Below are 43,758 nucleotides of genomic sequence, written 5' to 3'. Positions count from 1 at the left end.
ACTCTATGTCACCGATCGGCGCCTTCCAACTGTCGACTGAAATACACCATCTGCATCGCCTGCAACCGCGCGCCCTGCGCGATATCCGCGTCGCCCGCATGGCCGCCTGCCGTATCCTCATAGAAATAATAGGGCAGCCCATAATCCTTCAGCCGCGCCGCGAACTTGCGCGCATGTTGCGGCCCGACCCGGTCATCCTTGGTCGTCGTCCAGATATAGGGCGTGGGATATTTCACGCCCCGCCGGATATTCGCATAAGGCGAAATCGTCTCCAGAAACGCCTTTTCCTCCGGCACGGATACGCTGCCATATTCGTCCACCCAGGACGCGCCCGCTGCAATTTGCTCATACCGGATCATGTCGAGCAGCGGCACCTGGATAGTCACGGCGTTCCACAGGTCTGGATGCTGGTTGAACTCGACCCCCATCAGCAGCCCGCCATTGGACCCGCCATAAATGCCGAACCGCCGGGGCGACGACAGCTTTCGGGCGAAGATGTCCTGCGCTACGGCCGCGAAATCATCATAGATGATCTGCCGCTTGGTCTTCAGCCCCGCCTCATGCCAGGCCGGGCCGAACTCGCCGCCACCCCGGATATTCGCCAGCACGAAGCTATTGCCCCGCTCCAGCCACAGCTTACCGGTGATCGCCGCATAGCTGGGCGTCATCGGTATTTCGAAGCCGCCATAGGCCGTCATGATCGTGGGCGTCGAACCGTCAGGCTTCATGCCTTTGCGATGGACGATGAAATAGGGAATTTTCGTCCCGTCGGTCGACGTCGCTTCGAACTGATCCACCACCAGCCCGGCGGCGTCGAAGCGCGCGGGCATCGCCTTCACCTGTCGCGGCTTCGGATTGGCGGCGTCCAGCGTCCACAAAGTGGTCGGTGCCAGGAAACCCGCCACCGACAGATAGGCCATATCGCTTTTGTCGGTCGCGCTCGCGATCGATATGGTCGCATTGTCCGGCAACGTCACCGGCGTCGTCGTCCAGCCGCTCGCACCGCTGCTCGTTCCGGGCGAAAGCACCAGCACCCGCCCGCGCACATTGTCGTTGATAGCCAGGATCACCCGATCCTTTGTCGCAGCCACGCCATCGATCGACTGGCGCGCATTGGGCGCGAATAGAATCTGCGGCTTCAATGTCTCGCCGGATTGCAGCGCCTTCAACGGCACCGCTGCCAGCGATCCCGTCGGTACGGTCACGCCGCCACTGGCCCAGTCCTGACTGGTCTGGATCAGCACCTGACCCTGTACCATGCCCTGCAACTGGCTCTTGGCCGGCAGGGGGAGCTTCTTCACGCCATCGGCGGTGACGAGATAGGTTTCGTTGCCGAAGAAGGTGACGCCGCGATAGAGGAAAGCGGCACGATTACCCGCGCCATCCGACAGGATCATGGGAAACGTCCCGACCTGATCGCTGGGCGCGCCGCGATAGATTTCCTGTGCGGCGGACAACGGCTGCCCGCGCTTCAATGTCTTCACCACGAAGGGATAGCCCGACGCCGTCATGCTGCTCCCCTGCGCATCGGCGCCCCAATCGCGGGCGAGCAGGATCGTGTCCTTGTCCAGCCAGTCCTCATTCTGTTTGGAGGTGGGAATGGCGAACCCGCCCTCCACGAACTGCCCGGTCACCAGATCGAACTCGCGCAGGGTCACGGCATCCTCGCCGCCATCGGACAAATGGATCAGCGCCAGCCGCTCGTCGGGGTCCAGGATGGACGCGCCCTTCCACACCCACTTCTTGCCATCGGCCTTCGACAGCGCGTCCAGGTCCAGCACCGTCGTCCAGCGCGGCGCGTCGGTCGCATAATCAGCCTCGCTGGTATAGCGCCATATGCCCTGCGGATGATCGGCGTCGCGCCAGAGATTATAGACCCGGCCGTGGATCAGCATCGGCATGGCGATCCGGTCCTTGGCCGATGCGATCGCGAGCGCGTCCTTGAAGTAACCGGCATAGCGCGGATCGCCCTGCAAGGTCGCGACCGTCGCCTTATTCTCCGCCTCCACCCATTGCATCGCGCGCGGGCCGGTCCAATCCTCCAGCCATAGAAACGGGTCGTCCGCCGGGGCAGGGGCCGAAACAGGCGAAGGGGGCGCGCCGGCGCCGGTCAACAAAGCCGCAGTCACCAACAGCATCATCCTCTTTTTCATCAGTGCTTGTCCCCCGGCAAAGTCGATCGCCCCTTCATATAGCGCGCCCGCAACACCGCGCTCGCTATCAACAGGGGTAACGCCGCCAGCATCAACAGGCTCCCGATGAAACTGGGCGACCAGCCCCATAGGCTGTGCAGGCCGAAGGCGGCAGGGGCCATCACCAGCAGGAAACCCAGCGTCAGCAGCCACAGTCCCCAGCGGCGCGGCCGCACCGCCACCATCCGCATCTCGTGCCGCCACGCCTTGCGGCCAGCCTTGGTGGACAGATCGGGGCCAGGCCGGTCGGAGGATAGGTGATCGAACATATGGTGCTGGACCTTGTGCCGTTTAGTCCTTACCCTGTCCAGCATCCCCGGGGGACCGCGCACAGGCGGTTGAGAGGTGGCTGATGTGGCCACGACCCGTTGAACCTGATCTGGTTGAGACCGGCGTAGGGAGGGAACGGCTTGTGTAACCAGCAGACCGCACCCGCCCCGCGTCCTTGAAAAGAGACGAAGAGAGGCGGCCCATGGATACGATTTCCGTTCTGACGCTGCGCCTGGCCGAAATTATCGGCCTCTACATGATTGTCATCGGTCTGGGCGGGCTTGCCAGTCCGCAGCGCTGGCGCGCGGTGATGGACGATCTCAACCGGTCGCCGGGGCTGGTCGTGGCGCTGGGCTTCGCCGTCTTCGCCGTCGGGGGCACGCTGGTGCTGATCCACAGCATCTGGACCGACCCGCTCGCCATTATCGTCAGCCTGATCGGCTATGTCGCCCTGATCGAAGGCGCGACCTTGCTGGCCGTACCCGGTCCGCTGATCCGCATCGGCCACTGGTCGACGAATTTCATCCGCACCTGGGCGCTGATCGCCCTGATACTCGGCCTTCTCCTCTTCCTTGCGGGCCTCACCGGCCGCGCCACACTTTCCGTCTGAAAGGTATCCTCATGGCAGATGTCGCCGCCCGCACCGAAATGCCCGAAGCCGAAGGCTCCACCGGCCGGCAGGCCGCTATGAAAGTCACCACCGGCCCCATCCGGGGGTCGAAGAAGATCCATGTCGGCCCGCTGAAGGTCGCGATGCGCGAAATCCATCTGGAGCCGGGCAGCGGCGAGCCGCCGGTGCGCGTCTACGACACGTCCGGCCCCTATAGCGATCCCGATGTCCGCATCGACATCATGGCGGGACTGCCCCAGTTGCGGCGCGACTGGATCATGGCCCGCGGCGATGTCGAGGAATATGACGCCCGCGCCATCAAACCGGAGGATAATGGCCTCAAAGGCCCGGATCGCAGCGCCACCGGCACAGTCTCGACGGTGCCGGAATCCAGAAATGGACGCGTCCAGCCCTTCCCGAACGTCGTGAAGCGCCCCCTGCGCGCCAGGGCCGGCGCCAACGTCTCCCAGATGCACTATGCCCGCCGCGGCATCATCACGCCGGAAATGGAATATGTGGCGGAACGGGAGAATCTGGGCCGCGCCCGCCTCGCTTCCTATGTCCGCGACGGCGAAAGCTTCGGCGCGTCCATCCCCGATTATGTGACGCCCGAATTCGTCCGCGACGAAATCGCCCGCGGCCGCGCCATCATCCCCAACAACATCAACCATCCCGAATCCGAACCGATGGCGATCGGCCGCAATTTCCTGGTCAAGATCAACGCCAATATCGGCAACAGCGCCGTCGCGTCCGACGTGGCGAGCGAAGTCGACAAGCTGGTCTGGTCGATCCGCTGGGGCGCGGATACCGTCATGGACCTCAGCACCGGGCGCAACATCCACGACACGCGCGAATGGATCCTGCGCAACTCGCCCGTCCCGATCGGCACCGTCCCCATCTATCAGGCGCTGGAAAAGGTCGGTGGCGTCGCCGAAGACCTGACATGGGACATTTTCCGCGACACGCTGATCGAGCAGGCCGAGCAGGGCGTCGATTATTTCACCATCCATGCGGGCGTGCGCCTCGCCTATATCCCGATGGCGGCCAGGCGCGTGACCGGCATCGTCTCGCGCGGCGGCTCCATCATGGCGAAATGGTGCCTCGCCCATCACAAGGAAAGCTTCCTCTACGAGCATTTCGACGAGATCACGGAGATCATGAAGGCCTATGACATCGCCTATTCCTTGGGCGACGGCCTGCGCCCCGGATCGATCGCCGACGCCAATGACGAAGCGCAATTCTCCGAACTCTACACGCTGGGCGAACTGACCCACCGCGCCTGGAAACAGGATGTGCAGGTCATGATCGAAGGGCCGGGCCATGTGCCGATGCACAAGATCAAGGAGAATATGGAAAAGCAGCTCCAGGTCTGCGGCGAAGCGCCCTTCTACACATTGGGGCCGCTCACCACCGACATCGCACCGGGTTATGACCACATCACCAGCGGCATCGGCGCGGCGCAGATCGGCTGGTACGGCACGGCGATGCTCTGCTACGTCACGCCCAAGGAGCATCTGGGCCTGCCCGACCGCGACGATGTGAAGGTCGGCGTCGTCACCTACAAGCTCGCCGCCCATGCCGCCGATCTGGCCAAGGGCCACCCCGCCGCCAGGGTCCGCGACGACGCGCTCAGCCGCGCCCGCTTCGAATTCCGCTGGCGCGACCAGTTCAACCTGTCGCTCGATCCCGAAACGGCGGAACAATATCACGATCAGACGCTCCCCGCCGAAGGCGCGAAAAGCGCGCATTTCTGCTCGATGTGCGGCCCCAAATTCTGCTCGATGCAGATCAGCCAGGACGTCCGCGACTTCGCCGCCAAGCAGAACCAGAATGTCGAAGGCTTCATCGCCACCGGCCCCACCGGCGCAGAAACCGCCGCCGCCAGCAAGGCCGCCGCGCTCAAGGGCATGGAAGAGATGAGCAAGGTCTTCAAGGACAGCGGCAGCGAGCTCTATATGGGTGCTGGCGGCAGGGAGCATGATTGATGCCGAACTGGGCGCAGCATATGTGGAATATTCTGCGCCTCGCTCGCGCTTCGACGTCATCTGAACAATTGCAGAAGGGGCGCTGGCTCTGTGGCTCGTGCGATCAGGAACATCGTTGGCCGTTCGACTTAGCAGCGCACGCGCCCGATCCATGGCCCCATGTTCCCGAATATGAACCGAATGGCGCGTTGAGAATGGACGGCGATTTTCTGTCCGAGGATTTTTGCGTGCTGAACGGCGAGCATTTCTTCGTCCGTTGCATATTGACTATCCCCGTGCAGGGCATGTGTGACGATTTCGGCTTTGGCTGCTGGTCCACGCTCTCACGGCAAAACTTTGAAAAATATATAGAAGGCTTTGATTCAATCCATCCTTCGCAGGAGGAATTGTGGAGTGGCTGGCTCTGCAATCGGTTGGCTGACTTTGATGGGAATGAGGCTATCGGTGTATGGGTTCAACTTCGGCCCGGCAGGAAGCGCCCACTCCTTTGGGTGATGGATGACGATTATCCATTGGCTGTTGCACAGGAGCATGGGATCAGCGCTGACCGAATGATGGAAATCTTCGCTTATTATGGCCATGCACCAATAGCGGGCTAGCCTCGACATGGGGCATTTGGCGACGATACAACTTTATGTTATAACTCCCGTATGAACATGCCCCTCAAAATCACGAAGATCGGCAACAGCGCCGGGGTCATCCTCCCCAAGGAGTTGCTCGCCCATCTCAACGCCGCCGCCGGGGATAGTCTCTCCGTCGTCATCACCCCCCGCGGGATCGAATTGTCCGCTGCCGAACCGGACTTCGACGCGCAGATGGCGGCGGCGCGCGACGTGATGGCCCGGCGCAAGCGGGCGTTGCGCGAACTCGCCAAATAATGGCGCGGCAGAACTGGGTCTGGGTCACGCTCGCCGTGGCGGAGGCCGCCCATGCCGAACAGATCGCCGAACATGGCGGGGGTGGCGATGCCCTGCGCGATCGTGGCCTGTTTGAAAGCGCGATGGCCCGGGCAGAAAATCTTGCAGCTTATGGCGATCCGGACGCCGCTGCTCTGGCCGCCGCCTATGCCTATGGCCTCGCCCGTAATCATCCCTTCGTCGATGGCAACAAGCGGATCGCTGCGGTAGTTAGCGAAACCTTCCTGCTCCTGAACGGCCATAGCCTGAATGCGACCGACGCCGAACTGGTCGTCGCATTCCTCGAACTGGCCGCCGGCACCCTCTCCGAAGAAGACCTCGCCGACTGGTTCCGTCAGCATCTCGCCCCCGCTGCATCAGCCCTTTCCTATTAGGAAATCCTCTGATCCATCCTGATGGATGGAACAGCAGCCTCTCCCCAATCCGCCCGCCGGCCCCGCCCCAAAACGCCGCGCCCGCTGGACGCCCGCGTTGCAGGCGTCCTTTCTCGGCACCTTGCTACAGACCGGCAGCGTGCGCCATGCCGCGTGCGCGGTGGGCCTGTCGCCGTCCAGCGCGCATCGTCTCCGCCGCCGCCTAGCGGGCACGGAGTTCGACCGGAACTGGGATGAGGCGCTGATGCTGCATGACCAATTGATGGCCCGGCCATTATCCATCGATCATGGGGCAGGCGTCGCCCGGCCGACGATAGGAAGGGACGCTTTGGGGGCGCGTCGGTGACGCTTCGGGCGCGCCTTGCAGACGCCTTGGGAGCGCTTCGACCCGAAAAGCCCGACAATGGTGTGAACTTCGCCCTATCTCTTGGGCCTGTCACCTACATATGTGGCTGCGGCGTGCAATCAGCCTTGCAGCACCCGCACGCCGCGCCGCTTCTTCCAGTCCAGCGCCACGCTGATCCGCTGCTCCAGCCGCCCGTCCCATCCGGTGCTCAGGCCCTGCGCTTCCAGCGCGGCGACGATACGATGGCCGATCGCGATCGCCCCATCCTCGCCCTGTTCGCACGCGCCATAGTTCAGATAGAGGCCATGGCCTTCCACGGCGGACTCGGTGTCCTGCATGTGGAAAAAGGCATAGCCCTCCACCGCCACGCCTTCCTCCTGCGCAGCCTCGATCTCGTCCCAGATTTCGGTCGCGCCGCATGTGCCGCAGCAGGTGAAATTCTGCCGCGCGACCACGCCCTGTTCCTCCAGCGCGACGAAAGCGGCATCCAGCCGGTCGCAATCGGTCGTGTCGGACCAGCCCTGTTCGGCGGCGCGATGCTCGGCCAGCGCCGCGCGCAACGCCGCCGACGCCTCGACCCGCAGCAGCGGCCGGGGCAGTTCCTCCTCGAACATGTCGTTCGCATTGGTCAATATCGCGTCGTCGTCGAAAAAGCCGCCCGCGACGTCGCGTCGCACCAGATCGCGCAGCGCGGCGACCGGGTCGTAACTGGCCTCCAGCGCGGGTTGCGGCGCTTTGGGTTCCGGGCGATCGGCTTTGTTTCCGAAAATCCGATTCCATAATGACCCGAACATGCGCCTGCCTTGCCTCCTGCGATGCGCCGCGATGCACCCACCATGCCCCGCGTCGCCGCAAAGGAAAAGGGGGGAGGCGTCGCTTTGTTCCGACAGCGCGTCCTGCCGCCACGGCGCGGGCGCGATCAGTACTGTTCCGATGGCTGGATCATCCCATTGGATTGCCGCGCCATTGCGCCTACATGCGGCCAATGCCCCCCGATACCGCTTCCTCCGCGCCGATCCCGCCCATCTGGGCGACCTTGCGCCGCTTCCTCCCCTATCTCTGGCCAGCAGATTCGGCCGCGCTGCGCCGTCGGGTGGCGCTCGCCATGGGGCTGGTCTTGCTGGCGAAGGTCGTCAGCCTCGCCATGCCCTTTGCCTACAAGGCCGCGATCGACCGGATGGCGCCGGGACTGGAGCCGACCGTCGGTCTCGCCATGGCGCTGGTCGCGGTCTATGCCGGGGCGCGTTTCGGCAGCGTCCTGTTCGACAATCTGCGCAACGCCGTATTCGAAAAGGTCGGGCAGGAGGCAGGGCGGCGGCTGGCGGACGATGTGTTCGTGCATCTCCATCGCCTGTCGCTGCGCTTCCACCTTGACCGCCGCACCGGCGCCGTCACCAAGATCGTGGAGCGCGGGACCAAGAGCATCGACACGATGCTCTATTTCCTGCTGTTCAACATCGCGCCGACCGTGCTGGAACTGGCTGCGGTCTGCGTCATCTTCTTCGTCAAGTTCGGCCCCGGTCTGGTCGTCGCGACCGTGGTCATGGTGGCGCTCTACATCGGCTTCACCCGCACCGTCACCGAATGGCGCAACCAGTTGCGCCGCGACATGGTGGATATGGACACCAATGCCGTCGCCCATGCCGTCGACAGCCTGCTCAATTTCGAGACGGTCAAATATTTCGGCGCCGAACAGCGCGAAGCCACCCGCTACGGCACGGCGATGCGCCGCTATGCCCAGGCGGCGGTCAAGAGCGAGAACAGTCTCGCCTGGCTCAATATCGGCCAGTCGCTCATCACCAACCTGATGATGGCAGGGGCCATGGCCTATACCGTCTGGGGCTGGAGCCGCGGGCAGTTCACCACCGGCGACGTGGTGCTGGTCAATACGCTTTTGTCGCAGCTTTTCCGCCCGCTCGACCTGCTCGGCATGGTCTATCGCACCATCCGCCAGGGGTTGATCGACATGGAGGCGATGTACAAGCTGATCGACACGCCGCAGGAGATCGCCGACGCGCAGGGTGCCCGCGATCTGCAAGCCCATGGCGGCGCTGTCCGTTTCGATCATGTCCGCTTCGGCTACGACCCGGAACGCGAAATCCTGCACGATGTCAGCTTCACCGTGCCGGCGGGCAAGACGTTGGCGATCGTCGGCCCGTCCGGTGCGGGCAAGTCCACCATCGCCCGCATCCTGTTCCGCTTCTACGATATCCAGTCAGGCCAGGTGTCGATCGACGGGCAGGACATCGCACAGGTCACCCAGCATTCGCTGCGCGCCGCGATCGGCATCGTGCCGCAGGACATGGTGCTGTTCAACGACACGGTCGGCTATAATATCGGCTATGGCCGCGAAGGCGCGACCCAGCAGGAGATAGAGGCCGCGGCGAAGGCGGCGTCGATCCACGACTTCATCCTCAGCCTGCCCAAGGGCTATGACACCCGCGTCGGCGAACGCGGCCTCAAATTGTCGGGCGGCGAGAAACAGCGCGTCGCGATCGCCCGCACCTTGCTCAAAGACCCGCCGGTGCTGGTGCTGGACGAAGCGACCAGCGCGCTCGACAGCCGTACCGAAACGGAAATCCAGACCGTATTGCGCGACATCAGTCGTCAGCGCACGACTCTGGTGGTGGCTCATCGCCTCTCGACCGTGGTCGATGCGGACGAGATCATCGTGCTCGACAAGGGCGTGATCGTGGAACGCGGCCGCCATGCCGATCTGGTCCGGGCCGACGGTCTTTATGCGCTCATGTGGGCGCGTCAGGCGGCGGAGCGGGAGACGATGCCAAGCGAGCCGGGCATCGCGGATATGTTCGAGGTCGTGACGCCCTCCTGATCCTTTGATCGAGAGGGCGTCATCAGGTCGGTTCTGCCGGTCAATTATGTGTGGTGACCGTGGTCGTCGTTCGTTCGGCCACCGAGGTGCGGGGCGTGGTGGTGGTCGTCTTGCGCACGACCTTGCGTCTGGGCGCGGTACTCCGCGCTGCGGCCGGCTTGACCGTTTCGGTCGTCACGGTGGTGGTGGCCGGCGTAGCCGCGGCGAGGGCGGCGGCGTTGCGCGCTGCCTGGGCATCGGCGGCGGCAGAGGCGGCTGCCCGCTCTGCGGCGTCGGCGCGGGCATTGGCGGCGCCGGCCTCGGCCTGGGCATCGACGGTCGCCTGCGCCTGCGCCTGCGCGTCCATATTGGATTGCTGCTGGCTCTCGCCGATCATCGTGTCGGCATATTGCTGCGCCTCGACGGCAGACTTGATTGCGGCCTGTTCCTTGCCGCTCTTGTAGCTTTCCTGGGCCAGCCGCAGCGATGACTGCGCTTTGGCCAGCAGTTCAGGCGTGGCGGGATTGGTGGTGGGCAGGCGCTGGGCGGCGTTGATCTTGCCCTGGGCCTGCGCGATCGCAGCAAGTGCCCGTTCCTCGTCACCGGCGAAAGCGGGAGTAGCCGTCAGGACAAGGGCGGACGCGGCAAGAAAACCACGCAGGGTGGACCCGAAATGATTATGCATTTTATTCTCCTGTCATTGTGCATGACGGGCGGAGAAACGTCCCGGTCTTTTCAGTAGTTCCTTTATCTGAGGTTCAGGAAAGGTGCTGCCACTTCAGCAGGCACTCGCATCAATCTTGCCGTTTCCTTGTCTATCATCGCCCAGGTCGATCGGGCGGCGACCTTCACCTTGCCATCCGGCCCGATGAATTCGATCAACCGGTCGAAACGCGCGCCGCGCGGCGGATCGGGAATCCAGGTCCGCGCCGTCACGGTCTCGCCTTCGGTCACATTGCCGCGATAATCCACCTCATGCCGGGTCACGACCCAGATATAGGCGTCGACATGGGCGGGCAGGGCGTGCGTCATCCAATGTTCGACCGACACCTGCTCCATCCACTGGACCCAGACGGCATTGTTCACATGGCCCAGAACATCGATATGTTCGGGTAATGCGGTGAAGGACTTGGTGAAACTGGACGCCATAACCTCACTCCGTTCGCATTGAGCCTGTCGCAGGCCATCCTTGAAGAAAGTGCCGGGCTGCGACAGGCTCAACCCGACCGGAAGAAAGGCGTTGCCTTCACCCCTCGATGCCCAATTGCCACAGGATGAAGGCGAACTCTTCGGCCGTCTCGTGCAGGCTTTCGAACCGCCCCGATTTGCCGCCATGGCCTGCACCCATATTGGTCTTGAGCAGCAAGATATTGTCGTCCGTCTTGGTCGCGCGCAGCTTCGCCACCCACTTCGCCGGCTCCCAATAGGTGACGCGCGGGTCGTTCAGCCCGGCCGTCACCATCAGCGGCGGATAGGCCTGCGCGCTGACATGAGTATAGGGGTCGTAGGATTGGATCGTATGGAACGCGGCCTCGTCCTCGATCGGATTGCCCCATTCGGGCCACTCGCCCGGCGTTAAGGGAAGCGTTTCGTCCAGCATGGTGTTGAGCACGTCAACGAAGGGCACATGCGCCACCACCGCGCCCCACAGGTCGGGATCGCTATTGACCACCGCGCCCATCAACTCGCCACCGGCCGACCCGCCCGAAATGCTGATCCGGCCCTTGGATGTATAGCCCAGGTCGATCAGCCCCTTCGCCACGTCCACGAAGTCGGTGAACGTGTTGACCCGCTTGTCCAGCTTCCCGTCCAGATACCATTGCTGACCCAGATCATCGCCGCCGCGAATATGCGCCAGCGCAAAGGCGAAGCCGCGATCGAGCAGCGACAGCCGGCTGGTGGAAAAGCCCGGCTCCATCGCCAGCCCATAGGCGCCATAGCCATAGAGATGCAGCGGCGCGCTGCCGTCGCGGGGCATGTCGGCGGGGTAGACGATCGACACCGGGATCTGCGTGCCATCCCGCGCCGCGATCATCAGCCGTTCGGTGGCGTAGCGGCTGGCGTCATAGCCCGACGGGATCTCCTGCATCTTCAGGATATCGAGCGCGCCGGTCGCCAGATCATAATCATAGATGGTGTCGGGCGTGACCATCGATTCATAACCGATGCGCAGTTTGGTCACATCATATTCGGGATTGTCGTCCAGCGACGCGGAATAGCTCGCTTCGGGGAAGGGGATGCGCTTGGGTATATGCGTTGCGTAATCGCGCAGCTCGATCTGGTCGAGCCCATCCTGCCGCCCTTCCGTGACGTAGAAGTTCTTGAACAGGGTGAAGTCGGTCAAGTAGAAATGCGCGTCGGGCGCGATCACTTCCTCCCACCGGTCGGGCGCGTCCAGCGTCGCCTTCACCAGCCGGAAATTGGGATGGTTGTCGTTGGTCTTGATGTAGAGCGTGCCCTCATGCTCATCGACATCATATTCGCGGCCGGGCTGGCGCGCCGCGACCAGTAGCGGCGTGGCCGTGGGATCATCCGACGGAATCAGCCAGGCTTCGCTGGTCACATGGTCGCCGGTCGCGATGACGATATATTTTTCCGAGGAGGTGAGGCCGATCGAGACGCGGAACCCCTCGTCATCCTCATGGAACAGCTCGACGTCGCTCGCGACATCCTGGCCCAGCCAGTGCAGCCTCGCATTGTCGGTCCGCCAATTCTCGTTCGCCAGGCCATAGAGCAGCCCCTTGCTGTCCGCCGTCCACACCAGCGACGACAGCGTGTCGGGGATGACTTCCGGCAGAATCTCGCCGCTGAACAGGTCCTTGATCCGCGCCTCGAACCGTTCCGAGCCATTGGTGTCGATCGCATAGGCGAGATAGCGGCCATCAGGGCTGACCGACATCGCGCCCAGCCGGAAATAGTCATGCCCCTCCGCCAGAGCGGGTTCGTCCAGGATCAACTGGTCGTCGCCACCGGCAACGGGCCTGCGATACCATTTGCGATATTGCGCGCCCGTTTCGAATGCGCGCCAATAGACATAGTCGCCATCCTTCTGCGGCACCGACTGGTCGTCTTCCTTGATGCGCCCCTTCATCTCGGCGAACAGCGTGTCGAGCAGCGGCTTGTGCGGCGCCATCGCGCCGTCGAACCATCCGTTCTCCGCCTCCAGATAGGCCAGCACATCCTTGTCCTGGACGTCGGGATAATTGGGATCGCGCAGCCATGCCCAGGGATCGTCCACCGTGACGCCATGATGCGTGACGCTGTGCGGACGGCGCTCGGCGACGGGGGGCAGAAGAGGGGGCTGCATTTGATCGGTCATTAACTATCCATGGTCCAGACGGGGTCATGCGCTGGAATAAGCGCGCTCGCCCCTCTATGTTGTCGGCATTATGGCCGACGCAAGAGGCCCGACATGATCCAAGGGAATTGTGATGTCCAGTTATGAAGACCGCCTGAAGGCCCTGCGCGCGCAACTGGTGCGCCAGAAGCTCGATGGTTTCGTGGTGCCGCTGACCGACGAGCATATGAGCGAATATGTCGGCGCCTATGCGCAGCGGCTCGCCTGGCTGACCGGATTCCAGGGGTCGGCAGGCAGCGCCGTGGTGCTGCCGCAGGAAGCCGCGATCTTCGTCGACGGCCGCTATACGCTGCAAGTACGCGAGCAGGTGGACGGCGCCCATTGGCAATATGAAAGCGTGCCGCAGACCTCCATCGCCGCCTGGCTGAAGGATCATGCCGGCCAGGGCGCGCGGATCGGCTACGATCCCTGGCTCCACACGCGCGCCTGGGTGGAACAGGCGACGCAGGCGCTGGCCGAGAAGGGCGCGGAACTGGTGGCGGTGGACACCAACCCGGTCGACGCCGTCTGGCCCGATCGGCCCGCGCGCAGCGACGCCAAGCTGGTTGTCCATGGCGACCGCTTCGCCGGCCGGTCGGCTGCGGAGAAACGCGCCGCCATGGCCGACTGGCTGGTGTCGAAAAAGGCCGACGCCGTCGTCCTCTCCGCCCTCGATTCGATCGCCTGGACCTTCAACATCCGGGGCAAGGATGTGGATCGCACGCCGGTCGCGCTCGCCTATGCCATCGTCCATGCCGACGCGACCGCCGACCTCTACGTCGCCCCGGAAAAAATGGACGAGGCCGTCGCTCAACATCTGGGCAATGCGGTGCGTGTCCTGGACGGTGAGACCTTCGCCGCTGCGCTCCAGGATTTCGCCGGCAAGACCGTCGTCGCCGACCCCGAGCGGGCGGTGGCCGCGATCTTCACCGGGCTGGACCAAGGCGGCGCGACCGTGCTGTCGCTGCGCGATCCGGCCGTGCTACCCAAGGCGATCAAGAACGACATCGAAATTGCGGGGCATAAAGCTGCACAGGCACGCGACGGCGCGGCGCTCAGCCGCTTCCTGCATTGGGTTTCGGTCGAAGCGCCCAAGGGCGGCCTGACCGAACTGTCTGCGTCCGACCGGCTGGAGGCATTCCGCAAGGAGACCGGCCTGCTGGAGGACCTGTCCTTCGACACGATCAGCGGCGCGGGGCCGAACGGCGCCGTCGTCCATTATCGCGCCGAGGAAAAGACCAATCGCCCGATCGAGCTGAACAGCCTCTATCTGGTCGATTCGGGCGGACAGTATCGCGACGGCACCACCGACGTCACCCGCACCCTGGCGATCGGCACGCCGACCGACGAAATGCGCCGCCGCTTCACCCTGGTCCTCAAGGGCCATGTCGCGCTCGCCCGCGCCATCTTTCCGAAGGGGACGCGGGGCGGCCAGCTCGATGTGCTGGCGCGGCAATATCTCTGGGCCGAAGGTCTGGATTATGCCCATGGCACCGGCCATGGCGTCGGCAGCTTCCTGTCGGTGCATGAAGGGCCTCAGCGTATCGCCACCTTCGGCGGCGGGGACGAGCCGCTGGTCGCGGGCATGATCCTCTCCAACGAGCCGGGTTATTACAAGACTGGCGAATATGGCATCCGCATCGAGAATCTGGTGCTGGCCGAGGAACGCAAGGTGCCCGGCGCGGAAAAGGCCATGCTCGGTTTCGAGACGCTGACCTTCGCGCCGATCGACCGCGCCCTCATCTCCATCGACCTGCTGAGCAGCGAGGAGCGCGCCTGGATCGACGCCTATCATGCAGCGGTGCTGGACTTGGTCGGCCCGCAACTGGAGGGCGATGCGCTGGTCTGGCTGAAGGCCGCCTGCGCGCCGCTCTAAGCATCAGTCCTTGGGGTCTTCGGCGGGAGGCGGCGTTGCGCCCTCCCGCGAAGCCTCGCGCGTCTGGGCCTTGCGCCGGCGCAGATTGTCGCGCAGCGCCTGCGCCAGCCTTGTCTTTTTCTCGTCCTGCGTTTCAGCCATGCCACGGGCTTAAGCAAAATGCGTACTCGGCCGCAACCCGCCTTGACATCGGGCCGGGGGGCGGCCATAGGCCCGGCCTCCGAAGCGCGAACGGCGCCTCGGGACAGAAATAGAGTGCTGCCGTAGCTCAGTGGTAGAGCGCATCCTTGGTAAGGCTGAGGTCGTGAGTTCAATCCTCACCGGCAGCACCATTTCTCCCCCGGACATCCGACGATCAACGCATTGCCCAGGCGGCGGCCGCCATCGCCTGCGCCGCGACGATCAGCCACAACAGGGTCGAGAAGGGCTGCTTGCGCGTCTTGTGGCGAAACAGCCGCCGACCGACGAGCGCACCCGCCGACCCGCCCGCCAGCGCCCATAAGAGCAGCGTGCGTTCGGACAAGCGGCGCAGCCCCAGCCGGGCGCGCCGCTTGTCCATGCTAAAGAGGGCGAAGGCGACCAGGTTTGCCAACAGTAAAGCCGTGGGGAGCAGGATCGCCCGAATCGTGTCAGCCCCCGAAGCTGACGCCGATCCACAGCGTGCGCGGCGTACCCAGGTCTGTGGACGGGATGCCGTTGGTCGTCACCTGCCGCGTAACGACCCGTTCATCGAACAGATTTTCGCCCCGCGCCACCAGACTGACGCCATGGCCGATCGGCAGGCGCGCGATGGCGTCGAAGGTGATGGCGTCGGGCAGCACGTCTTTGTGCAGATCGTCCTCATATTGCTTGGATGTATAACGCAATGTCGTCGATAATGACGGACCATGGGCCGGCGCCCATGCTATTGTTCCGCTGGCGGCGTGGCGCGGCGTCTGAGCAGGGGACAATCCGTCGAATAGCGCACCCGGCGCGTGCACAATGCTGTGGCTATAAGCATAGGAAGCAGAGACGCTAAAATCATCGACATGGGCGCTGGCCGTGAGTTCGATGCCCTTCGCCACGACGCGATTCACATTCTGGCGCTGGCGCGTGTTCCCGTCCGCTGAAATGGTGACATTGGCAATGGCGTCGTCCAGCCGATTGTAGAAAGCGGTGGCGGACACGATGACGCCCTTGGCCGGGGTCAGATCGATGCCGGCTTCGGCGCCTTTCAATTTTTCCGGCTTGAGTGCTTCGTTGGCGCGCGTGGTGACCGGAAAGACGACGAACGGCCGGTAAAGTTCATTGAGCGTCGGCAGGCGGAAGCCGCTATAGGCGGCCGCCCGCAGCGCGATCGCGTCGCTCGCATGATAGAGCGCGCCGACCCGGCCGGACATTTCCCAGGCGGACCGGTCGGCATAGCCGAAATCCTTGGACACGGCGCTCGTGGTGGCATTGACCTCCTTGTAGAAGCCATTGCGGATCGACCAGCGATCGCCCCGCACGCCGCCGGTCAGGATCAGCTTCCCGATCGTCCAGTCATCCTCGGCAAAGATGCCGCTCGTCCACTGGTCGCCGCCGGCATGGCGCAGGAAGGTGCGCGGATTGGTGGCAATATTGGCGTTATAGGCGTCCTCATACATGTCGCCGGTGGCGAAGCGCGTATCGACGCCCAGCCGCAGCACATGGTCCGGGCCGACCGGCGGCCGGATCTCGATCTTGCCGCCGATGCCGGTGGAGGGGGTGTTGCGCTGGTCCAGCGATTTGCGGAAGGTCGACGAGGAGATGACGATGTTGGAGAAGTTGCGCGCCTGGATATAGGCCAGCGCATCGACCTGCCACGCGCCGCGATTGATATAGCGGATGCTGGCGTCCTGCCCCTGGCTCATGCTGTCGGCCCCGGCGAAGCGTAGCGTGCGGTTATCCTCGAACAGGGTCGCGCGGAATTGCAGTTCCGACGTGGCGGCAATCGGGGCGACCGCACGGAGATTGGTCGACCAGCCGTCATAGGCGGCCGGCACGGTGGCGGCGACGCGCTGATCCCCGGGCGTGGTCTGGAATCCGTCGCCCCGGTCCCAGCGGCCCGACAGCGAGACATAGCCGCCGCCCAGATCCTGGGTCAGTCCGGCGGAGACTTCGGTCGAATCGCGGCTGCCATAGAAGGCGCTGGCGGAAAAATCGGGCAGTTGCGCGCGCGTCGCGCTGGCCAGTTCGATCGTCCCGGCGACCGCACCTGCGCCGAAGGCGCCGATGCCGCCGCCGCGGGTGACGCGGACTACGGACAGGCGTTCGGGCGCCAGCGCGCTGAACGGGATATAGCCAAAGAAGGGATCGGCGATCGGCACGCCGTCGAGCAGCATCAACGTCCGGCTCGATGCATTGCCGCCCAGCGCGCGCAAGGTCGCGCCCTGGTTGGATGGGTTTGACGATCGGCTGTCCGACCGCCGGAATTGCTGGAAGCCCGCGACATCGCCCAGCACGCTTTCTATCCGCCCCGATGCGCTGTCGAGCAGCCGCTGCCGGTCGATCACCACCGACCCGTAAGCCGGCGTGCCGGGCGGCAGGTCCAACCCCGCGCCGGTGACGATGATCTGCGATGAGTCGCCCGGCGCATCATCGGGCGCCTGGGCCAAGGCGGCTGTGGGTACGGACAGCAAGATAGCGGGCAGAATGAAAATTTTCATGGCGATCCCCTCGACGCCCCTCTCCTTATTTTCCATGCCTTTTGCAAATGGAAAGGGGCTGCACCCTATTAGGATGCAGCCCCCGCCCCATGACATTGGTCCTTTGGTCACATGACGCGTCAGAAGAAGAGAATCGCTCCCGCCGCGATGGCGTCCGACGTCGCCCGATTACCGTTATGCGCTTCCGACCGGCTGTTCACATATTCGCCGAGCAGCGTCACCCAACTGTTGAGGCCGTAGCGGACCTGACCGACCCAACTGCTATTCTTGTCGACCAGCGTCGGATTGGCCAGCGCATCGGCGATAGTGGCGTAGTCGAGATTGCTTTCGCCATAGCTGCCGCCGACCGAGAATTTGCCGAACGTGGCCAACCCCTGCAGGTAAAAGCCGTGGCTGTCGCGCTTGTTGCCCAGGCCATCAGTGTCGAACAGGTTGAGCGCGGTGGTGCCCAGTCCCGATGCGTCATAATAGGTGCCGACCACCGTGACCGGCCCGAACGTGACCTTCGCGCCTGCGTCCCAGCCCCAGCCGGTATAGTCCGGCCCGGCATCGACATTATGCTTCTGCGTCACGCCCGACACCCACAGGCGGATGCCGACGTCACCGAACTTGCCGTCATAGACGAATTTCGCCTGGAAGCCCGGCTGCTTGTTAGTCTCGGCCGGCCCCGTCAGCGAGGACAAGGGTTCGAATATGCCCACACTGGCGGTGAAGCCGCTGAAACTGGGTGTGGTATAGGTGATCTGCGGCTGGAAGTCGGTGTAGATATAGCCGGTGCCGATACGACCGAGCGTCGTGTTGGAGGGGGCGACATTGCCCGCAGGTGTGCCCGACGACAGCAGGGTGATGTCGTTGAGGATCGATTCGGACTGGAACAGGCCGATGTCGCGGCCGATCTTCACCTCGCCGAAGCCGGCGCGACCGAAGGTCAGATAGGTCTGGCGAAAGTCGATGCCCGCGGTTTGCAGCGCGCGGGGATTGCCGGCACTGTTGGCGCCGCCGCCGGCCGCATAATTGACCGAATTGATGCCGGGATACATGCCGAAATGGGCGCCCACGTCCCAGCCGTCCAGGCTGGTTGAGGCTTCCACTTTCAGGAAGCCGGGGAGCAGGCCGTTGCGGACGGCCGAACTGCTGCCGCCCACGGTCGCGACACCGCCGGTCACCGTGGTTGTGGCGCTGGGCGTATCGCCATTGTCATGGACGTAGAAGCCGTTGACCGAGCCGGAGAATTTCAGCGTCACGTCGCCAATCTGGAGACCCACGCCACTGTCGGTCATGCGCACATAGCCCGCCCCCCCGGATGCGTCGGGGGTCACCGCCGGGGCAGGGGCCGCGGCTGTCTGCGCCGCCTCGGCGGTCTGACCCTTCGCCAACTCCTGATATTCATCATCGGTCAGGATGCCCTTTTCGTGCAGCCGCTTCAGCAGATCCGCGGTGGTTCCGGCCATGGCCGGCGCCGCGGTGGCGGCGAGCATCAATGCTCCAGCCGCGCTCATCAGGCGCAACGTCCCCTTCATTATCATCCTCCCTGTATATCGCCGACTTGTGTCCGGCTGGGGCGGAGAGTGGGACGGATGGGGGAACCGAGAAATTGGACTTAGGTTCTCGTCCCTTCGGACAGGAGGCGAATCAGGGCGCGGCGGCGATGCCCCACGGCGCTGCACCGACCGCGATGGTCTGGGTCACCGCGCCCTTGGCCAGGTCGATCGCGCTGACATTGTCCGAAAGGCCATTGGCGGCATAGGCGCGCGTCCCGTCGGCGCTGATCGCGACATGCCAGACGCGCTTGCCGACCGGCACATAGGCCCGCACCTTGCGGGTCGCGACATCGACCAGCGCGACATGGTCGGCCCGGCCCAGCGCGATGACGGCGGTCTTGCCGTCGGGGGTGAAGCGTATGCCGCAGGGCAGGATGCGATGGTCGGGGATGCCGGGAATAGCGAAGCGCAGCGTTTCGGCCACCTGCCGGCTGGCGGTGTCGATGATCTGCACCGTGCCGCCGACTTCCGCCGCGACCCATAGTTGCTTGCCGTCGGCGGTGAATTCGACATGGCGGGGGCGCAGGTCGACCGGGGTTTCGGCGACCATCGCCTTGGCCTTGATGTCGATCCAGTTGACGAGATTATCTTCTTCGGACGTGACGACCACCCATTGGCCGTCCGGGCTTTGCGCCACCCCCTCCGGCTCGCCGCCGACATCGACCTGGAATGCGACGGTGCGGCTGGCGAGGTCGATCGCGGTCAGCGCGGCGTCATCTTCATTGGCGACGAACAGGGTCGTGCCGTCGCGCGACAGGAAAAACTGTTCCGGGTCCTGCCCGGACGGCAGCTCCGCCACCACCTTGCCGCTCGCCCGGTCGATCACCTGCACCGCATGGTCCAGGCTGGCGCAAAGATAGAGATATTTGCCGTCCTTCGACACCGTGATGCCGCGCGGCCGGCCGCCCACCGGCCAGGTCGCCGTCACCGTACCCGACGCGGCGTCGATCACGCTGACGCTGTCGCCGCGCTCATTGGAGACATAGAGGGTTTCGGCCTGCGCGACGGCAGGCACTAATATCAACCCTGCCATGATGATGCGCTTCATATCCGCCTCCTGCCCCTAATCTTCTCCCAACGGTCTATCCGCAGCCCGCTCGCTACGGGATTGTACCAATGGCCAATGGGGACGCGGCCCGCCCTTGCCTACACTGGCGGCCATCAGGGGAAAACCGACCGGGTGAGGATATAATGAAGATATTGGGTAGGGTCGCATTGCTGGGCGCCATCGCTACGCTGGGCATGACCGCGACAAGTGCATTGCTGGCGCATGGCGACGTGACGCCGCAAGCCGTCGATACGTCCGCATTGCCGGAAATCGGCGACGCCTGGCTGGAAAAGAACCCCTATAGCGGCAACGCCAAGGCGATCGAGATCGGCCAGTCGGCCTATGGCCAGAATTGCGCGCGCTGCCATGGTCTGGACGCGGAAAGCGGCGGCATCGCCCCCGACCTGCGCTATCTGGAAGCGGGCGAGTCGGGCGACCAGTGGTTCGCCGAACGCTTCCGCCACGGCTCCAGCCATGACGGCAAGGTCTATATGCCGCCCTTCGGCGACGTATTGGGGCAGAAGGCCGGCTGGGCGATCCGCGCCTGGCTCGAAACCAAGCGCGAAGGCTGATCCCGATGCTCAGCCGTCGCGCATGGATGGGCGGGGCAGGGGCGGCGCTGGCGCTGGGCTTGTTGCCGGGTCGCAGCGACGCCGCGCCGCTGGCAAAGGTCAAGGCGCTCGGCACGTTGCGGGTGGTCGTCTACAAGGATAACCGACCCTGGTCGTGGGAGGAGGGGGGCAAGCTCGTCGGCCTCGACGTCGACCTGGCGCAGGCGATCGCCGGAAAACTGGGCGTCCGCGCCGACGTGGCGGAACTCGTGGCGGACGAAAGCGCCGACGACGATCTGCGCAACGGCGTATGGAAGGGCGGTCTGCTGGGCTTCACGCCGGGCGACGTCATGCTGCATGTTCCCTTCGATCGCACCTTCGCCGCGCGCAACGATCAGGTCGCGATCGTCGCACCTTATTATCGCGAGAGTTTCGCCTTCGCCGGCGTGGGGGGGGCGGTAGCGCTGGAAGGAATGCCGACCGAATGGCGCGGGCGGCGGCTGGCGGCCGAGCTGGACAGCATTCCCGATTTCTACCTGATCGGATCTTTCGGCGGCCTGTTGACCAAGGATGTCGCCCATTATCCCAGCGGATCGGCAGCCGTGGAAGCGATGACGGCGGGCAAGGCCGACGCCGTACTCGCCAGCCGCGCCCAGATCGAGGAGGGGCTGCACCGCGCGGGCGATGGCGCCAGCCGGATCGCGCTGCGCAAGGGGCCGCTCCCTGCCTTCGCCTCGCCCGGCTGGGACATCGGCATGGCGGTGAAGGAAAATAGCCGCACGCTGGGCGATGCGGTCGAGGAAATCGCCACCGCCATGGCCGCCAGCGGCGAGATGAAGGCGCTGTTCGCGCGCTATGGCATCACCTGGACACCGGCGAACGCCGCGGGGTGAGTGCCGACCGAAGGTTCAATTGCTGCGCCCGCCGCGCAGCATAGTCTGCACGACAACGGGGGGCGTCGAGCGCCCGTTCAACAAGGGAGGATGGTTATGAAGGGACCGATCATGCGGGCGCTGTCGGGCGTTGCCGCGATGACGCTGGCGATTGGCGCCGCACCGCTGCTGGCTGAAGGGCCGACCGATGCGGATCTGATGAACGACGCGGCATCGACCGGCGACGTTCTGACCTATGGCATGGGGCCGCAGGCGCATCGTTTCAGCACGCTGAAGGCGATCGACACGAGCAATGTGTCCAAGCTGGTGCCGGCTTTCGCCGCCTCGCTGGGCGGAGAAAAGCAGCGCGGCCAGGAAGCGCAGCCGCTCGTCTATGACGGCACCATCTATGTGACGGGCAGCTATTCGCGCCTGTTCGCCTTCGACGCCCGCACCGGTGAGGAAAAATGGCAATATGACGCCCGCCTGCCCGACGGCATCATGCCCTGCTGCGACGTCGTCAATCGCGGTGCCGCCATCCATGGCGACAAGATCATCTTCGCCACGCTCGACGCGCGTCTGGTCGCGCTCAACCGCAACACCGGCAAGGTGATCTGGAACAAGCAGATCGCCGATTACAAGGATGGCTACAGCGCCACCGCTGCGCCTCTGATCGTCAAGGGCATGGTCATCACCGGCAATTCGGGCGGCGAGTTCGGCGTCGTCGGCGCGGTGGAAGCCCGCGACGTGAACACGGGCGAGCTGATCTGGCATCGTCCCGTGATCGAAGGCCATATGGGCACGCTCAAGGGCAAGGATAACGGCATCACCGGCAAGCTCAACGCCACTTGGCAGGGCGACCTGTGGAAGAGCGGCGGCGGCGCGACCTGGCTTGGCGGCACCTATGACCCCGAAACCAACCTGCTCTTTTTCGGCACCGGCAACCCCGCGCCGTGGAACAGCCACCTGCGTCCCGGCGACAATCTCTACACCGCCTCCACGCTGGCGATCGACCCGGACACCGGGGTCATCAAATGGCATTTCCAGACCACGCCGCACGACGGCTGGGATTTCGACGGGGTGAATGAATTCATTCCCTTCGACGCCACCATCAACGGCAAGCCGATGAAGCTGGGCGCGAAGGCCGACCGCAACGGCTATTTCTTCGTGCTGGACCGCACCAACGGCAAGTTCATCAGCGCCAACAAGTTCGTCATGCAGACGACCTGGGCCAATGGCTTCAACAAGGCTGGCAAGCCCAATTACATCCCCGAAGGCCGTCCGCCCGCGCCCGGCGAGGGCAAGGGCAAGCCGGTCTTCGCCTCGCCCAGCTTCCTGGGCGGCAAGAACTGGATGCCGATGGCTTACAGCCAGGATACCGGCCTGTTCTACATCCCATCCAACGACTGGGGCATGGATATCTGGAACGAGCCCATCGCCTACAAGAAGGGTGCGGCCTATCTGGGCGCGGGCTTCACCATCAAGTCGATCGCGGAGGATCATATCGGCGCATTGCGGGCGATGGACCCCAAGACCGGCAAGATCGTGTGGGAATATAAGAACAAGGCGCCTTTGTGGGGCGGCGTTCTGACGACCGGCGGCAACCTCGTCTTCACGGGCACGCCCGAAGGTTTCCTCAAGGCGTTCGACGCCAAGACCGGCCAGGAATTGTGGAAGTTCCAGACCGGGTCGGGCGTGGTCGGATCACCTGTCACCTGGGAACAGGATGGCGAACAATATGTGGCGGTGATGTCCGGCTGGGGCGGCGCGGTGCCGCTGTGGGGCGGCGAAGTCGCCAAGTCGTTCAAGGACATCAACCAAGGCGGCGCCCTTTGGGTGTTCAAGCTGCCTAAATAAGGAACCAGGCAAATGATCGTCATGGGACGTGGATATTATGCGCAATCGGCCCCGGCCATCCCGCCCGGCGCATTGCGGCTTGCCACGTCCCATGATGTGTCCGATCATCATGGGCAGGGGCAGGATATGGGGCTTTATATGGGCGGGGAAGCGGTGATGGAGCGGGTGCTGATCATCGACGATCATCCCCTGGTGCGCGACGGGTTGCGCAGCGTGATCGCAATCAGTTTCGACAATATCGAGATTTTCGAGGCGGCCGGACTGGAAGAGGCCGTCGCCACGCTGGAAAAGCAGGATAATTTCGACCTGATCCTGCTCGACCTCAACATTCCCGACGTGCGCCGTCTGGACGGGCTCAAGCTGCTGCGCGATCGATTCCCGATCCTGCCGGTGGTGATGGTGTCGGGCGCGTTCGACCGCTCGATCGTGCAGGAGGCGCTGGCCGCCGGCGCCGCAGGCTTCATTCCCAAGTCGCTCAAGCGCAGCGCGATCGTGGAGGCTTTGCATCGCGTCGTGTCAGGCGAAATCTACCTGCCCGAAACGATGGGAGAGGGCGCGACGCCGTCAGCGGAGGAGGACGACATCGCCCGCCGCATCGACAGCCTGACGCCGCAGCAGAAGACGGTGCTGGGCCATCTGGTCAACGGCCGTCTCAACAAGCAGATCGCGCATGACCTCAATGTGTCGATGACCACGATCAAGGCGCATGTCTCGGCTATCCTCCAGAAGCTGGGCGTCTTGAGTCGCACCCAGGCGGTCATCAAAGCGAACCGGGTGCATTTCGGCGCGGATTGATATCCTCTTCATGGTCCGCATTCGCCGATGTGTCTGCTGTTCAAGCCGGGTTTGGACTGATCCCTAAGCCTTTGCCGACAGCGCGCTCATTTCCTCCAGGTCCAGGTCGCGCTCCAGTTCGTGCAGCGTCTGTTCGTCGATGTCCCCGATCCGGTGCAGGCGCAGCAATTCGGCCCGTCCCGCCGCCACCGCCATCAGCACCAGATCGAAATGCGCATGAAGGATGTGCGCATGTTCCGCTTCCTGGCCTGCATAGGTGACCGACAACGTCGCATGGCGCTGGTATCGGTCGAGAAGGCGCGGATGCAGCAATGTGCCGTCGGCGTCATAGGCATGGGCCTCGACCACCCGGACCTGCGCCTGCGCCATGGCGGCTTCCGCCTCGCTCATGCTCAGACGCGCCCGGTCGCTCGCCGGTTCCTCCAGCTTCAGCAGTCGGATCACCGCACCCAGCGTGGTGCCCTGGATCAGCACGGTGCCGATGATGACCGCGAAGGCGGCGACGAGGATGAAGTCGCGGCCGGGAAAGCCTTCCGGCACGCTCAGCGCCACTGCCAGCGTCACAACGCCGCGCATACCGGCCCAGCCCAGCACCACCGCCGATCGCGGACCAATCGGCGTATAGCGGCGCACGCCCATCGCCCGTAGCAGGCGGGTGACGCCGTCGGACCCGAACACCCAGAGGAAGCGCGCGAGCGTCAGCGCGATCAGGATCGCCAGCACCGGCCCGGCCATTTGCGCCAGCACCAGTTGGAACCCGCCGACCCGGTCGATCACCCCGCGCAGCGAGGAACCGATCAGCAGGAAGACGAACGCCTCCATCAGGAAGATCATCACCGCCCAGAAGGCCGTGCCGTTCATCCGCACTGTCGCGGAAAATACGACATGTTGAAACCAGCCGCAGATGAGTCCCGTGGTGACCGTGGCGATCACCCCGGACACATGGACCGTCTCCGCCAACAGGTAGGACGCCCATGGCGCGAGGAGCGACGAAGCGATCATCAGATATTTGTCGTCCAGCCGCGGCGTCAGCCGGACCCAGGCCATGCCCACCGCCGCGCCGACCAGCGCGCCGCCGATCGCCAGCAGCGCAAAGCTTTCCATCGCCTCCATCAAGCTGAACGCCCCGGTGACGCCCGCTGCGATCGCGAAGCGGAAGAGGACGAGGCCGCTGGCGTCGTTGAACAGGCTTTCGCCCTCCAGCAGGATGGACAGGCGACGGGGCAGGCGGACATGTTGCAGCACGGCGCGCGCCGACACCGCATCCGGTGGCGAGACGATCGCACCCAGCGCCGCGCAGGCGGCCCAGGGCAGGGACGGCACCAGCCAGTGGGTCACCACCGCCACGATCACCGTGGTGAAGACCACCGCGCCCACCGCCAGGGCGATGATGCCCAGCATGTGACGATGGAGGTGGCGCAGGGCGATGAACCAGGCGCCATCCATCAGCAGTGGCGGCAGGAAGACGACCAGCACCAGTTCCGGATCGAGCGAGATGACCGGCAGGCCGGGCAGGAAGGCAAAGAGCGCGCCGCCGGTCAGCAGCGCCACGGCAGGCGGGAGGCCTATCTTGTGCGCCGCATAATGCAACAGGATGATCGCCAGCAGCATGGCGACCAGCAATTCGAACAATTGCATCGGATGCATTGCGTCCCCCCTGCATCAGCTTTGCTTCCTCTAGTAGCGCCTGATCCCGGCAGGTCCAGAGGACTGCGCGGCCCCTATTTGAGCATGGTCCGCAGCAACGCCCGCAACTGGGCCGGCTTGACCGGCTTGTTGAGCAGCGGGATGCCGTGCGCGTCGAGCCGCGCCTTCAACTCCTTGCCGCGATCGGCGGAAATCATGACGGCGGAAACCGGCATGGCGAAATGACCGCGCAGGCGGTCGAGCGCGATTTCGCCCGTTTCGCCGTCGTTGAGATGATAGTCGATCAGGATGATATCCGGCGCCTCGCCGGGCGCAAACAGGCCGGTCGCTTCGGCGAAGCCGCCGGCGGTCCGCACGGTGCAGCCCCAGCCGCCCAGCAGCGTGCGCATCCCCGTCTGGATCGCCCGTTCATTGTCGATGACCAGCACGTCGAGACCGCGCATCGTGCGGTCGCGGCCGATCGTCTCCGATCCGTTGTCCAGGTCCGCTACCGGTTCGCCCAGCGGCAGCTCGATCGCAAAGGTCGATCCGCGGCCGGGCGCGGACTCCAGCGTCACGCGATGGCCCAGCATGTCGCTCGCCCGCTTGACGATGGCCAGGCCCAGCCCCTTGCCGCTGGTGCGGGTGTCGAGCCGGCGGAACTCCTCGAACACCAGCGCCTGCTTGTCGGCCGCGATGCCCGGACCGCTGTCGGTCACGCTCACGCGAATGGCCTGTTCGCCGACCAAGCAATCGACCCGCACCGATCCCTGCTGGGTATAGCGCAGCGCGTTGGACAGGAAATTCTGCAGGATGCGCCGCACCAGTCGGATATCGGAGCGGACCCAGAGCGGTTCGTTCGCCATGTCCAGCATCAGCCCCGATGCGCGGGCGACGGGCGCGAATTCCACCCGCAACGTGCCCAGCAGCGTGTCGAGGCGGAAGTCGCCAATTTCCGGCTGGATCGCGCCGGCATCGAGCCGACTGATCTCCAGCAGCGCCTCCAGCAGATCCTCGACCGAATCGAGCGCGGTCGATGTCTGGTTGACCAGCGCGCGGGTGGGCAGCGCCAGCCGCCGATCGCCCAGCGCCGCGACGAAAAGCCGGGCGGCGTTCAACGGTTGCAACAGGTCATGGCTGGCGGCGGCGAGGAAGCTGGTCTTGGACAGGTTCGCCTTCTCCGCCGCCGTCTTGGCGTCCCGCAACTGCGCCTCGATCTCGCGCCGTTCGGCGACTTCGGCGCGCAGTTCGGCGGTGCGCTCGGCGACGCGACGCTCCAGCGTCTCGGCGGTTTCCTGTAGGCCCGCCTGCGCGCGCAGCATGTCGGTGACATCGGTGAAGCCGATCACCTGCCCGCCGCGCTCCAGCGCCGTGCTGCGGACTTCGAAATGACGATCCCCGGCCGCGACCAGCGCATGGCGGGCCGCGCCGGGCTGGTCGCCCCGCCAGTCCAGGCAGCCCCCGTCCGCCATGCCCAGCCGATCGCGGCACCAGCCGAGCAGCGCGCCATGGCTGGCGCCTTCCTGCGCCCAGTCGTCGGGCAAGTCGAGCACATGCTGCAACGCCTCGTTCCAGGCGGCGACCCGTCCCTGCGCATCGAACAGGCATACGCCTTCGGACAGATTGTCGAGCGTCGATTGCAGCACCAGATTACGTTCGGCCAGTTCCAGCGCGCGGTTGCGGGCATCCTCCGCCTTCACTTCGGTAATATCGGTATAGATACCGACGATCCCGCCCTCGCTGGTGCGCAGTTCGTTGATCTGGACCCAGCGGTCATCGGCCAGCGCCTGGACATGGCCGCCATCGGCGACGCTGTGGCGCGCCAGCCGGTCGGACACCCAGCGGTCGGGCGCGACCACCGATCCGGGGGGGCGGTGATGCGCCGCGGCCAGCCGCGCGACATCCTCGAACGACATGCCTTCGTGCAACTGGTCGGCGATTTCGGGCCAGAAGCCCAGATAGGCGTCGTTGAAAAGGACCAGCCGGTCTTCCGCATCGAACAGCACGAAGCCTTCGTTGATCGAATCGATCGCGTCGCGCAGCCGCACCTGCGCCGCTTCGGCGCTGGCATGGGCCTGGGCCAGGTCGGCATTGGCGGTGGCAAGCCTGCCCAGCGCGTCTTCCAGCTCGGTCGTCCGCTCGCGCACCATCGCTTCCAGCGTGATCGCGGTTTCGAACATCGAAAAGGCGTTGCCGGCCATGTCGCTGGACCGTTCCACCCGATCGATCAGCGCGGCGTTGATCTTGCGCAACTTGCGGTTGTCTTCGCGCAGTTGAGCCAGTTCCGCCTCGGTGGAAGGAAGGGTCGTTTCCGTCATCGCCCGATCGCCAGCCCGCTGAACGTCTGGTTGACGTGCAGCGCATGATATTGCTCGCCATAGGTGTTGAAACCGATCACCCGATGGCGGCCATAGAGTTCGGACACGGCGCGGCCGATCTGCCGCTGTTCCGCGTCGATGCGGTTGAGCACGCAATCGAAGGCGATGATCCGGTCGACCTGGCCGACATGGGCGCCGATGTCGGCGAACATCGTCTCCATCCCCGCGATCCGGTCGATCGGCTCGCCCACGGTCAGCACGATCCCCTCGTCGATCGCGCAATAGAAGGTCAGGCTGCCGTCCGGGTTGGCGCTCTGGATCGACCGGACATGATAGTCGCCGCCCGCGCGCACCATCGGCGGATGGGCGGCGTAGAAGGCCAGGCCCAGCGCTTCGCCGGCATGGCCCGCCAGCCGCAGATATTCCTGCGCCGCCGGTTCCGCGTTGATCTCGGTCACGATCCGGTCCTGCGGGATCGCGCCGGTCACGACCATCTTCGCCGCGCCGGGACGATAATGCTGCGCCTTGAACACATGGATCGGGCGCGGCGTGGACAGGATCGCGATTACTGCGGCGCGCTTGTGAAAACGGCCGCCTTCGAAGATCGCGGTTTCGCGGAACGCCAGCCCGTCGCCCGACGATCCACCGATCAGGGGGATGTCGCCCAGCGCATCCTGGATCGTCATCGTCAGCAATTCTTCGCGGTGGGACAGGCCATCGACCAGGAACAGCGCGACATGATTGACCGCGTCGCCCAGCCGCCGGCTGTCGCGATCGGCGATGGCGGCGAGCGATCGGATCGCCTCCCGCGCGGCAACGGGATCGAATGCATCGATATCGTCGAAAATATGGGACGTCAGGTGGAAGGCGTCGGCCGGAAAACCGATCACGCTCAGGCTGTCCTCGTCATAGCCCGCCTCGGTCAGCTCGCCCGAGCTGGTGCAACCGATCGCGACGACATGTTCGCTATGCCGGTTGACCGCGCGGGCCAGTGCATCGCGATCGAAGCGGTGCGAGCAGAACAGCAGCATCCCGGCCAGCGGCGCATCGCCCAATTGCCGCGCGACGTCCGCCATCGCCGTCGCCGGATCGGGCGAATGGCTCGATGCGAAACCGATTTCCGACGCCAGCATGGTCATGTTCCTCTCCCCCATGGCCTCCCCTTTTCCGGGGGTTATGCACCGCGTCGCGTCCCAATGTCACGCCCGTCCTATGCCGTAACGGTTTCGCCCCGGGGCGGATCGCCCGCCGCTTCCAGCAGCGCATTTTCCGCGTCGTCGAAGATCCGTGATCGCACGATGAAGCGCACGCCTTCGGGGCTTTCCAGCGACATGCCCGCACCGCGTCCCGGCACGATGTCGATCATCACCTGGGTATGGCGCCAATAGTCGAACTGCGCCGCGCCGATCCACACCGGGATATCGCCCGCGACATGGCCCAGCAGCACATCCTGCCCGCCGACCTTGAACTCGCCGCGCGGGAAGCACATCGGCGCGGACCCGTCACAGCATCCGCCCGACTGGTGGAACATCAGCGGCCCGTGCTTCTGCGTCAGGCTGTGCATCAGCGCTTCTGCATCTGGTGTCGCCAATATGCGTGGGGGCGGCCCGGTCATCCCGATCTCCTTTGAAAAAGACGATGCGGCGGGCATCGGGGAAAGGATGCCCGCCGCCGTCGAAGGCATAATGGAGAGGAATCCGCCTTCGACGAACTGCCATCCCGATTAGAAGAAGCCCAGCGCCCTGGGGCTGTAGCTGACCAGCAGATTCTTGGTCTGCTGATAATGGTCGAGCATCATCTTGTGGTTTTCGCGCCCGATGCCCGACTGCTTGTAGCCGCCGAACGCCGCATGGGCGGGATAGGCGTGATAGCAGTTGGTCCATACCCGACCGGCCTGGATGCCCCGGCCCACGCGATAGGCGCGGGTTCCATCGCGGGTCCATACGCCCGCGCCCAGCCCGTAGAGCGTGTCGTTGGCGATGGCGAGCGCGTCGGCTTCGTCCTTGAAGGTGGTGACGGCCAGTACCGGGCCGAAAATCTCCTCCTGGAAGATGCGCATCTTGTTGTGGCCCTTCAGGACCGTGGGCGTCACATAATAGCCCTCGCTCAGTTCGCCATCCAGCGATGCGCGCGTGCCGCCGGTCAGCAGCTCAGCGCCTTCGTTCAGGCCGATCTCGATATAGGAGAGGATCTTCTCCAACTGGTCGTTCGACGCCTGCGCGCCGATCATGGTGCTGGGGTCGAGCGGGCTGCCCTGCTTGATCGCCTTCACCCGCGCGATGGCCCGTTCGATGAACTTTTCGTAGATCGATTCCTGGATCAGCGCGCGGCTGGGGCAGGTGCAGACTTCGCCCTGGTTGAGGGCGAACATGGCGAAGCCTTCGAGGCATTTGTCGAAATAATCGTCGTCGGCGTCCATCACGTCGGCGAAGAAGATATTGGGCGACTTGCCGCCCAGCTCCAGCGTGACGGGGATCAGGTTCTCCGAGGCATATTGCATGATGAGGCGGCCGGTCGTCGTTTCGCCGGTGAAGGCGATCTTGCTGATCCGCTTGTTGCTGGCGAGCGGCTTGCCCGCCTCCACGCCAAAGCCGTTGACGACGTTCAGCACGCCGGGCGGCAGCAGGTCGCCGATCACTTCGAGCAGCACCAGGATCGACATCGGCGTCTGTTCGGCGGGCTTGAGCACGATGCAGTTGCCCGCCGCCAGTGCCGGGGCGAGTTTCCATACCGCCATCAGGATCGGGAAGTTCCAGGGGATGATCTGGCCGACCACGCCCAGCGGCTCGTGGAAATGATAGGCGATCGTGTCATGGTCGATCTCGCTGATCGACCCTTCCTGCGCGCGGACGCAGCCCGCGAAATAGCGGAAATGGTCGATGGCGAGCGGGATGTCGGCATGGGTCGTCTCGCGGATCGGCTTGCCGTTGTCGATCGTCTCGGCCATCGCGATGAGGTCGAGATTGGCCTCCATCCGGTCGGCGATCTTGAGCAGGATGTTGGACCGCTCGGTGGACGAGGTCTTGCCCCAGGCGTCCTTCGCCTTGTGCGCGGCGTCCAGCGCCAGCTCGATGTCGGCGGCGGTGCCGCGCGCGATCCTGCCGACGACCTGGCCGGTCACGGGCGAGATATTGTCGAAATAGCCGCCCTGCACCGGCGCGACCCACGCGCCGCCGATATAATTGTCATATTGGTCGCGGATCAGCGTCTTTCCCGTGAAACGCTCCATCGCCTGTTGCAGCATGTGTCTACTCCCGATTGCTATGCGTAAAAATTGAGAAAGGCGTGGCTTTACTTCACCTTGGCCAGCGCCGCGGTCATGCGCTTGGCGGCGAAGGGCGGCAGCTTGACCGCCCTGGCGGCGGCGATGTCCGCCGGCGTCACCTTGCCCACCTGCACCAGCGCGACCATGCCCATCGAATAATGCGGCATGCATTTGATGCCGTAGAGGCCGGGCTTGGTGACGGTCAGCACCGCTTCCTTGTTCATCGCGCCCTTCATCGGCGTCGCGCCGGCGGGCAGCATCGTCGCCATGGTTTCGGCATTATGGCTGGCGTCGGACGGCTGGAAGCGGATCGTGTCGCCGGGCGCGGCCTTCACATAGCTGGGCTCGAACACCATCGCGCCGTCGGCGCCCTGATTCTTCATATGGACGACGATGTCCTTGGCCGTAGCGGGCAGCGAAAAGGCCAGGACGGCGGCGGTCAGCAAGCAGGCCGGGATGCGCAGGTCAGTCAAATCACTCTCCATGGAATCGGACGGCTTTCTCTGCCGGATTGCATGGAGAGTGCGGCCACAGGGGCCGCGCGCACAATTGACCTTTGGTCCTATGGCATGATGCCGCCGTCCGGTTCGATGCGGGAAAGCGGCCTTTTCATGTCGCTCCAGCCATCCGTACCCTCCGCCAGCCACCAGACATTGCTGTAGCCCGCAGCGCGCAACCGCCTGGCCGCATTCCATCCCATCCAGCAATCGGCGCGGCAGAAGAGGATCAGCATCGCGTCGCGGCGCCCGTGCGTCAGGCGGGCGACCCTTTGTGCGAACCATGGGCCGATCCCCGGCGCCAGATCGCCGCGCCCGGTTTCGGGAAACCAGCGCGCGCCGGGGATGGATTCGTGCGGCGCGGCCAGCCGCCAGCGCCCGTCCGCCTCACGATGCCCGCCCTCGGCCGGCAGCACGTCGATGAACAGCGCGTCGCGTCCCGGCACCAGTTGCGCCGCGGCGGTCGGGGCGATCCGGCCGACGCCGGCCGGCGCCTGCCGGACCGGCGCGCGATAATGGGCGATGCGATAGCCGGCCGGATTGAACAAAGGCGGCTGCGCGACCGCCGGCGACGCGATCAGCAGGGCGGGGATGAGGAAGCGGCGCATGATCGTCTCCGGCTGACCCAAGGGCCAATGGTAACCGACGCGGGAGGAGAATAGACCCCGGCTTAAGGGAGAAGGATATTGCAAAGGCAGGCAAGCCTTTGGGTCGCGCTCGCCCTGGCATGGGTCGCGGCCGATGCCGGGGCGACAGCGCCTCAACGAACCCCCGAACGAACTGGGGCCGATCCGCTGGGGTCGCCGATGTGGGACGCCCATGCCCGCACCCTGTTCGGCGACGATCCGGTGCGGTTCGATCCGCGCGTGCAGGTCGATTTCCCGATGATCGCGGAAAATCAGCGCGCCTTTCCGGTGGTGATCGACGCGCGCGCTATAGCGGGCGTGACCCGCATGGTGCTGCTGGTCGATCTCAATCCCATTCCCATCGCCATCGACTATCGCCCCCTCCACGCCGCCGCCTATGTCGCAACCCGCATCAAGCTCGACCAGCGCACCCCGGTACGCGGCGCGGTGCAACTGGCCAGCGGGCAATGGCTGGTGTCGGGCGAATGGGTCGATGCGGCGGGCGGCGGTTGCTCTGCGCCGCCGGTCAGCCGGGTCAGGGGCGACTGGGCCGACCATCTGGGCGAGATACGCGGCGAAGCCTGGCCGATGGCGGACGGGCGCAGCCGGGTGCGGCTCAATTTCCGCCATCCGATGGATACCGGCTTCGTCGCCAATATCGCCACCTATCATCTCGAAGCGCTGCGCGTGAAGGGCGCGGATGGACGGACGCTGGGCGAGATGGAGATATGGGCGGCGGTGGCCGAAGATCCGGCGATCACGCTGATGGTCGATGGCGGGGCCGGGGAGGCGCTGCGGGTCGAGGCGCGGGACACCAACGGGCGCGACTATCGCGCGGCGCTGTCCGTGGCGCGGCAATCACCTGTTCCGGCGTCGATGCCGGGCGGCCGATGATCCTGTCGCGGCGATCGCTGCTCGGTGGCGTGGTGGCGCTGGCGTCGGTCCCTGCGCGCGCGGCCGGCTATGCCATCACCCCCGAAGCGATCGGTGACGGCGTCTGGCTGGTGCGCGGGGCGGACGAGCCGATCGAGGCGGGCAATGGCGGCGCCATCGCCAATATCGCGATCATCGCCACGCCGGCCGGGACGGTGCTGTGGGATTGCGGCCCTTCCGTCCGCTACGCCCGATCGCTACGGCAAGTGGCAGAGCAACTGGCCGGCAAACCGGTGGTGCGACTCTATGTCAGCCATCTCCATCCCGATCATGGATTGGGCCTTGCCGCCTTCGATCCGTCCATCGTCGCGGCGCTGCCCGGCACGATCGAGGCGCTGCGGGCAGAGGGGCAGGGCTATGCCGACGGCATGTACCGCCTGCTGGGCGACTGGATGCGTGGCACCGGCCTTGTCCTGCCGGGCAAGGCGATCGCGCAACAGGAGGAGGACTTTGGCGGTCGGACGCTGCAGCTACTGGCGCTGTCGGGGCATAGTGGCGCCGATCTGGCCTTGCTCGATCCGCAGACCGGCCTGCTGCTGGGGGGCGACCTGGTCTTTCACGACCGCGCGCCCAGTACCCCGACCGCCGACCTTGCCGCATGGCGGGCCAGCCTCGACCGGTTGAAGGCGCTGCCCCATGGCGGCTTGGTGCCCGGCCATGGCCCGTTCGATCCGGGCGGAACGACGGCGATCGACCAGACGCGTGACTGGATCGACTGGCTGGAAGCGACGCTGACCCAGGCGGTGCAGGGCGGGCTGGACATGGTCGAGGCGGGCGAGCTGCCCATTCCCGATCGGTTCGCGACAATGGCGGCGGGGCGCTACGAATTGCAGCGCAGCGTGTCGCACCTCTATCCGGGGCTGGAGGCGACGCTGCTGCCGCGGGTGGATGTGCCGTGAATGCAACAGCAAGTTGGACAGTTGTGACAGATTCCTCAAATTCAAGCCGTTGTTAAATAAAGATTTTTAGGAAGTCACGCGCTGGATTTGAACGCATGACTTCCTATTTTCCTTTATAAACAATCGCTTATGAGAATCCGTAAGCGCCGTAACGTGGACATTCCGGGCGGGAGGATCAGTCGACGCCCTGGATGATGAAGGTCTGATAGTCGCCGCTGGCGAGCCGGTGCGTCAGCGCTTCCTGATAGGCGGGGCTGTCATACCAGGCCTCGGCTTCCTCGAAGGTCGGGAAGGCGATGATGACCGCGCTCTCTGTCGCCGGCCCATCGGTGGCGCGGGTCTTGCCATAGACGGCGAGCGGCGTGATCGCATGGCCCGCCATGGATTTGCCGGCCAGCGCGCCATAGGTGGCGAAGGTTTCGGGGTCGGAAATGCTGTTGCGGACGGCGACGAAATAGGCGGTCATGCTCTTTCTCTCCTGATGTTAGATGGTCAGAATAGCGCCTTCACGCCGACTTGCCAGCGGCGCGGCGCGCCCGGCCCATAAGCGCGCGGGTTGGATGCGCCGGGCGCCTCTTCCAGTGCGATCTCATCCACTTCGCTGAAGGTGCCGAAGGTCGCGTAGCGGCGGCCCAGCGCATTGGTGAGCGTGCCGAACAGGCTGATGCCCTTCACCAGGGTTAGGCTCGCGCGCAGGTTGACGAGCGCATAGCCGCCCAGTTTGGGTTCGTCATTGCCCTCGTCGCCGACCAGATATTGGCCGGACCGCGCGATGAAGTCGCCGCCCACGGACCAGCCGTTCCCCGCATAATCGAGGTTCAGCGTGGCGCTGTGCCGGGGTATGCCGGGCAGCCGGTCGCCGCGCGCGACTTCGATCAGTCCTTCTTCGTCCGCCGACGGGTTGGCGGGGCTGGAAAGGGTCAGCGGCGCGCGATAGGTGGCGTCGGTGAAGGCGTAGCTCAGCCCCGCGCTGAACCCGCCCCGGCTGGCGCGCAAGGTCGCTTCCACCCCCTGCCGCCGCGTGCTGCCGATATTGCGGAAATAGGCGCGGCCACGAATCTCCGACGCCACATATTGGATGTCGTTGCGATTGTCGGTGCGCCAAGCTGACAGCAGCCAGTCGATGGTGAAGCCGCCCGCCTGGGCATGGCCCTTCGCGCCCGCCTCCCAGCTTTTGGCGACCACCTGACTCAACGGCGGATCGGCGACGAAGAAGTTGGTCAGGCTGCATGGCGCATTTTCGTCGGCGCAGGACAGTTCGGCCGGGGTCGGCACGCGGTTGCTTTCCGCATAGCCCGCGCGCAGCGTCAGTCCGTCCGACAGCTTATAGTCGAACTCGATGCCGGGATTGACCCGCTCAAACCGATGGCGGCCGTTCAGCGCCGTACCGATCTGGTCCAGCATCACGATGCGCGCATGATTGTAGCGCAGCGCGACTTCCGCCGACAGGCGCGCCGTGATCGGCAACCGGTCCTGCACGAATGCGCCCCAATAGTCTGTATGGGCGATCAGGCCGACCGGCGCGATGGCGCCATCCGGCTGCACGATGATCGACCCCAGCCCCTCGACGCTGCGATCGTCGGTCAGCGCGCCCAGTTCGGTCGAGGTGTCGAAGCGGGTGCGGCTGGTGTCGTAGCTGAAGCCGAGCGCGAAGACATTCTCGCCCGCGCCGACCATATGCTTGTCGATCAGCTGCACCAGCGCGCCCATCGCCCGCGTCGCCGTGCGCCCGCGGTTGAGCACGCCATAGCCCTCGCCGCCCAGCATATCGATGATGGCATTGCCATCGGCGTCGGTCAGGACGGCCTGCTCCTCCGCCTCGTCATCGCCCCCGACGGTTTCCAGGCAGACGAAACCGGCATCGTCGTCATCCTCGCAGCCCTCGATATCGGCGGCATCGCCATTGACGGTGCGCAGGGTGAGTTTTTGCGCATAGAGCGTGGCTTCGATCCGGGTCGTGTCGGACAGCGCGACCCAGGGGTGCAGGCTGACCCGGCCATAGCGGCTGCGGCTGTTATCGGGCCAGGTGAAGACCGCGCGCCGATCCGCCGCCAGCAATTCCACCGGCGACACGCCATTGCCGGTCAGGTCGGTGTTCGCGCCTACGACCTTCAGGTGCAGGCCGCCGGTCGCCGTGTCGAAGCCGACATCGGCATAGCCATTATAGAGGGTAGAGGGCGAATGATCGCGCCAGCCATCGTCGCGCCTATATTGGAAGGCGCCGAATGCGCTCCAGTCGCCCCAGGCCATGCCGCCCGCCACGCTCGCCTCGGTCGTGCCGAAGCGGCCGTGCGACAGGCTGGCTTCCAGCCCCGGATCGCTTAGCCCCGTCTTCGTGTCGATCACCAGCGCCCCGCCCAGGGCATTGAGGCCATAGACGGCGCTCTTGTCGAGCAGGCTGACGCCCCGGACCGCGGCTTCGGGGAGCAGGTCGAACTGCACCGTATCGCCAAAGGGCTGGTTGAAGCGCGCACCGTCCAGATAGACGGCGATGCCCTGCGCCTGCCCCTGGAGCGGGGACGCGACGAAGCCGCGATAGACGAGATTGGGCTGCCAGGGGTTGTTCTGCGCATCCTGCAAGGTGACGCCGGCGAAATTGCGGGTCAGCGCGCCCAGGAAATCGGGACTGCCGCTTTTGCCGATGTCGGCGGCGGCCAGCGTGAGCGCATCGTCCAGATCGACCGCGCCGCCGGGTGCAGTGACGATGATCGGCTGGCGCACGGCGTCCCCGGCATCGGGCGCCTGCGCCAACGCCGATCCGGCTCCGATCAATGCGCTTCCCGCCAACAGCGCCGCCATCACCCTCACGCCCATCCTCCCGTCTTTTATCGCGGGGAGGCTAGGGGGCGGCGGCGCGGCGCTCCATTATACCTTGGGTCGGGCCGTGGTCATGCCGCCTGCGCTTTCAACAGCTTGTCGATCGTCAGCGGATAGTCGCGCAGGCGAATGCCGGTGGCGTTGTAGATCGCATTGGCCACCGCCGCGCCTGCGCCGCAGATACCCAGCTCGCCCACGCCCTTGGCTTTCATCGGCGAGCTTTTGTCGTCCAGCTCGTCGATGAACAGCACGTCCTGCTGCGGAATGTCGGCATGCACCGGCACCACATATTCGGCCATGTCGTGATTGACGAAGAAGCCGAAGCGGGTGTCGACCTCCAGCGATTCCATCAACGCCGCGCCCACGCCCATGGTCATCGCGCCGATCACCTGGCTGCGCGCGGATTTGGGGTTCAGGATGCGCCCGGCGGCGAAGGCCCCGCCCATGCGGCGAACGCGCACTTCGGCGGTGTCGATATCGACGCCCACCTCGCAGAAATGCGCGCCGAAAGTGGCTTGGGCATAGCGTTTGTCGAGATCGCCATAATCCATGCTGTCCTCGGCCCACAGCCCTTCGCGCCCGGCCAGTGCGGCGAGCGTCTGGGATTTATTGTCGAATTTCACCAGGCCATCGTCGAACTGCGCCTTGTCGGCGGGATAGCCCGCCTTCTCCGCCAGCTTCGCGCGCAACGCCATCGCCGCGGCATAGATGCCCGCGGTCGAGCTGTTGGCGCCCCATTGCCCGCCCGACCCGGCCGATGCCGGAAAGCGACTGTCGCCCAGCCGGACCGTCACCTGGTCCAGTGTCACGCCCAGCATCTCGGCTGCGGTCTGGCCGATGATCGTATAGCTGCCGGTGCCGATATCAGTCATGTCGGTCTCGACGATCACCTTGCCCTGCGCATCCACGCCGATCCGCGCGCCCGACTTGCTGACCAGATTGTTCCGGAAGGCCGCGGCCATGCCCATGCCCACCAGCCAGCGCCCGTCGCGGACCTGGCCGGGCTTGGCCTTGCGCTTGTCCCAGCCGAAACGATCGGCCCCGGCGCGCAGGCATTCCACCAGCTTGCGGCTGGAATAGGGGCGCTGCGGACCGGCTTCGGGATCATATTGCACATCGTTGCGGATGCGCAGTTCGACCGGATCGACGCCGCAGGCTTCGGCCAGTTCGTCCATCGCCACTTCCAGCGCCAGCAGGCCCACCGCCTCGCCCGGCGCGCGCATCGCATTGCCTTCGGGCAGGTTCAGCGTCACCAGCCGGTGCGCGGTCATCCGGTTGGCGCCGCGATAGAGCAGCCGCGTCTGCTGCGCCGCCGTTTCCGGGCTGCCGCCGGGCAGGTCACCCGACCAGACTTCATGGCCGATCGCGTCGATCACGCCGTCCCTGTCCGCGCCGATGCGGATGCGCTGGATCGTCGCCGGGCGGTGGGTGGTGTTGTTGGGGATCTGGTGCCGGGCGATGGCGACCTTGACCGGCCGCCCCACCTGCTTCGCGCCCAGCGCCGCCAGCAGTGCGTCGGCGCGCAGGAACAGCTTCGACCCGAAGCCGCCGCCAATATAGGGCGACACCAGCCGCACCTTCTCCTTGGCGATGCCCAGCGTCTTGGCGACTTCGCCCACGCCCCAGGCGATCATCTGGTTCGACGTCCACAGCGTCAGCCTGTCGCCATTCCAGGCGGCGGTCGTCGCATGGGGCTCCATCATCGCATGGCTATGGTCGGGTGTCGTATAGCGCTGGTCGATCCTGACCGCCGCCCTGGCGAAACCACCGTCGAAATCGCCCGCCTTCGTATCGGCCGGCGATCCGAAACTGTCGGGCGGCATGATGCCCTTCAGACTCTCGGCCGCCAGATCATATTTGCCGTCCTCCGGCATATAATCGATCTGCACCAGCTTGGCCGCGTCGCGCGCATTTTCGAACGTGTCGGCGATGACCAGCGCCATGGCCTGCTCATAATGGTCCACCTGCGGTCCGCCCAAAAGCGGCGCGGTGTTCATGCTGCCCTTGCCCAGTTTGCCGGCATTGGCGTGGGTGACGATGCCCAGCACGCCCGGCGCGGCCTCCGCAGCGCGCAGGTCCATGGAGGCGATCCGCCCCTTGGCGATGGCGGACCCCACGATCCAGCCATAGACGGCGTTGGGCGCGGCATCGTGCCGCTCATAGGCATAGGGCGCGCTGCCCGTCACCTTGGCCGCGCCGTCGATGCGGTCGTGCGGAATGCCGATCACCCGGCCCTTGTCGATCGGGTTGATGCCCGCTGGCGTATCGAACTTCATGCCCGTGCCTCCCGCTGGCGGTAGAGGGACGCGAGCGTCCGTTCGACCAGTGTTTTCTTGAAGTCGTTATGATGGGTGGTGCGCGCGCCGGCCAAAGCCGCTTCGGCCACGGCCTTCGCGCCACTCTTGGCAGCGGCGTCGGCCGCCTCCACGCGCCACGGCTTCGCGCCGATGCCGCCAAAGGCGAAGCGCGCCGTTCCGTCCTTGCCGAACACGGCCGCCACCGACACCAGGGCGAAGGCATAGGAGGCGCGGTCGCGCACCTTGCGATAGACATGGGTGCCGACGATCGGCTTGGGCAGGGTGACGGACGTGATGATCTCGCCGGGTTTCAGCGCGCTTTCTTTCTGCGGCGTGTCGCCTGGCAGCAAGTGGAAGTCCGCGATCGGGATCGCCCGCGCCGCGCCGTTTGCGTCCATCGTATCGACCTGCGCGTCGAGCAGCCGCATCGCCACCGCCATGTCGCTGGGATGCTGGGCGATGCAGGCGTCGCTCACGCCCAATATCGCCAGGCTGCGGCTCATCCCCTGTAGCGCGCCGCAACCGCTGCCGGCCTTGCGTTTGTTGCAGGGCATGCGCGTGTCGTAGAAATAGGGGCAACGGGTGCGCTGCAACAGGTTGCCGCCGGTCGTCGCCTTGTTGCGCAACTGGCCCGATGCGCCGGCCAGCAGCGCGCGGCTGAGCACCGCATAATCTTGCCGCACGTTGTTGTTGGCCGCCAGATCGGTATTGCGCACCAGCGCGCCGATGCGCAGCCCGCCGCCGTCGGTCTTCTCGATCCGGTCCAGCCCCAGAGGGTTGACGTCGATCAAATGGGTCGGCGTCTCGATCTGCAGCTTCATCAGGTCGAGCAGGTTGGTGCCGCCCGCGATGAAACGTGCGCCCTGCACGGATGCCGCCGCCTTGGCAGCCGCTTCGACGCTGGCGGCGCGTTCATAGGTGAAGGCCTTCATGCCGCGGTCTCCCCATGCCCAGATTGACCAGAAACATCGCGCATCGCGGCAATGATGTTGGGATAGGCGGCGCAGCGGCAGATATTGCCGCTCATCCGCTCGCGCAGTTCCGCATCGCTGAGCGCGACATCGTCCAGCTCCGCCGTCGCATGGCTGGGGATGCCCGCCTTGATTTCGTCCAGCACCGCCACCGCCGAGCAGATCTGCCCCGGTGTGCAATAGCCGCATTGATAGCCATCATGGACGATGAACGCCTTCTGCATCGGGTGCAGCTTGTCGGGCGTGCCCAGCCCCTCGATCGTCGTGACGCTCTCGCCATCATGCATCACCGCCAGCGTCAGGCAACTGTTGATCCGCCGGCCCTCCACGATCACGGTGCAGGCGCCGCACTGGCCATGGTCGCATCCCTTCTTGGTGCCGGTCAGGTGCAGATGCTCGCGCAGCGTGTCGAGCAGGCTGGTGCGCGGGTCGAGTTGCAGATGCACCTCACGCCCGTTGACGGTCAGTTCGACAGGCATCATTGCGGTTCCTCCGGTGCGGCGGGGTGTCGCTGCGGCGGTGTCCTGCGACAGGACGGGGCCGGCGGCGGCGATGGCGGCGCTGCCCTGCAACAGGCCGCGGCGCGTCAAATGATCGGACGACATGGCTGGTCTCCCTGCTGGTTGCTGGTCATTACGAAGGGCGGGGGCAAATGATCCCGCCACGGCAAGAAACTTGTCGGCACAGCCTAGCACAAGGACGGCGCGCGCCAAGCCGCCCTTTTCGCCACTGTCCTGGGGGTGATTCGCGCATCGAATGACGTGCCCGTCCGGCGGCGAAATAATATCCACAAAGCTAAGACACTGGAAAAATTATGTTTTTTCATGTGCGAAGGAGAATTTCATTTTTGTGCAATTCTCCCCTTGCCCCTTTAGACAAGCGCTGCTAGTTCCCCGCCACCCGCCGAGAGGGACACATCCTCCGGCCGCCAGAGCGGGCGTAGCTCAGGGGTAGAGCACAACCTTGCCAAGGTTGGGGTCGAGGGTTCGAATCCCTTCGCCCGCTCCAGAAATCATAGAAAAATCAATGGTTTCTGGGGCGACTGGGTCAAGTTTTCATATTACGCGGCCTTCTGGAAAGATTGAAGTAATAAGGACGTAATACGCTGCGCGCGTATTTACGGGTAGTTCTGGCGTAGGTTGAGCCACTGAAAATCTGGCTTCCGCATAAGCTGACCGAGCGATGTGGCCGTCGAGGCTGCCGGATGGTGTAGATTGGCGGGCATAGTCACGGCGATCTGCGGCTAAGCCGTGTTATCTCTCACCCTTCTTCCTAATGCACATGGACCGGCGTCTGGGAAACAGAGGGCAGAGTTCGCTGGCTGGAGGGGGCTGCCAGATACAGGCTGCACGTTTGGCAATTTAACATGATCGTCATGCAATTGTCATAATTAGAAAATTCCATAAGCTGTCCGCTCATCCCGTTTCACCGATCGTTGTGAGGACGAACGGGGAGCGCATAGAAGGAGGAAGGCGAATCGCGAGACCTGCGGGTTGGGAACGCCCTTGCGGTCGGTTATGCTACTATCATGGGTCGTTATCGACGGTTGGATGCCCTTGCCGCTGGGTTAGCAGAGGCATCGGATATGCACATGCTCTACGAATTCCTGGCGAGGATCGCGCGAGAAATGGGTTTCGACTATTTCGCGCTGGCTGAGCACATCGATCTGAGGATGCCACAACAGCAACCTCTTCAAATCCACAATTATCCACGCGGCTGGGCCGCCTATTATTTGGAAAGGGACCTGGGGCCGCGCGATCCTATCCGACGGGCCAGCCACCGGACCCATCTGGGCTTTGCCTGGCTCACCATTCCACGATTTCTAACACTGACTCCTGCCGACCGCGCCGTTCTAGCTGCCGGTCAAGCCCATGGGCTGGGTGAAGGATTTACCGTTTCCTCGCACATCCCTGGCGAAGTCAGCGGATCCTGTACATTCGTCACACGAGCCGACGAGCCGCTGCCTCGCGATCAGATATGGACGGCGCAAATCATTGGCGGGCTCGCGTTCGAACGCGGGCAACGCCTTTTGGGCCGCACAACCCTGTCTGGCGATTCCGCGATCACGGAGCGTCAACGCGACTGCGTTCTTTGGGCTGCCCGCGGCAACACCGACGGGGAGATTGCCGACATATTGGGCATCTCCAAGGAAACCGTGATCCAGCATCTCAAGTTCGCGCGCGAACGCTATGGTGTACGGAAGCGAACGTCGCTCGTGATCCGGGCGCTGTTCGATGGCCTGATCTCCTTTTCCGAAATCTTCCAGCGACATCGATATTGGTAACGTCGGGACGGGGGGATGAAACGCCGTCCCCTCGTCGAACGGTATCGGCATAACCGCCGTTTCCCTGTCTTTCTACGCCACCTTACGCCGAAGCGATTTGGATGTTGCGGGCAGGGGTAATGTGGCTTTCTTGTTCATCCCCTGAGCTGGACAGCCAACGGTCCGGCAATTGGCAGGGTCGATCCATGAGCATATATCCGCTCCGTACAGAAGCCAGGACACGCGGCTCGCGCATGCTCCGCACGGCGCTCGGTGCGGCGATCATCGGCTGGCTCGACGATGCGGGCGTCATCGAGATCATGCTCAATCCCGACGGTCATATCTGGATCGATCGGCTGGGCGAAGGCCTCAGCGATACCGGAGCCTGCCTGTCGGCCGCCGATGGCGAGCGGATCATCCGTCTGGTAGCGCATCATGTCGGCGCGGAGGTTCATGACGGAGCGCCTCGCGTGTCGGCCGAACTTCCCAATAGCGGCGAGCGGTTCGAGGGGCTGCTCCCGCCCGTCGTCCAGTCCCCGACTTTCGCCATTCGCAAGCCCGCCGTCGCCGTGTTCACGCTCGCGGATTATGTCGCCGCCAATGTCATGTCTGCGCGCCAAGCCGACATATTGGCGCAAGCCGTTGCCACGCGCCAAAACATCCTGGTGGCCGGTGGCACAGGGACCGGCAAGACGACGCTCACCAACGCACTTCTGGCCGAGGTCGCCAGGACGACCGACAGGATTGTCCTCATCGAGGATACGCGCGAGCTGCAGTGCACGTCTCCCAACCTGATCGCGATGCGCACCAAGAATGGCGTCGCCACGCTGTCTGATCTTGTGCGATCCGCCCTGCGCCTGCGGCCCGACCGCATCCCCATCGGTGAGGTGCGCGGGGCCGAAGCCCTCGACCTCATCAAAGCATGGGGGACGGGCCATCCGGGCGGGATCGGCACCATCCATGCAGGATCGGGCATGGGCGCACTGCGGCGAATGGAACAGCTCATCCAGGAAGCCGTCGTCACGGTCCCTCGTGCCCTGATCGCAGACACGATCGACATCGTCGCGGTGCTTGTGCGCGACGGCCATGGCCGCCGTCTGGCCGAACTTGTTCGCGTCCATGGCCTCGATCCAAGCGGCGAATATTCCCTCACCAGCCAAGGAGACGATTGATGATCCAGCCTGTTGTGCCAATCCG

Annotated in this window: 40 protein-coding genes, 2 tRNA genes and 1 riboswitch (1 of these 43 cut by a window edge); of the genes, 19 read left to right on the top strand and 23 right to left on the bottom strand. The window is 64.8% G+C overall.

What is annotated here, in order from left to right; translation table 11 throughout:
* Window positions 1-8: 8 nt before the first annotated feature.
* Window positions 9-2,153, bottom strand: a complete 2,145-nt coding sequence (locus K9B33_RS11855; protein ID WP_224548968.1) for a prolyl oligopeptidase family serine peptidase — start codon at window positions 2,151-2,153, stop codon at window positions 9-11.
* Window positions 2,153-2,461: a hypothetical protein gene (locus K9B33_RS11850; protein ID WP_224548966.1), complete on the bottom strand. Its 309-nt coding sequence runs from the start codon at window positions 2,459-2,461 to the stop codon at window positions 2,153-2,155. The genes K9B33_RS11855 and K9B33_RS11850 overlap by 1 nt, the downstream gene beginning before the upstream one ends.
* Window positions 2,462-2,499: 38 nt before the next feature.
* Window positions 2,500-2,610: riboswitch (TPP riboswitch) on the top strand.
* 54 nt (window positions 2,611-2,664) lie between these two features.
* Here K9B33_RS11850 and K9B33_RS11845 point away from each other — a divergent pair.
* Genes K9B33_RS11845 through K9B33_RS11820 form a run of 6 tightly spaced genes read left to right on the top strand, consistent with a single transcriptional unit; the run spans window position 2,665 to window position 6,694 of the window.
* Window positions 2,665-3,072, top strand: a complete 408-nt coding sequence (locus K9B33_RS11845; protein WP_224548964.1) for a DUF2065 domain-containing protein — start codon at window positions 2,665-2,667, stop codon at window positions 3,070-3,072.
* 11 nt (window positions 3,073-3,083) lie between these two features.
* Complete coding sequence (gene thiC / locus K9B33_RS11840) at window positions 3,084-5,057, top strand: phosphomethylpyrimidine synthase ThiC (protein WP_411974007.1); 1,974 nt, start codon at window positions 3,084-3,086, stop codon at window positions 5,055-5,057.
* Window positions 5,057-5,656, top strand: coding sequence for a DUF2199 domain-containing protein (locus K9B33_RS11835; RefSeq protein ID WP_224548962.1), 600 nt, complete (start codon window positions 5,057-5,059; stop codon window positions 5,654-5,656). The genes thiC and K9B33_RS11835 overlap by 1 nt, the downstream gene beginning before the upstream one ends.
* A gap of 51 nt (window positions 5,657-5,707) precedes the next feature.
* Window positions 5,708-5,935, top strand: coding sequence for an AbrB/MazE/SpoVT family DNA-binding domain-containing protein (locus tag K9B33_RS11830; protein WP_224548961.1), 228 nt, complete (start codon window positions 5,708-5,710; stop codon window positions 5,933-5,935).
* Window positions 5,935-6,348, top strand: coding sequence for a type II toxin-antitoxin system death-on-curing family toxin (locus K9B33_RS11825; RefSeq protein ID WP_224548960.1), 414 nt, complete (start codon window positions 5,935-5,937; stop codon window positions 6,346-6,348). Before K9B33_RS11830 ends, K9B33_RS11825 begins: the two co-directional genes overlap by 1 nt.
* A 25-nt stretch (window positions 6,349-6,373) precedes the next feature.
* Window positions 6,374-6,694 (top strand): LysR family transcriptional regulator, encoded by a 321-nt coding sequence (locus K9B33_RS11820; RefSeq protein ID WP_224548959.1) that lies wholly within the window; start codon window positions 6,374-6,376, stop codon window positions 6,692-6,694.
* 119 nt (window positions 6,695-6,813) lie between these two features.
* Here K9B33_RS11820 and K9B33_RS11815 read toward each other — a convergent pair whose 3' ends face one another.
* The gene (locus tag K9B33_RS11815) at window positions 6,814-7,488 is read right to left on the bottom strand and encodes a DUF6891 domain-containing protein (RefSeq protein ID WP_224548958.1); all 675 of its coding nucleotides are present in this window, start codon (window positions 7,486-7,488) and stop codon (window positions 6,814-6,816) included.
* A 191-nt stretch (window positions 7,489-7,679) separates the two neighbouring features.
* Between K9B33_RS11815 and K9B33_RS11810 the strand changes: the two genes are divergently transcribed.
* Entirely contained in the window at window positions 7,680-9,527 is a 1,848-nt protein-coding gene (locus K9B33_RS11810) for an ABCB family ABC transporter ATP-binding protein/permease (RefSeq protein WP_224548991.1), read from the top strand.
* A 40-nt stretch (window positions 9,528-9,567) separates the two neighbouring features.
* Here the strand turns inward: K9B33_RS11810 and K9B33_RS11805 are convergent, their stop codons facing one another.
* The 3 genes from K9B33_RS11805 to K9B33_RS11795 form a co-directional block, all read right to left on the bottom strand.
* On the bottom strand, window positions 9,568-10,191 hold the full coding sequence (locus K9B33_RS11805) for a hypothetical protein (protein WP_224548957.1): 624 nt from the start codon (window positions 10,189-10,191) through the stop codon (window positions 9,568-9,570).
* 62 nt (window positions 10,192-10,253) lie between these two features.
* Window positions 10,254-10,655 (bottom strand): acyl-CoA thioesterase, encoded by a 402-nt coding sequence (locus K9B33_RS11800; RefSeq protein ID WP_224548956.1) that lies wholly within the window; start codon window positions 10,653-10,655, stop codon window positions 10,254-10,256.
* A 97-nt stretch (window positions 10,656-10,752) separates the two neighbouring features.
* Complete coding sequence (locus K9B33_RS11795) at window positions 10,753-12,825, bottom strand: S9 family peptidase (protein ID WP_224548955.1); 2,073 nt, start codon at window positions 12,823-12,825, stop codon at window positions 10,753-10,755.
* 112 nt (window positions 12,826-12,937) lie between these two features.
* On the opposite strand from K9B33_RS11795, the gene K9B33_RS11790 reads away from it, so the two are divergent.
* Complete coding sequence (locus tag K9B33_RS11790; RefSeq protein WP_224548954.1) at window positions 12,938-14,719, top strand: aminopeptidase P family protein; 1,782 nt, start codon at window positions 12,938-12,940, stop codon at window positions 14,717-14,719.
* Window positions 14,720-14,722: 3 nt separating this feature from the next.
* Here K9B33_RS11790 and K9B33_RS11785 read toward each other — a convergent pair whose 3' ends face one another.
* Window positions 14,723-14,860 carry a hypothetical protein gene (locus K9B33_RS11785; RefSeq protein ID WP_165363661.1) on the bottom strand — a complete coding sequence of 46 codons (138 nt, stop codon included), beginning with the start codon at window positions 14,858-14,860 and terminating at the stop codon, window positions 14,723-14,725.
* A 116-nt stretch (window positions 14,861-14,976) separates the two neighbouring features.
* Between K9B33_RS11785 and K9B33_RS11780 the strand changes: the two genes are divergently transcribed.
* A tRNA-Thr gene (locus tag K9B33_RS11780) sits at window positions 14,977-15,051 on the top strand.
* A 23-nt stretch (window positions 15,052-15,074) separates the two neighbouring features.
* Here the strand turns inward: K9B33_RS11780 and K9B33_RS11775 are convergent.
* The 4 genes from K9B33_RS11775 to K9B33_RS11760 form a co-directional block, all read right to left on the bottom strand.
* Window positions 15,075-15,311 carry a DUF1294 domain-containing protein gene (locus tag K9B33_RS11775; protein ID WP_224548953.1) on the bottom strand — a complete coding sequence of 79 codons (237 nt, stop codon included), beginning with the start codon at window positions 15,309-15,311 and terminating at the stop codon, window positions 15,075-15,077.
* Between the two features lie 37 nt (window positions 15,312-15,348).
* The gene (locus K9B33_RS11770; protein WP_224548951.1) at window positions 15,349-17,385 is read right to left on the bottom strand and encodes a TonB-dependent receptor plug domain-containing protein; all 2,037 of its coding nucleotides are present in this window, start codon (window positions 17,383-17,385) and stop codon (window positions 15,349-15,351) included.
* A 119-nt stretch (window positions 17,386-17,504) separates the two neighbouring features.
* A complete protein-coding gene (locus tag K9B33_RS11765; protein WP_224548949.1) occupies window positions 17,505-18,905 on the bottom strand; it encodes a porin in 1,401 nt (466 codons plus the stop codon).
* Window positions 18,906-19,017: 112 nt separating this feature from the next.
* Complete coding sequence (locus tag K9B33_RS11760) at window positions 19,018-19,974, bottom strand: PQQ-dependent catabolism-associated beta-propeller protein (RefSeq protein ID WP_224548947.1); 957 nt, start codon at window positions 19,972-19,974, stop codon at window positions 19,018-19,020.
* A 143-nt stretch (window positions 19,975-20,117) separates the two neighbouring features.
* Here K9B33_RS11760 and pedF point away from each other — a divergent pair, with 143 nt between their 5' ends.
* The 4 genes from pedF to K9B33_RS11740 all read left to right on the top strand — a co-directional run bounded on the left by pedF (window position 20,118) and on the right by K9B33_RS11740 (window position 24,049).
* A complete protein-coding gene (pedF, locus tag K9B33_RS11755) occupies window positions 20,118-20,546 on the top strand; it encodes a cytochrome c-550 PedF (protein ID WP_224548945.1) in 429 nt (142 codons plus the stop codon).
* Window positions 20,547-20,551: 5 nt separating this feature from the next.
* Window positions 20,552-21,418 carry a substrate-binding periplasmic protein gene (locus tag K9B33_RS11750; RefSeq protein WP_224548944.1) on the top strand — a complete coding sequence of 289 codons (867 nt, stop codon included), beginning with the start codon at window positions 20,552-20,554 and terminating at the stop codon, window positions 21,416-21,418.
* A gap of 96 nt (window positions 21,419-21,514) precedes the next feature.
* Window positions 21,515-23,254, top strand: coding sequence for a methanol/ethanol family PQQ-dependent dehydrogenase (locus K9B33_RS11745; protein ID WP_318011119.1), 1,740 nt, complete (start codon window positions 21,515-21,517; stop codon window positions 23,252-23,254).
* A 12-nt stretch (window positions 23,255-23,266) separates the two neighbouring features.
* Window positions 23,267-24,049: a response regulator gene (locus tag K9B33_RS11740; protein WP_224548943.1), complete on the top strand. Its 783-nt coding sequence runs from the start codon at window positions 23,267-23,269 to the stop codon at window positions 24,047-24,049.
* A gap of 63 nt (window positions 24,050-24,112) precedes the next feature.
* Here the strand turns inward: K9B33_RS11740 and K9B33_RS11735 are convergent, their stop codons facing one another.
* The 7 genes from K9B33_RS11735 to K9B33_RS11705 form a co-directional block, all read right to left on the bottom strand.
* Complete coding sequence (locus K9B33_RS11735) at window positions 24,113-25,696, bottom strand: Na+/H+ antiporter (protein ID WP_224548942.1); 1,584 nt, start codon at window positions 25,694-25,696, stop codon at window positions 24,113-24,115.
* A gap of 74 nt (window positions 25,697-25,770) precedes the next feature.
* Window positions 25,771-27,993: a NahK/ErcS family hybrid sensor histidine kinase/response regulator gene (locus tag K9B33_RS11730; RefSeq protein WP_224548941.1), complete on the bottom strand. Its 2,223-nt coding sequence runs from the start codon at window positions 27,991-27,993 to the stop codon at window positions 25,771-25,773.
* Window positions 27,990-29,132 (bottom strand): FIST N-terminal domain-containing protein, encoded by a 1,143-nt coding sequence (locus K9B33_RS11725; protein ID WP_224548940.1) that lies wholly within the window; start codon window positions 29,130-29,132, stop codon window positions 27,990-27,992. The genes K9B33_RS11730 and K9B33_RS11725 overlap by 4 nt, the downstream gene beginning before the upstream one ends.
* Window positions 29,133-29,203: 71 nt before the next feature.
* Window positions 29,204-29,608 (bottom strand): DUF779 domain-containing protein, encoded by a 405-nt coding sequence (locus tag K9B33_RS11720; RefSeq protein ID WP_224548939.1) that lies wholly within the window; start codon window positions 29,606-29,608, stop codon window positions 29,204-29,206.
* Between the two features lie 108 nt (window positions 29,609-29,716).
* On the bottom strand, window positions 29,717-31,237 hold the full coding sequence (adh, locus tag K9B33_RS11715; RefSeq protein ID WP_224548938.1) for an aldehyde dehydrogenase: 1,521 nt from the start codon (window positions 31,235-31,237) through the stop codon (window positions 29,717-29,719).
* Window positions 31,238-31,284: 47 nt separating this feature from the next.
* Window positions 31,285-31,731, bottom strand: coding sequence for a pseudoazurin (locus K9B33_RS11710; RefSeq protein WP_390902366.1), 447 nt, complete (start codon window positions 31,729-31,731; stop codon window positions 31,285-31,287).
* An 89-nt stretch (window positions 31,732-31,820) separates the two neighbouring features.
* Window positions 31,821-32,363 (bottom strand): rhodanese-like domain-containing protein, encoded by a 543-nt coding sequence (locus K9B33_RS11705; RefSeq protein WP_224548936.1) that lies wholly within the window; start codon window positions 32,361-32,363, stop codon window positions 31,821-31,823.
* Between the two features lie 78 nt (window positions 32,364-32,441).
* Between K9B33_RS11705 and K9B33_RS11700 the strand changes: the two genes are divergently transcribed.
* Both K9B33_RS11700 and K9B33_RS11695 read left to right on the top strand, forming a co-directional pair.
* Window positions 32,442-33,275: a quinoprotein dehydrogenase-associated SoxYZ-like carrier gene (locus K9B33_RS11700; RefSeq protein WP_263499553.1), complete on the top strand. Its 834-nt coding sequence runs from the start codon at window positions 32,442-32,444 to the stop codon at window positions 33,273-33,275.
* The gene (locus K9B33_RS11695; protein WP_224548935.1) at window positions 33,272-34,213 is read left to right on the top strand and encodes a quinoprotein relay system zinc metallohydrolase 1; all 942 of its coding nucleotides are present in this window, start codon (window positions 33,272-33,274) and stop codon (window positions 34,211-34,213) included. The genes K9B33_RS11700 and K9B33_RS11695 overlap by 4 nt, the downstream gene beginning before the upstream one ends.
* 175 nt (window positions 34,214-34,388) lie before the next feature.
* On the opposite strand, the gene K9B33_RS11690 is transcribed toward K9B33_RS11695, so the two are convergent.
* The 5 genes from K9B33_RS11690 to paoA form a co-directional block, all read right to left on the bottom strand.
* A complete protein-coding gene (locus K9B33_RS11690) occupies window positions 34,389-34,679 on the bottom strand; it encodes a DUF1330 domain-containing protein (protein WP_224548933.1) in 291 nt (96 codons plus the stop codon).
* 26 nt (window positions 34,680-34,705) lie between these two features.
* The gene (locus tag K9B33_RS11685) at window positions 34,706-37,027 is read right to left on the bottom strand and encodes a TonB-dependent receptor (RefSeq protein WP_224548931.1); all 2,322 of its coding nucleotides are present in this window, start codon (window positions 37,025-37,027) and stop codon (window positions 34,706-34,708) included.
* 74 nt (window positions 37,028-37,101) lie between these two features.
* Window positions 37,102-39,306 (bottom strand): aldehyde oxidoreductase molybdenum-binding subunit PaoC, encoded by a 2,205-nt coding sequence (gene paoC / locus K9B33_RS11680; protein WP_224548929.1) that lies wholly within the window; start codon window positions 39,304-39,306, stop codon window positions 37,102-37,104.
* Window positions 39,303-40,259 carry an FAD binding domain-containing protein gene (locus tag K9B33_RS11675; protein WP_224548927.1) on the bottom strand — a complete coding sequence of 319 codons (957 nt, stop codon included), beginning with the start codon at window positions 40,257-40,259 and terminating at the stop codon, window positions 39,303-39,305. Before K9B33_RS11675 ends, paoC begins: the two co-directional genes overlap by 4 nt.
* The gene (gene paoA / locus K9B33_RS11670; protein ID WP_224548925.1) at window positions 40,256-40,903 is read right to left on the bottom strand and encodes an aldehyde dehydrogenase iron-sulfur subunit PaoA; all 648 of its coding nucleotides are present in this window, start codon (window positions 40,901-40,903) and stop codon (window positions 40,256-40,258) included. Before paoA ends, K9B33_RS11675 begins: the two co-directional genes overlap by 4 nt.
* A gap of 328 nt (window positions 40,904-41,231) precedes the next feature.
* On the opposite strand from paoA, the gene K9B33_RS11665 reads away from it, so the two are divergent.
* The 4 genes from K9B33_RS11665 to K9B33_RS11650 all read left to right on the top strand — a co-directional run.
* Window positions 41,232-41,306, top strand: a tRNA-Gly gene (locus tag K9B33_RS11665).
* A 583-nt stretch (window positions 41,307-41,889) separates the two neighbouring features.
* Window positions 41,890-42,582, top strand: coding sequence for a helix-turn-helix transcriptional regulator (locus K9B33_RS11660; RefSeq protein ID WP_224548924.1), 693 nt, complete (start codon window positions 41,890-41,892; stop codon window positions 42,580-42,582).
* A 185-nt stretch (window positions 42,583-42,767) separates the two neighbouring features.
* On the top strand, window positions 42,768-43,733 hold the full coding sequence (gene trbB, locus K9B33_RS11655; protein WP_224548922.1) for a P-type conjugative transfer ATPase TrbB: 966 nt from the start codon (window positions 42,768-42,770) through the stop codon (window positions 43,731-43,733).
* Window positions 43,733-43,758: the 5' end (the start) of a TrbC/VirB2 family protein gene (locus K9B33_RS11650; RefSeq protein ID WP_224548920.1), read on the top strand. It continues 307 nt past the right edge of the window; only the first 26 of its 333 coding nucleotides appear in the window; its start codon is at window positions 43,733-43,735; its stop codon lies off the right edge, out of view. Before trbB ends, K9B33_RS11650 begins: the two co-directional genes overlap by 1 nt.

Origin of the sequence: Sphingobium sp. 3R8, from assembly GCF_020166615.1 — a bacterium.
Classification (GTDB): Bacteria; Pseudomonadota; Alphaproteobacteria; order Sphingomonadales; family Sphingomonadaceae; genus Sphingobium; species Sphingobium bisphenolicum.
The sequence above is the reverse complement of the archived record's forward strand: the minus strand, read 5'-3'. Positions and strand labels throughout refer to the sequence as shown.

Coding starts and splice junctions, on each gene's coding strand:
- K9B33_RS11855 (WP_224548968.1), bottom strand. CDS start 2,153: ATGAAAAAGAGGATGATGCTGTTGGTGACTGCGGCTTTGTTGACCGGC.
- K9B33_RS11850 (WP_224548966.1), bottom strand. CDS start 2,461: ATGTTCGATCACCTATCCTCCGACCGGCCTGGCCCCGATCTGTCCACC.
- K9B33_RS11845 (WP_224548964.1), top strand. CDS start 2,665: ATGGATACGATTTCCGTTCTGACGCTGCGCCTGGCCGAAATTATCGGC.
- thiC (WP_411974007.1), top strand. CDS start 3,084: ATGGCAGATGTCGCCGCCCGCACCGAAATGCCCGAAGCCGAAGGCTCC.
- K9B33_RS11835 (WP_224548962.1), top strand. CDS start 5,057: ATGCCGAACTGGGCGCAGCATATGTGGAATATTCTGCGCCTCGCTCGC.
- K9B33_RS11830 (WP_224548961.1), top strand. CDS start 5,708: ATGAACATGCCCCTCAAAATCACGAAGATCGGCAACAGCGCCGGGGTC.
- K9B33_RS11825 (WP_224548960.1), top strand. CDS start 5,935: ATGGCGCGGCAGAACTGGGTCTGGGTCACGCTCGCCGTGGCGGAGGCC.
- K9B33_RS11820 (WP_224548959.1), top strand. CDS start 6,374: ATGGAACAGCAGCCTCTCCCCAATCCGCCCGCCGGCCCCGCCCCAAAA.
- K9B33_RS11815 (WP_224548958.1), bottom strand. CDS start 7,488: ATGTTCGGGTCATTATGGAATCGGATTTTCGGAAACAAAGCCGATCGC.
- K9B33_RS11810 (WP_224548991.1), top strand. CDS start 7,680: ATGCCCCCCGATACCGCTTCCTCCGCGCCGATCCCGCCCATCTGGGCG.
- K9B33_RS11805 (WP_224548957.1), bottom strand. CDS start 10,191: ATGCATAATCATTTCGGGTCCACCCTGCGTGGTTTTCTTGCCGCGTCC.
- K9B33_RS11800 (WP_224548956.1), bottom strand. CDS start 10,655: ATGGCGTCCAGTTTCACCAAGTCCTTCACCGCATTACCCGAACATATC.
- K9B33_RS11795 (WP_224548955.1), bottom strand. CDS start 12,825: ATGACCGATCAAATGCAGCCCCCTCTTCTGCCCCCCGTCGCCGAGCGC.
- K9B33_RS11790 (WP_224548954.1), top strand. CDS start 12,938: ATGTCCAGTTATGAAGACCGCCTGAAGGCCCTGCGCGCGCAACTGGTG.
- K9B33_RS11785 (WP_165363661.1), bottom strand. CDS start 14,860: ATGGCTGAAACGCAGGACGAGAAAAAGACAAGGCTGGCGCAGGCGCTG.
- K9B33_RS11770 (WP_224548951.1), bottom strand. CDS start 17,385: ATGAAAATTTTCATTCTGCCCGCTATCTTGCTGTCCGTACCCACAGCC.
- K9B33_RS11765 (WP_224548949.1), bottom strand. CDS start 18,905: ATGAAGGGGACGTTGCGCCTGATGAGCGCGGCTGGAGCATTGATGCTC.
- K9B33_RS11760 (WP_224548947.1), bottom strand. CDS start 19,974: ATGAAGCGCATCATCATGGCAGGGTTGATATTAGTGCCTGCCGTCGCG.
- pedF (WP_224548945.1), top strand. CDS start 20,118: ATGAAGATATTGGGTAGGGTCGCATTGCTGGGCGCCATCGCTACGCTG.
- K9B33_RS11750 (WP_224548944.1), top strand. CDS start 20,552: ATGCTCAGCCGTCGCGCATGGATGGGCGGGGCAGGGGCGGCGCTGGCG.
- K9B33_RS11745 (WP_318011119.1), top strand. CDS start 21,515: ATGAAGGGACCGATCATGCGGGCGCTGTCGGGCGTTGCCGCGATGACG.
- K9B33_RS11740 (WP_224548943.1), top strand. CDS start 23,267: ATGATCGTCATGGGACGTGGATATTATGCGCAATCGGCCCCGGCCATC.
- K9B33_RS11735 (WP_224548942.1), bottom strand. CDS start 25,696: ATGCATCCGATGCAATTGTTCGAATTGCTGGTCGCCATGCTGCTGGCG.
- K9B33_RS11730 (WP_224548941.1), bottom strand. CDS start 27,993: ATGACGGAAACGACCCTTCCTTCCACCGAGGCGGAACTGGCTCAACTG.
- K9B33_RS11725 (WP_224548940.1), bottom strand. CDS start 29,132: ATGACCATGCTGGCGTCGGAAATCGGTTTCGCATCGAGCCATTCGCCC.
- K9B33_RS11720 (WP_224548939.1), bottom strand. CDS start 29,608: ATGACCGGGCCGCCCCCACGCATATTGGCGACACCAGATGCAGAAGCG.
- adh (WP_224548938.1), bottom strand. CDS start 31,237: ATGCTGCAACAGGCGATGGAGCGTTTCACGGGAAAGACGCTGATCCGC.
- K9B33_RS11705 (WP_224548936.1), bottom strand. CDS start 32,363: ATGCGCCGCTTCCTCATCCCCGCCCTGCTGATCGCGTCGCCGGCGGTC.
- K9B33_RS11695 (WP_224548935.1), top strand. CDS start 33,272: ATGATCCTGTCGCGGCGATCGCTGCTCGGTGGCGTGGTGGCGCTGGCG.
- K9B33_RS11690 (WP_224548933.1), bottom strand. CDS start 34,679: ATGACCGCCTATTTCGTCGCCGTCCGCAACAGCATTTCCGACCCCGAA.
- K9B33_RS11685 (WP_224548931.1), bottom strand. CDS start 37,027: ATGGGCGTGAGGGTGATGGCGGCGCTGTTGGCGGGAAGCGCATTGATC.
- paoC (WP_224548929.1), bottom strand. CDS start 39,306: ATGAAGTTCGATACGCCAGCGGGCATCAACCCGATCGACAAGGGCCGG.
- K9B33_RS11675 (WP_224548927.1), bottom strand. CDS start 40,259: ATGAAGGCCTTCACCTATGAACGCGCCGCCAGCGTCGAAGCGGCTGCC.
- paoA (WP_224548925.1), bottom strand. CDS start 40,903: ATGTCGTCCGATCATTTGACGCGCCGCGGCCTGTTGCAGGGCAGCGCC.
- K9B33_RS11660 (WP_224548924.1), top strand. CDS start 41,890: ATGCTCTACGAATTCCTGGCGAGGATCGCGCGAGAAATGGGTTTCGAC.
- trbB (WP_224548922.1), top strand. CDS start 42,768: ATGAGCATATATCCGCTCCGTACAGAAGCCAGGACACGCGGCTCGCGC.